This window comes from Rhizobium sp. GCM10022189 (genome assembly GCF_042656325.1).
In the GTDB taxonomy this organism is placed as follows: domain Bacteria; phylum Pseudomonadota; class Alphaproteobacteria; order Rhizobiales; family Rhizobiaceae; genus Rhizobium.
Map to the genome: position 1 here is coordinate 462,077 of NZ_JBHSOR010000002.1, position 56,186 is coordinate 518,262.

The 56,186-nt window shown below is 60.6% G+C and carries 54 protein-coding genes, 1 tRNA gene and 2 pseudogenes (2 of these 57 running past the window's edge); 43 read left to right on the top strand and 14 right to left on the bottom strand.

Translation table 11 applies throughout. The features are described 5' to 3' along the window. From ACFPWW_RS02495 to ACFPWW_RS02505, 3 genes are all read left to right on the top strand, one after another. Window positions 1-583, top strand: the final stretch of a protein-coding gene (locus ACFPWW_RS02495) for an NAD(P)/FAD-dependent oxidoreductase (RefSeq protein ID WP_377310177.1). 749 nt of this gene lie to the left of the window's left edge; the window shows 583 of its 1,332 coding nt (coding positions 750-1,332); its start codon lies beyond the left edge, outside the window; it ends in the stop codon at window positions 581-583. Then, window positions 580-1,428 (top strand): DUF1365 domain-containing protein, encoded by an 849-nt coding sequence (locus ACFPWW_RS02500; protein WP_377310179.1) that lies wholly within the window; start codon window positions 580-582, stop codon window positions 1,426-1,428. The genes ACFPWW_RS02495 and ACFPWW_RS02500 overlap by 4 nt, the downstream gene beginning before the upstream one ends. Before the next feature lie 78 nt (window positions 1,429-1,506). Continuing rightward, window positions 1,507-2,766, top strand: a complete 1,260-nt coding sequence (locus ACFPWW_RS02505) for a class I SAM-dependent methyltransferase (protein ID WP_112758669.1) — start codon at window positions 1,507-1,509, stop codon at window positions 2,764-2,766. Here ACFPWW_RS02505 and ACFPWW_RS02510 read toward each other — a convergent pair whose 3' ends face one another. Next, complete coding sequence (locus ACFPWW_RS02510) at window positions 2,767-3,600, bottom strand: SDR family NAD(P)-dependent oxidoreductase (protein ID WP_377310181.1); 834 nt, start codon at window positions 3,598-3,600, stop codon at window positions 2,767-2,769. Window positions 3,601-3,698: 98 nt separating this feature from the next. Continuing rightward, a complete protein-coding gene (locus tag ACFPWW_RS02515; protein ID WP_377310183.1) occupies window positions 3,699-4,358 on the bottom strand; it encodes a ChrR family anti-sigma-E factor in 660 nt (219 codons plus the stop codon). 210 nt (window positions 4,359-4,568) lie between these two features. Here ACFPWW_RS02515 and ACFPWW_RS02520 point away from each other — a divergent pair, with 210 nt between their 5' ends. The 5 genes from ACFPWW_RS02520 (at window position 4,569) to ACFPWW_RS02540 (ending at window position 8,442) form a co-directional block, all read left to right on the top strand. Next, window positions 4,569-5,609, top strand: coding sequence for a cysteine synthase A (locus ACFPWW_RS02520; protein ID WP_112572191.1), 1,041 nt, complete (start codon window positions 4,569-4,571; stop codon window positions 5,607-5,609). Window positions 5,610-5,615: 6 nt separating this feature from the next. Further along, on the top strand, window positions 5,616-6,353 hold the full coding sequence (locus ACFPWW_RS02525; RefSeq protein WP_112704925.1) for an alanyl-tRNA editing protein: 738 nt from the start codon (window positions 5,616-5,618) through the stop codon (window positions 6,351-6,353). A gap of 43 nt (window positions 6,354-6,396) precedes the next feature. Continuing rightward, window positions 6,397-7,266 (top strand): 3-mercaptopyruvate sulfurtransferase, encoded by an 870-nt coding sequence (sseA, locus tag ACFPWW_RS02530; RefSeq protein ID WP_112758665.1) that lies wholly within the window; start codon window positions 6,397-6,399, stop codon window positions 7,264-7,266. A gap of 2 nt (window positions 7,267-7,268) precedes the next feature. Next, window positions 7,269-7,829: a GNAT family N-acetyltransferase gene (locus ACFPWW_RS02535; protein WP_112572197.1), complete on the top strand. Its 561-nt coding sequence runs from the start codon at window positions 7,269-7,271 to the stop codon at window positions 7,827-7,829. Between the two features lie 97 nt (window positions 7,830-7,926). After that, window positions 7,927-8,442 carry a DUF1203 domain-containing protein gene (locus ACFPWW_RS02540; RefSeq protein ID WP_377310186.1) on the top strand — a complete coding sequence of 172 codons (516 nt, stop codon included), beginning with the start codon at window positions 7,927-7,929 and terminating at the stop codon, window positions 8,440-8,442. A 10-nt stretch (window positions 8,443-8,452) separates the two neighbouring features. Here the strand turns inward: ACFPWW_RS02540 and ald are convergent, their stop codons facing one another. Beyond that, window positions 8,453-9,571: an alanine dehydrogenase gene (gene ald / locus ACFPWW_RS02545; RefSeq protein WP_112572201.1), complete on the bottom strand. Its 1,119-nt coding sequence runs from the start codon at window positions 9,569-9,571 to the stop codon at window positions 8,453-8,455. 158 nt (window positions 9,572-9,729) lie between these two features. On the opposite strand from ald, the gene ACFPWW_RS02550 reads away from it, so the two are divergent. The 4 genes and pseudogenes from ACFPWW_RS02550 (at window position 9,730) to ACFPWW_RS02565 (ending at window position 13,680) form a co-directional block, all read left to right on the top strand. Further along, window positions 9,730-10,191 (top strand): Lrp/AsnC family transcriptional regulator, encoded by a 462-nt coding sequence (locus ACFPWW_RS02550; RefSeq protein WP_018115458.1) that lies wholly within the window; start codon window positions 9,730-9,732, stop codon window positions 10,189-10,191. 69 nt (window positions 10,192-10,260) lie between these two features. Continuing rightward, entirely contained in the window at window positions 10,261-11,142 is an 882-nt protein-coding gene (locus ACFPWW_RS02555) for a DMT family transporter (RefSeq protein ID WP_112572203.1), read from the top strand. Window positions 11,143-11,229: 87 nt separating this feature from the next. Further along, window positions 11,230-11,544: pseudogene (locus ACFPWW_RS02560) on the top strand (PilZ domain-containing protein); the annotation flags it as partial. Window positions 11,545-11,691: 147 nt separating this feature from the next. Beyond that, window positions 11,692-13,680 carry a bifunctional 2',3'-cyclic-nucleotide 2'-phosphodiesterase/3'-nucleotidase gene (locus tag ACFPWW_RS02565; protein WP_112572207.1) on the top strand — a complete coding sequence of 663 codons (1,989 nt, stop codon included), beginning with the start codon at window positions 11,692-11,694 and terminating at the stop codon, window positions 13,678-13,680. A gap of 39 nt (window positions 13,681-13,719) precedes the next feature. Here ACFPWW_RS02565 and ACFPWW_RS02570 read toward each other — a convergent pair whose 3' ends face one another. Both ACFPWW_RS02570 and ACFPWW_RS02575 read right to left on the bottom strand, forming a co-directional pair. After that, window positions 13,720-14,277: a DUF2087 domain-containing protein gene (locus ACFPWW_RS02570; protein WP_377310189.1), complete on the bottom strand. Its 558-nt coding sequence runs from the start codon at window positions 14,275-14,277 to the stop codon at window positions 13,720-13,722. 186 nt (window positions 14,278-14,463) lie between these two features. After that, a complete protein-coding gene (locus ACFPWW_RS02575; protein WP_377310190.1) occupies window positions 14,464-15,432 on the bottom strand; it encodes a LysR family transcriptional regulator in 969 nt (322 codons plus the stop codon). Between the two features lie 140 nt (window positions 15,433-15,572). Here ACFPWW_RS02575 and ACFPWW_RS02580 point away from each other — a divergent pair, with 140 nt between their 5' ends. After that, entirely contained in the window at window positions 15,573-16,187 is a 615-nt protein-coding gene (locus tag ACFPWW_RS02580) for an FMN-dependent NADH-azoreductase (protein WP_112572213.1), read from the top strand. 49 nt (window positions 16,188-16,236) lie between these two features. Here ACFPWW_RS02580 and ACFPWW_RS02585 read toward each other — a convergent pair whose 3' ends face one another. After that, window positions 16,237-16,815 (bottom strand): TetR/AcrR family transcriptional regulator, encoded by a 579-nt coding sequence (locus ACFPWW_RS02585; RefSeq protein WP_113413436.1) that lies wholly within the window; start codon window positions 16,813-16,815, stop codon window positions 16,237-16,239. A 107-nt stretch (window positions 16,816-16,922) separates the two neighbouring features. Here ACFPWW_RS02585 and ACFPWW_RS02590 point away from each other — a divergent pair, with 107 nt between their 5' ends. Continuing rightward, window positions 16,923-17,699, top strand: a complete 777-nt coding sequence (locus ACFPWW_RS02590) for an SDR family oxidoreductase (protein WP_112572217.1) — start codon at window positions 16,923-16,925, stop codon at window positions 17,697-17,699. Between the two features lie 57 nt (window positions 17,700-17,756). On the opposite strand, the gene ACFPWW_RS02595 is transcribed toward ACFPWW_RS02590, so the two are convergent. The 3 genes from ACFPWW_RS02595 to ilvA form a co-directional block, all read right to left on the bottom strand. Beyond that, window positions 17,757-19,028 (bottom strand): sensor domain-containing diguanylate cyclase, encoded by a 1,272-nt coding sequence (locus tag ACFPWW_RS02595; RefSeq protein ID WP_112572219.1) that lies wholly within the window; start codon window positions 19,026-19,028, stop codon window positions 17,757-17,759. Window positions 19,029-19,270: 242 nt separating this feature from the next. Beyond that, on the bottom strand, window positions 19,271-19,597 hold the full coding sequence (locus tag ACFPWW_RS02600) for an HlyU family transcriptional regulator (protein WP_112704933.1): 327 nt from the start codon (window positions 19,595-19,597) through the stop codon (window positions 19,271-19,273). A gap of 36 nt (window positions 19,598-19,633) precedes the next feature. Further along, on the bottom strand, window positions 19,634-20,884 hold the full coding sequence (gene ilvA, locus ACFPWW_RS02605) for a threonine ammonia-lyase (protein WP_112754257.1): 1,251 nt from the start codon (window positions 20,882-20,884) through the stop codon (window positions 19,634-19,636). A 184-nt stretch (window positions 20,885-21,068) separates the two neighbouring features. Here ilvA and ACFPWW_RS02610 point away from each other — a divergent pair, with 184 nt between their 5' ends. Then, a complete protein-coding gene (locus ACFPWW_RS02610) occupies window positions 21,069-21,431 on the top strand; it encodes a VanZ family protein (protein WP_112572225.1) in 363 nt (120 codons plus the stop codon). A 27-nt stretch (window positions 21,432-21,458) separates the two neighbouring features. Here the strand turns inward: ACFPWW_RS02610 and ACFPWW_RS02615 are convergent, their stop codons facing one another. The 3 genes from ACFPWW_RS02615 to wrbA all read right to left on the bottom strand — a co-directional run bounded on the left by ACFPWW_RS02615 (window position 21,459) and on the right by wrbA (window position 22,555). Then, window positions 21,459-21,590: a hypothetical protein gene (locus tag ACFPWW_RS02615; protein WP_377310193.1), complete on the bottom strand. Its 132-nt coding sequence runs from the start codon at window positions 21,588-21,590 to the stop codon at window positions 21,459-21,461. Window positions 21,591-21,723: 133 nt separating this feature from the next. Continuing rightward, a tRNA-Leu gene (locus ACFPWW_RS02620) sits at window positions 21,724-21,809 on the bottom strand. 149 nt (window positions 21,810-21,958) lie between these two features. Then, complete coding sequence (gene wrbA / locus ACFPWW_RS02625; protein WP_112572227.1) at window positions 21,959-22,555, bottom strand: NAD(P)H:quinone oxidoreductase type IV; 597 nt, start codon at window positions 22,553-22,555, stop codon at window positions 21,959-21,961. Window positions 22,556-22,776: 221 nt separating this feature from the next. On the opposite strand from wrbA, the gene ACFPWW_RS02630 reads away from it, so the two are divergent. From ACFPWW_RS02630 to ACFPWW_RS02705, 16 genes are all read left to right on the top strand, one after another. After that, the gene (locus ACFPWW_RS02630) at window positions 22,777-23,544 is read left to right on the top strand and encodes a competence/damage-inducible protein A (RefSeq protein ID WP_377310195.1); all 768 of its coding nucleotides are present in this window, start codon (window positions 22,777-22,779) and stop codon (window positions 23,542-23,544) included. Window positions 23,545-23,647: 103 nt separating this feature from the next. Beyond that, on the top strand, window positions 23,648-24,490 hold the full coding sequence (locus tag ACFPWW_RS02635; RefSeq protein WP_112758650.1) for a universal stress protein: 843 nt from the start codon (window positions 23,648-23,650) through the stop codon (window positions 24,488-24,490). 167 nt (window positions 24,491-24,657) lie between these two features. Further along, complete coding sequence (gene gpt / locus ACFPWW_RS02640) at window positions 24,658-25,155, top strand: xanthine phosphoribosyltransferase (RefSeq protein ID WP_377310196.1); 498 nt, start codon at window positions 24,658-24,660, stop codon at window positions 25,153-25,155. Window positions 25,156-25,349: 194 nt separating this feature from the next. Then, a complete protein-coding gene (locus tag ACFPWW_RS02645; protein ID WP_377310198.1) occupies window positions 25,350-25,940 on the top strand; it encodes a hypothetical protein in 591 nt (196 codons plus the stop codon). 583 nt (window positions 25,941-26,523) lie between these two features. Next, window positions 26,524-30,339, top strand: coding sequence for a vitamin B12-dependent ribonucleotide reductase (locus ACFPWW_RS02650; RefSeq protein ID WP_377310200.1), 3,816 nt, complete (start codon window positions 26,524-26,526; stop codon window positions 30,337-30,339). Window positions 30,340-30,605: 266 nt separating this feature from the next. Continuing rightward, entirely contained in the window at window positions 30,606-31,622 is a 1,017-nt protein-coding gene (locus ACFPWW_RS02655; protein ID WP_377310201.1) for a hypothetical protein, read from the top strand. Between the two features lie 446 nt (window positions 31,623-32,068). After that, window positions 32,069-32,227 (top strand): hypothetical protein, encoded by a 159-nt coding sequence (locus ACFPWW_RS02660; RefSeq protein WP_377310203.1) that lies wholly within the window; start codon window positions 32,069-32,071, stop codon window positions 32,225-32,227. 69 nt (window positions 32,228-32,296) lie between these two features. Continuing rightward, on the top strand, window positions 32,297-32,656 hold the full coding sequence (locus ACFPWW_RS02665; protein WP_377310205.1) for a helix-turn-helix domain-containing protein: 360 nt from the start codon (window positions 32,297-32,299) through the stop codon (window positions 32,654-32,656). Further along, window positions 32,623-33,255: an ImmA/IrrE family metallo-endopeptidase gene (locus ACFPWW_RS02670; protein ID WP_377310207.1), complete on the top strand. Its 633-nt coding sequence runs from the start codon at window positions 32,623-32,625 to the stop codon at window positions 33,253-33,255. The genes ACFPWW_RS02665 and ACFPWW_RS02670 overlap by 34 nt, the downstream gene beginning before the upstream one ends. Continuing rightward, window positions 33,252-33,914, top strand: coding sequence for a hypothetical protein (locus ACFPWW_RS02675; RefSeq protein ID WP_377310208.1), 663 nt, complete (start codon window positions 33,252-33,254; stop codon window positions 33,912-33,914). Before ACFPWW_RS02670 ends, ACFPWW_RS02675 begins: the two co-directional genes overlap by 4 nt. A gap of 70 nt (window positions 33,915-33,984) precedes the next feature. Then, window positions 33,985-35,208, top strand: a complete 1,224-nt coding sequence (locus ACFPWW_RS02680) for a nucleotidyltransferase (protein WP_377310210.1) — start codon at window positions 33,985-33,987, stop codon at window positions 35,206-35,208. Beyond that, on the top strand, window positions 35,205-36,920 hold the full coding sequence (locus tag ACFPWW_RS02685; RefSeq protein WP_377310212.1) for a ThiF family adenylyltransferase: 1,716 nt from the start codon (window positions 35,205-35,207) through the stop codon (window positions 36,918-36,920). Before ACFPWW_RS02680 ends, ACFPWW_RS02685 begins: the two co-directional genes overlap by 4 nt. Before the next feature lie 2 nt (window positions 36,921-36,922). Further along, on the top strand, window positions 36,923-37,384 hold the full coding sequence (locus ACFPWW_RS02690) for a Mov34/MPN/PAD-1 family protein (protein ID WP_377310419.1): 462 nt from the start codon (window positions 36,923-36,925) through the stop codon (window positions 37,382-37,384). 6 nt (window positions 37,385-37,390) lie between these two features. Further along, a complete protein-coding gene (locus tag ACFPWW_RS02695) occupies window positions 37,391-38,470 on the top strand; it encodes an SAVED domain-containing protein (protein ID WP_377310213.1) in 1,080 nt (359 codons plus the stop codon). A 165-nt stretch (window positions 38,471-38,635) separates the two neighbouring features. Next, complete coding sequence (locus ACFPWW_RS02700; RefSeq protein WP_377310214.1) at window positions 38,636-40,354, top strand: ATP-dependent nuclease; 1,719 nt, start codon at window positions 38,636-38,638, stop codon at window positions 40,352-40,354. Next, window positions 40,347-41,780, top strand: a complete 1,434-nt coding sequence (locus ACFPWW_RS02705; RefSeq protein ID WP_377310216.1) for a UvrD-helicase domain-containing protein — start codon at window positions 40,347-40,349, stop codon at window positions 41,778-41,780. Before ACFPWW_RS02700 ends, ACFPWW_RS02705 begins: the two co-directional genes overlap by 8 nt. Before the next feature lie 370 nt (window positions 41,781-42,150). Here the strand turns inward: ACFPWW_RS02705 and ACFPWW_RS02710 are convergent, their stop codons facing one another. Then, complete coding sequence (locus tag ACFPWW_RS02710) at window positions 42,151-42,741, bottom strand: type II toxin-antitoxin system PemK/MazF family toxin (RefSeq protein ID WP_377310218.1); 591 nt, start codon at window positions 42,739-42,741, stop codon at window positions 42,151-42,153. A gap of 514 nt (window positions 42,742-43,255) precedes the next feature. Here ACFPWW_RS02710 and ACFPWW_RS02715 point away from each other — a divergent pair. The 3 genes from ACFPWW_RS02715 to ACFPWW_RS02725 all read left to right on the top strand — a co-directional run bounded on the left by ACFPWW_RS02715 (window position 43,256) and on the right by ACFPWW_RS02725 (window position 45,738). Beyond that, window positions 43,256-44,164 carry a Ku protein gene (locus ACFPWW_RS02715; RefSeq protein WP_377310220.1) on the top strand — a complete coding sequence of 303 codons (909 nt, stop codon included), beginning with the start codon at window positions 43,256-43,258 and terminating at the stop codon, window positions 44,162-44,164. Between the two features lie 11 nt (window positions 44,165-44,175). Continuing rightward, window positions 44,176-44,991: a Ku protein gene (locus ACFPWW_RS02720; protein WP_377310222.1), complete on the top strand. Its 816-nt coding sequence runs from the start codon at window positions 44,176-44,178 to the stop codon at window positions 44,989-44,991. A 189-nt stretch (window positions 44,992-45,180) separates the two neighbouring features. Further along, a complete protein-coding gene (locus tag ACFPWW_RS02725) occupies window positions 45,181-45,738 on the top strand; it encodes a hypothetical protein (protein WP_377310224.1) in 558 nt (185 codons plus the stop codon). A 44-nt stretch (window positions 45,739-45,782) separates the two neighbouring features. Here ACFPWW_RS02725 and ACFPWW_RS02730 read toward each other — a convergent pair. After that, window positions 45,783-46,024: pseudogene (locus ACFPWW_RS02730) on the bottom strand (IS481 family transposase); the annotation flags it as partial. 294 nt (window positions 46,025-46,318) lie between these two features. Between ACFPWW_RS02730 and ACFPWW_RS02735 the strand changes: the two are divergent. From ACFPWW_RS02735 to ACFPWW_RS02775, 9 genes are all read left to right on the top strand, one after another. Continuing rightward, window positions 46,319-47,956, top strand: a complete 1,638-nt coding sequence (locus ACFPWW_RS02735; RefSeq protein WP_377310421.1) for an arylsulfatase — start codon at window positions 46,319-46,321, stop codon at window positions 47,954-47,956. 67 nt (window positions 47,957-48,023) lie between these two features. After that, window positions 48,024-49,001, top strand: a complete 978-nt coding sequence (locus tag ACFPWW_RS02740) for an AAA family ATPase (RefSeq protein ID WP_377310226.1) — start codon at window positions 48,024-48,026, stop codon at window positions 48,999-49,001. Continuing rightward, window positions 48,998-49,942: a DUF58 domain-containing protein gene (locus tag ACFPWW_RS02745; protein WP_377310228.1), complete on the top strand. Its 945-nt coding sequence runs from the start codon at window positions 48,998-49,000 to the stop codon at window positions 49,940-49,942. Before ACFPWW_RS02740 ends, ACFPWW_RS02745 begins: the two co-directional genes overlap by 4 nt. Further along, window positions 49,942-50,451, top strand: a complete 510-nt coding sequence (locus ACFPWW_RS02750; protein WP_377310230.1) for a DUF4381 domain-containing protein — start codon at window positions 49,942-49,944, stop codon at window positions 50,449-50,451. The genes ACFPWW_RS02745 and ACFPWW_RS02750 overlap by 1 nt, the downstream gene beginning before the upstream one ends. Further along, window positions 50,438-51,430, top strand: a complete 993-nt coding sequence (locus tag ACFPWW_RS02755) for a vWA domain-containing protein (protein WP_377310232.1) — start codon at window positions 50,438-50,440, stop codon at window positions 51,428-51,430. The genes ACFPWW_RS02750 and ACFPWW_RS02755 overlap by 14 nt, the downstream gene beginning before the upstream one ends. After that, complete coding sequence (locus ACFPWW_RS02760) at window positions 51,427-52,938, top strand: VWA domain-containing protein (RefSeq protein WP_377310234.1); 1,512 nt, start codon at window positions 51,427-51,429, stop codon at window positions 52,936-52,938. Before ACFPWW_RS02755 ends, ACFPWW_RS02760 begins: the two co-directional genes overlap by 4 nt. Then, entirely contained in the window at window positions 52,935-54,206 is a 1,272-nt protein-coding gene (locus ACFPWW_RS02765) for a BatD family protein (protein ID WP_377310236.1), read from the top strand. Before ACFPWW_RS02760 ends, ACFPWW_RS02765 begins: the two co-directional genes overlap by 4 nt. 108 nt (window positions 54,207-54,314) lie before the next feature. Next, window positions 54,315-55,286, top strand: a complete 972-nt coding sequence (locus ACFPWW_RS02770; RefSeq protein WP_377310237.1) for a formylglycine-generating enzyme family protein — start codon at window positions 54,315-54,317, stop codon at window positions 55,284-55,286. 2 nt (window positions 55,287-55,288) lie between these two features. Beyond that, window positions 55,289-56,186 carry the 5' portion of an HAD family hydrolase gene (locus ACFPWW_RS02775; protein WP_377310423.1) on the top strand. 119 nt of this gene lie beyond the right edge of the window, so the window shows 898 of its 1,017 coding nt (coding positions 1-898); it begins with the start codon at window positions 55,289-55,291; the stop codon falls past the right edge of the window.

Genomic DNA, 56,186 nt, shown 5'->3' on the forward strand with positions numbered 1-56,186 from the left:
CGTCACGCTGATCGACCAGACCGGCGACGAAGCCTTTTTCGACAAGGTGGTCCTTGCCTGCCACAGCGATCAGACGGCACGGCTGCTGATCGACGCGACGGATCAGGAAAAGCGCCTGCTCGCCGCCGTCCCCTATCAGCCCAACCGCGTCATCCTGCACCGTGACGCCAGTCTGATGCCCACACGGCGAAAGATATGGGCCTCGTGGAACTACCTGCGTTCGAGCCATGCCGACGGCAGGGCCGGCGTGGCCGTGACCTACTGGATGAACAGGCTGCAGGGCATAGAGCAGGGCTTTCCGCTCTTCGTCACGCTCAATCCGGATCGTGAGCCGGAGGGCCACAAGGTCTTTGCCGAATTCACCTATGAGCACCCGCAGTTTTCCGCGGAGGCGATGGCAGCACAAGACGCGATCGCAGCCATTCAGGGAAGGAACAACTGTTATTTCGCGGGCGCCTGGACGGGATACGGTTTCCACGAGGACGGGCTCGTTTCCGGCCTTGCGGCGGCCGAAGCGCTGGGCGGGATCGCCCCCTGGCGGAACGCCCGCCCCCGCGAAAACATGCTGGAGACGCTGGCATGACGACATCCCGCGCATCGAAGCCTGGCGTCAGCATGACGCGCAACGGCCCTCCGCCGGAGGCAGCGGCGGTGCTCTATGCGGGCGAGGTCATGCACCAGCGCATGAGGCCGTTCGGCCATCGCTTCCAATATCGCGTCTTTTCGCTCTCCATCGATCTCGACCGGCTCAAGGAGGCCGACAGGCAATCGGCGCTGTTTTCGGTCAACCGCGGCAATCTCGTCTCGTTCCATGAAGAGGACCATGCGGCAGGCGGAAGCCTGCGCTCTTATGCCGACCGCCTGCTTGCGGAGGCCTGCGTCGAGCGACCGGCCAAAATCCTGCTCGTCTGCTATCCGCGCATCCTCGGCTACGTCTTCAACCCGCTTTCTGTCTATTATGCCTTCGACGGGAACGATGCGCCGGTCGCGCTGATCTATGAAGTGCGCAACACGTTCGGCGAACGGCACAGCTATGTCTGCCCTGTCGAGCGGGAGGAAATCTGCAAAAGCGGCATCCGCCAAAGCTGCGACAAGCTGCTTTACGTTTCCCCGTTCATAGCCACGAACATGCGCTATCACTTCCGAATGCTGCCGCCCGGCCGGGAGATCCGCTGGCGTATTCTGGAAACCGATGCGGAAGGACCGCTTCTTGCCGCAACGTTCTGCGGCCGGGAAAGGCCGCTGACCAGCCGCGCGCTCGGCCATCTCCTCGCAGCCATTCCCTTCCTGACGGTCAAGATCACGGCCGGCATTCACTGGCAGGCTCTGAAACTCTGGCTGAAAGGCGCCGTTTACATCCGCAGGCCACCGCCTCCGCCGCCTGTCAGCGTGAAGCCCGCGAGCCGGCTTGCAGAAGCTGCGGAATGAATCTAGCGTTTGCCGCAATCGCCGGAGGAGAGGCGTAAGCATTGACCTGACCGGCCCAATAATGCGGGAGGATGGACGGTGAGCAATGTTCAGGACTTTAACCAATCTGCCCGGGACGCGGTGACGCTGACGGCGGAAAATATCTCGCGCATCGTCAAAGGCCTGCCCTTCAAAGCCCAGCTTGCGCTGCGCGGCCTGATGCGCATGCAGCAAGGTTCGCTTGCCGTAACCTTGCCCGATGGGCGCAAGGTCATCGCCAAGGGCAGGATTGCCGGTCCGAATGCCGCACTCACCCTGAAGAACTGGAACCTTGCCGGCCGGGCGTTGAGCAGCGGCACGATCGGTGTCGCCGAAACCTATATGGACGGCGACTGGGACAGCCCCGACATTACCGCCTTCCTCGAGCTTTTCCTTGTCAACGGGGAGGCCGCACACAGCTATTCCCACGGCAGGGGCGGTGTCGGCCGCTTCGTCGAGCGCGTCCGCCACTGGATGAACGCCAATACCAGGACGGGCTCCAGGCGCAATATCTCCGCCCATTACGACCTCGGCAACGATTTCTACAGGCAATGGCTCGATCCGAGCATGACCTATTCCTCGGCGCTCTATTCGACCGGCGCCAACGACCTGCAATCGGCGCAGAACGCCAAATATCGGGCGCTGGCGGAGGCGACCGGCATCAGGCCCGGCGACCACGTGCTGGAAATCGGCTGCGGCTGGGGTGGCTTTGCGGAGTTTGCGGCAAGCGAGCTGAACTGCCGGGTAACGGGGCTGACCATCAGCCGCGAGCAGCTGGCCTTCGCGCAGGAGCGCATAAGCAAGGCAGGCCTTGGCGACAAGGTCGATTTCCGTTTCCAGGACTATCGCGACGAAACCGGGGTCTATGACCGCATCGTTTCCATCGAAATGTTCGAAGCTGTCGGCGAGAAATACTGGCCGGCCTATTTTTCCAAACTGAAACAGTGCCTGAAACCGGGCGGCAAGGCCGGCCTGCAGATCATCACCATCCGTCCCGAGGCTTTCCAGCAATATCGCAGCAATCCGGACTTCATCCAGAAATACGTCTTTCCCGGCGGCATGCTGCCGACGCGCCATCACCTTGCCGAACTCGGCAGGAAGATGGACCTGTCACTGGTCAGGGACTTCGGCTTCGGCCTCGACTACGCCCGCACGCTCGCGGAATGGCGCGAACGCTTCTGGTCCGTCTGGCACAAGCTCAGGCCGATGGGTTTCGACGAGCGGTTCAAGCGGCTCTGGGAATTCTACCTGTTCTATTGCGAGGCGGGTTTCCGCGCCCGCAACATCGATGTGCGGCAGGTGGTCTTTTCACGTCGCTGATCACTCCGCCGGGTGCGGCGTCACCGGCCGGTGATTTGTCTTGACGGGCCGCTCGCGCCAACCGGTGAAGCGGTTCACCAGCGCGAAATAGAGACCGTAGGGCAGGATCCGCAGGAGCTTCAGCACATAGGTGAAGCGCTTCGGGAACGTGATCTCGAAGGCCTGCGACTTGAGGCCCGCCGCAATGTGCTCCGCCGCCGTCTCGGGCGAGACCAGCGCCGGCATGGGAAAGGCATTCTTGCGCGTTGCCGGTGTGTCGACAAAGCCCGGATTGATGAGCTGGATGCGGATGCCGATCTTGTCGAGATCGAATTTCAGGCTTTCGGCCATGTTGATGAGGGCAGCCTTGGTCGCGCCGTAAGCGGCGCTGGTCGGCAATCCCGTATAGCCCGTTACCGAGGAAACGATGGCTATCTGCCCCTGCCCTTTCGCCTTCATGTGGCGGATCGCCGGCAGCAGGCAATTGACGACGCCGGACAGGTTGACGGCGAAGGTCTTCTCGAAATCGGCCCGGTTGAGATCCTCGCCACGGACGGGCTGATAGACGCCCGCGCACAGGACCGCCATGGCAAGCGCCCCATGTTCGTATTCGATCGAGGCCATGACATGCTCCATGTCCTCGGCATCGGTCACGTCGCCGTCGAGAACGATGATGCTGCCGGGCAGTCCGGCTGCCTCGAGCTGCAACTCGACCAGTTTTTCGTGATTGCGGGCAGTGACGGCGACGCTGTATCCCTCGCCGGCAAGCTTCAGCGCCAGCGCTCGCCCGATTCCGGAACTTGCACCGGAAATCCAGACGATTCCATGTTCCGGGCGGGCGATGAAACTACGCATGACACTTCCTCCGGTCTGCCGATCTGAAGACGAACACAGGCCCGGAAGCTCTTCATCTCTCCCGGGACCATGGCTCTATCACAGCATTGTGGCTGCTTTCAGCCGATGAGGTCGCCGATGATCTGGCGGAAGGAGCCGGTGAGCTTGACCGGCCCGTCCGAAACGGCAAAGGCAATGCAGGGCCGGTCCTTTTCGGCGACGGGGCGATGGTCGACGGTGGCATCGGCAACCGAGATGTCCCCCGGCCCGAACCGGCCGCGCTCGTCGCGGAAAGCGCCGTCGAGAATGAGGATCAGTTCCATGCCCGCATGCGTGTGGGCAGACAGGGCGCGACCCGGCCGTATCCACATGAGGCTGACCTCGCAGCCGTCCATATCCCTTGCATATTCCTTGAAGCCCGGAAGGCGCCTGCGCCACGGCACGTCATCGGCTTCGAAACCCATGAGATTGCGCAGCGCGCGCGGGAAAAGGGCGCCCTGCGGGCGTGGCGGGAGCGTCGCGGAGGCGGCGGGGGCCTTCGAGCCGAAGATTGCCGCAAGCCTGGCATCGCGGTCGCTGATGGGGCTTGCCGGCGTCTTTTCCAGGGCCTCTCCGGCCAGCCGCTCAAGATCGGCTACAAGGCCACGATTGTCCGGCTTCATTTCGAGATGGGATTCCACGAGCACGCGCGCCGGCTCCGGAAGGGAGCCAGCAACATAATGCGCCATCAATGCATCGATCGTGTCGATATGCTCGTGAACCATGTCGGATTCGGTCACGCCTTGTTCCTGCGCCCGTGCTTGCTTTGTCGTCATCCATACGCCGAAAGTCAATCTTCGGATCACTGCTTGCCCGGGCACGGCGAAGGGCAGGAAACGGAAGACTAATTTTATCGTGGGCTCGAAAGCCATGGAATAGGATTTCTTGCCAATGCCGCCTTGTGAAGGGAAAAGACCGTTCCTAAACTAAGCGTAAACGAGGCAGATTCCATGACCTTCCACCCCTCCGTAATCGAGGCTATCGGCAATACGCCCCTCATCAAGCTCAAGGGTGTGTCCGAAGCGACCGGCTGCACCATTCTCGGCAAGGCCGAGTTTCTCAATCCCGGCCAGTCGGTAAAGGACCGGGCGGCGCTCTACATCATCCGCGATGCCGAGAAGAAGGGGCTGCTCAAGCCCGGCGGCGTCATCGTCGAGGGCACGGCCGGCAATACCGGCATCGGCCTGACGGTCGTCGCAAAGGCGCTTGGCTATCGCACCGTGATCGTCATTCCGGAAACCCAGAGCCAGGAGAAGAAAGACGCGCTTCGCCTGCTCGGCGCCGAACTCGTCGAAGTCCCGGCCGTTCCCTACAAGAACCCGAACAACTATGTGAAGGTTTCCGGCCGCCTTGCCGAGCAGCTTGCCAAGAGCGAGCCGAACGGCGCGATCTGGGCCAACCAGTTCGATAATGTCGCCAATCGCCAGGCGCATATCGAAACCACGGCACCGGAAATCTGGAAGGATACCGACGGCAAGATCGACGGCTTTGTCTGCTCGGTCGGCTCGGGCGGCACGCTTGCCGGTGTTGCGGCGGGCCTCAAGAGCTTCAACAAGGATATCAAGATCGGCATTGCCGACCCCGAAGGTGCCGCACTCTACGAGTTCTACCAGAACGGAGCGCTGAAGTCGGAGGGATCGTCGATCACCGAAGGCATCGGCCAGGGACGCATTACCGCCAACCTCGAAGGTTTTACGCCCGATTTTTCCTATCACGTCACCGACGCCGAAGCGCTTCCCTATCTCTTCGATCTGGTCGAACACGAGGGGCTTTGCCTTGGCGGCTCCACCGCGATCAATATTGCCGGTGCGGTTCGCCTCGCCAGGGATCTCGGCCCCGGCCACACGGTGGTGACAATCCTCTGCGACTATGGCAACCGCTATCAGTCCAAGCTTTTCAACCCGGACTTCCTTTCGTCCAAGGGCCTTCCCATCCCCGCATGGATGGTCGGCTCGACGGATATCAAGATACCCTACGAACCCGCAGCGTGAGCCTCCATGCCAGTCAATGCCCTCTACCGTGACGACTTCTATCTTTCCACATGCGAAGCGGTCGTCACGGCCGTTCACGAGGATGGGGGCATCGAGCTGGACCAGACGTGCTTTTACGCCACATCGGGCGGACAGCCGGGCGATACCGGCTTCTTCGAACGCACCGACGGCTCCAGGATAGAGCTCGGCCAGGCCAGGCACGGTGCCACGAAGGACATCATCATCCACGTGCCGCTGGCGGACCAGTCGCGGCCGGAGGTCGGCGAGAAGCTGGTGCTGCACATCGACTGGCCGCGCCGCTACAGGCTGATGCGCATGCACACCGCCTGCCACCTCCTGTCGGTCGTCTGCTCCTATCCCATTACGGGGGCTGCCGTCGGCGAAGAGGAAAGCCGTGTCGATTTCGACATGAGCGATACGATCGACAAGGACGAGGTGACGGCCCGGCTCATGGACCTCGTCAACCAGAACCATCCGGTCTATCTTCAGTGGATTACGGACGAGGAACTCGCCGCCAATCCCGGCATCGTCAAATCGAAGAATGTGCGCCCGCCCGTTGGTCTCGGCCGCGTCAGCCTGGTCTGCATCGGCGAGAACTCCGCCATTGACAGCCAGCCCTGCGGCGGCACGCATGTTTCGGAAACGCAGGAAGTCGGCCAAATTCATATTGCCAAGATCGAGAAGAAGGGCAAAGAAAACCGGCGCTTCCGCATTCGCTTCGGCACGCCCGGCGACGAAGCCTGATGAACGACGCCTGATACTGGGCCTGATAATTGGGGAGATCACCATGAGCGACACCAAGAGCCGTTTCGTCGTTTCGGCCGACTGGCTACAGGCTGAACTCGGCAAGCCCGATCTGCGCGTGCTCGACGCATCCTTCTATCTTCCGGCGCAGAAACGCGATGCCGATGCGGAATATGCCGCCGGCCATATTCCGGGCGCCATCCGTTTCGACCAGGACAAGATCGCCGACCATTCGACGAACCTGCCGCATACGATCCCCTCGCCCGATTATTTCGCCGCCGAAGTCGGCAGGCTCGGCATCAGCGAGAACGACCGGATCGTCGTCTATGACGGTATCGGCATGTTCGCCTCGCCGCGCGTCTGGTGGCTGTTCCGGGTGATGGGCGCGAAAAACGTCTTCGTGCTCGATGGCGGGCTGGACGGCTGGAAGGCCGAAGCAAGACCGCTTGAAACCGAAGTGCCGCACTATGCCGCAGCCACCTTCAAGACGAATTACGATGCCAGCCGCGTCGTCCATCTCGAGCAGATGCGCGAGATCGTTTCGAGCGGCGCCCTGCAGATTGCCGACGCCCGCAGCGCCGGCCGCTTCGCGGCCAGCGAGCCGGAGCCGCGCGCCGGCATGCGCTCCGGCCACATGCCCGGCGCACGCAGCCTGCCGTCAGGCGTTTTCGCCAATCAGGGCCGCTTCAAGTCACTGCCGGAACTCAAGCAGACGATCGAGGATGCCGGCATCGACCTTTCCAAACCGGTCGTCACCTCCTGCGGATCGGGCATTACCGCTGCCATCATCACGCTGGCGCTGGAATCGCTGGGGCATAGCGACAACAAGCTTTACGACGGCTCCTGGAGCGAATGGGGCAGCCGCGAGGATACGCCGGTCGTCACCGGCCCGCCGGAACCGGTCAAAGCCTGACCATGGGAAAGACGCCCGCCTCGCTCAAGGCCCATATCACGCGGCTTGAAATGGTCGCGCCGCCAAAGGCAAGCCTGCCCGTGCCCGTCAATATCCAGACGGCGATCATGCGCGCGCCGGACATCCCGCTTGCCTTCTATCGGTATCTCTACCGGCAGGTGGGCGCGCGCTGGCAATGGGTCGACCGTCTAAGGATGAGCGACGAAGAGCTCGCCGCCACCCTGCACGACAAGCGCAACAATATCAGCGTGCTCTATGTCAACGGTGCGCCTGCCGGCTTCTACGAATATCTCTGCGAGGACGAGGACACGATCGAACTCTCCCATTTCGGACTCTTCGAACATGCGCTCGGCCTCGGCATCGGCAAATGGTTCCTGCTCCAGGCGCTCTATGCGATCTGGACGCTGAACCCGAAGAAGGTCACGACGACGACCAACAATCTGGATCACCCGCGCGCCCTGCAGCTTTACCAGATGTTCGGTTTTTCGCCGGTTTCCACCGGCACGGGGATCGTCCGGCCGCTGAGCGACAAGGAATTGCTGGAAATCGCCAGGAAAGGCTGATTGCCCCTGCCCGCCAGCTGCCCTCCGAGGCAAGAATCGGGTGGCCCGGATGAGCGCCAGGGCGGAAACTGCGGCAAAGATCACAAGGAGATTTGCCATGACCAGCATTCAGTTTTCCGCCATGCCGACATCAGATGCGGAGGCGCTCTGGAACGGGGGCCGCGACGCTTACGGCCGCCTGCCGGAAACGCTGGTTTCCGATGGCGACGGTTATCCCTGCCGCCATTGCCTGGCAAATATCGGCGCCGGCGAAGAGCTTCTCGTCCTTGCCTATCGGCCCTTTCCGGACCTGCAGCCCTATGCCGAGACCGGCCCGATCTTCCTGCACAAGCAGCCCTGCCGGCGCTACGCCGCCAGGGAGGTTCTGCCGCCCGTGCTGACGACAAGCCCGAATTTCATCGTGCGCGGCTATAGCGACAATGACAGGATCGTCTATGGCACCGGCGCGGTCACGCCGATCGAAAAGATCCCGGCCTATGCGGCCGAGCTGCTTGCACGGCCCGGCATTGCCTATGTGCATGTGCGCTCGGCGCGCAACAATTGCTATCAGTGCCGGATCGACAAGGCAGAGGCGCCGGCCCTTGCGGAAGCCGGCGCCTTTGTCTCACCATGAGTAAGCTGGGTTACGCTACGTTCAGCGCACTTTCCGGGGCGACAGCCTCGTAACCCAGCGCGTCGGCGACCGGCTTGTTGGTGATGCGTCCCCGGTGGACGTTCAGGCCGTTGCGCAGATGCTTGTCCTCGGCGATGGCGCGCAGGCCGCGGTCGGCGAGCGCCAGGCCGTGAACGAGCGTCGCATTGTTGAGCGCATGGGCCGACGTGACCGGGACGGCGCCCGGCATGTTGGCGACGCAATAGTGCACGACGCCTTCGACGATATAGGTCGGCTCGGAATGGGTCGTCGCATGCGAGGTTTCGAAGCAGCCGCCCTGGTCGATCGCGACATCGACGATGACCGAACCCTTCTTCATGCCCGAGAGCATTTCGCGGGTAACGAGCTTCGGCGCGGCGGCGCCGGGGATCAGCACGGCTCCGATGACGAGATCGGCCGAAAAGACTTCCTCTTCCAGCGCCTGGATGCTGGAATAGCGCGTGTGGATGCGACCGTTGAAAATATCGTCCAGCTGGCGCAGGCGCGGCAGCGACTTGTCGAGAATGCTGACATCGGCGCCGAGGCCGGCAGCCATCTTGGCGGCGTGCAGACCGACGACGCCGCCGCCGATGATCGCAACCTTTGCCGGGAGGACACCGGGCACGCCGCCAAGCAGGATGCCGAGGCCGCCATTGGCTTTCTGCAGCGCGGTGGCGCCAGCCTGGATCGACAGACGGCCGGCGACTTCGGACATGGGTGCCAAGAGCGGCAGGCCGCCGCGATCGTCGGTGACGGTCTCATAGGCGATTGCCGTGACGCCGGAGGCGAGCAGACCCTTGGTCTGTTCCGGATCGGGCGCAAGATGCAGGTAGGTATAGAGCAGCTGACCGTCGCGGAGCTGCACCCATTCGGAAGGCTGGGGCTCCTTGACCTTGACGATCATGTCGCACTTTTCAAAGATATCCCTGGCCGAGGCGGCGATCTTCGCGCCAGCGGCCACATAGGCGGCGTCATCGGCGCCGATGCCAGCACCCGCCTTCGTTTCCACCCAGACCTCGTGGCCGTGGGCGACATATTCTCTCACCGAAGCCGGCGTCAGGCCGACGCGATATTCATGGTTCTTGATTTCCTTCGGGCAACCGACACGCATTCGCGTTCCTCTCATTTTATGCCCGCTTTGCGCGGAGCGTTTGTTGATTGCGGAATCCAATCACCGCAGGCGCGAAATGTCCTTGCAAAGAGGATTTGCATGGAGGCGAAGTTTCGAAGATTATTGCGCCAGAAATCCATTCTTCGAAGGTTCTTCGAATGTCCGACCTCGATAATATCGATCTTGCGATTCTGAAGGCGCTGCAGATCAATGCGCGGATCACCAATGCGGAACTTGCCGACAAGGTGGGGCTGTCGCCTTCGGCCTGCTCGCGGCGGCTCGACATTCTTGAAAAGAGCGGCGTCATCGGCGGCTATCATGCGCGGCTTTCGCATAAGGCGCTCGATTACAAGATGATCGCCATCGTGCACATCTCGCTCTCCGGCCAGTTCGCCAAGACACTGTCGGAATTCGAAGCGGCGGTGAAACGCTGCCCCAACGTGCTTGTCTGCTACCTGATGTCGGGCGAATACGATTACATCCTGCGGGTGGCAGCCCGCGACCTGGAAGATTACGAGCGCATTCATCGGGACTGGCTTTCGGCGCTGCCGCATGTCGTGAAAATCAACTCGAGCTTTGCGCTGCGCGAAATCATCGACAGGCCGAATGTCGGCCTTTGAGCCCTTGCAAAGCCCCCGGAATCCTGCCCTAGCTTGATGTTGCGGGCGTCTCCGCTTCAACGGCAAGACATGAAATCCAAGACACACGGCTATATCTTCCTGCTGCTGGCACTGACGATCTTTTCAGCGCAGGACGCCATCTCGAAGCATCTCGGCTCCGCCTATTCGCCCATCTTCGTGACGATGGTCCGCTACTGGGCCTTCGGCCTGTTCACCGTGGTTCTGGCGGCAAGGATGCGCGGCGGCATCGCCGCGACCGCCCGCACCAAACACCCGTTTCTTCAGTTTTCCCGCGGCGTTCTGCTTGCCACGCAGGTGGTGCTGGCAATTACCTGCTTTGCGCTGATCGGCCTTGCCCATTCGCAGGCGATCTTTGCCGCCACGCCGATCATCGTCGCGCTGCTTGCCATTCCGCTTCTCGGCGAAAGGGTCGGCTGGCGCCGTTGGACCGCGATCGGCCTCGGGCTTCTCGGCGTGTTGCTGATCCTCAAGCCGGAAGGCGGGTTTTTCGACGTGAACCTGCTTCTTGCCGTCGTCTCCTGCTTCAATTTCGCCCTTTACGTGATCGCCACGCGTTACGTGAGCCGGCAGGATTCGGCGATGACAAGCTTCTTCTATACGGGCGTCGTCGGGGCCGCCGTCATGACCTTCGCGGGGCCGTTTTACTGGACGCCGATCCAGGGATGGGACTGGATGTGGATGCTTGCCGTCTGCCTGACCGGGACATCGAGCCATTATTTCCTGATCCGCGCCTATGACAGCCTCGATGCGGCCGCCGTGCAGCCGCTGACCTATATCCAGCTCGTCTACGCCTCGATCCTCGGGGTGCTCATCTACGGTGAAACGCTGACGCTGAACATGATTGTCGGCTCTCTCATCGTGGTTGCGGCGGGCATCTTCACGGTCTGGCGCGAACATGTGGTGGCGCGGCGCGCGGCCGTGCCGAATTGATGCTTTCGGCACAATTTTAGATAAGGCTCTAAAGGCATCTCAATCTTCCGCGCCTATGCTTTTCCCGAATTCTTCATGGGGACAAGCATGACACGTAACCTCAAGATCACCGCCCGCAAGGCCGACCGCAGGAGTTGCCGCGTCTTCGGCAAAATCAGCTATATGAACAGCCAGGTGGACGCCCGCATTCTCGACCTCTCCGTCACGGGCGCCGCACTTGAAGTCAAGGCCCCGCTTTATGCCGCCGCCGGCAGCAAGGTGCGCATCGAAGCGGAAGATCTCGGCCTGCTCGACGGCGTCGTTCGCTGGAAACACAATGGCCGCGTCGGCATCCAGTTCGACGTCAATTCCAATGCCCGCGCGCTCATTGCCTCCTATTTCCGCTTCTTCCATCGCGACGTGCCGCGCGTGCGCTAGATGTGAGCGTTCAGGCGGTGCCGCTTTTGCGGCACTGTCTTTGCCGTTCTGTCATTTTCGGGATGTACTCCTTTGCCAATCATCCTAAGTTCGTCGAACCGGATGATGCATGATGTCAAAAGGAGTGTTTCCATGTCTTCCATTTTCGATGCGCCTGCGATGAGCCGCCGTTCCCTGCTCGGCGGCCTTGCCGCCACTTCCGCTCTCATATTGCTGCATCCGTTCAGCGCCCGCGCTGCGGCAAACCAGGCGCATCTGAGGCTCATGGAAACGACCGACATTCACGTCAACGTCTTCCCTTACGATTATTATGCCGACAAGCCGAACGACACGATGGGCCTGTCGCGGACGGCAACGATCATCGATACGATCCGCGCAGAAGCCGTCAACTCGCTGCTGATCGACAATGGCGACGTGCTGCAGGGCAATCCGATGGGCGACTACATGGCCTATCAGCACGGCATGAAGGATGGCGACGTGCATCCGGTCATCAAGGCGATGAACACGCTCGGCTATACGGTCGGCACGCTCGGGAACCATGAGTTCAACTATGGCCTGGACTTCATGTTCAAGGTGCTGAACGGCGCGAACTTCCCCTTCGTCTGCGCCAATCTGACCAAGGGCCAGCTCGCCTCCGATCCGAAGCAGGACGAGCTGTTCTTCAAGCCCTACATCATCGTCGAAAAGCAGATCAAGGATGGCGCCGGCAACGAAAGCCCGGTCAAGATCGGCTTCATCGGCTTCGTGCCGCCGCAGATCATGCTGTGGGACATCAAGAATCTCGAAGGCAAGGCGCAGACCCGCGATATCGTCGAGGCCGCCAAGGCCTGGGTGCCGGCGATGAAGGAAGCCGGCGCCGATATCGTCATCGCGCTCTCCCACTCCGGCATCGACGGCGCAGCACCGTCCGAGAAGATGGAGAACGCTTCGCTGCATCTGGCCGCCGTCGAGGGCATCGACGCCATCTTTACCGGCCACCAGCATCTCGTCTTCCCCGGTCCCAAGACCTGGGACGGCATCGCCAATGCCGATCCGGTCAAGGGCACGCTGCATGGCAAGCCCGCCGTCATGGCCGGCTTCTGGGGCTCGCATCTCGGGCTGATCGACCTGCTCCTGGAAAAGGACGGCAACAGCTGGAAAATCGTCGATTTCACGTCCGAAGCGCGGCCGATCTACCATCGCGACGACAAGAAGAAGGTCGTTGCCGACGTTGCCGACAAGAAGGAAGTGGTGGAAGCCGCCAAGGCAGAGCATGAGGCAACGCTTGCCTATGTACGCACGCCTGTCGGCAAGACTTCGGCGCCGCTCTATTCCTACTTCGCGCTGGTGGCCGACGATCCCTCCGTGCAGATCGTCTCGCAGGCGCAGACCTGGTACATCAAGCAGATGCTGGCCGATACCCAGTTCAAGGACCTGCCGGTTCTTTCCGCCGCCGCTCCCTTCAAGGCGGGCGGGCGTGGCGGCGCGGACTACTATACCGACGTCCCGGCCGGCGATATCGCCATCAAGAACGTCGCCGACCTCTACCTTTATCCGAACACGGTTCAGGCCGTCGCCATCACCGGCGCGCAGGTCAAGAACTGGCTGGAAATGTCGGCCGGCATGTTCAACCACATCGAGCCCGGCGCCAAGGACGCGCCCCTCCTCAACACCGATTTCCCCTCCTACAATTTCGACGTGATCGATGGCGTGACCTATCAGATCGACCTGTCGCAGCCGGCGAAATACGATTCGTCGGGCAAGGCGGTCAATCCGGACTCCAACCGGATCCAGAACCTTGCCTTCGAGGGCAAGCCGATCGATCCGGCGCAGAAATTCGTCGTGGTTTCCAACAATTACCGCGCCGGCGGCGGCGGCAGCTTCCCGGATATCGCCTCCGACAAGGTGATCTTCCAGGCGCCCGACACCAACCGGGACGTCATCGTCCGCTACGTCCACGATCAGGGCACGATCAATCCGTCCGCCGATGGCAACTGGACCTTCAAGCCCCTGCCCGGCACGACCGTCGTTTTCGAAAGCGGCCCGAAAGCCAAGCAATATCTGGCCGACGTCAAGAGCGTGAAAATCGAAGATGCCGGCGAAGGCACCGAGGGCTTTACGAAGTTCAGGCTGGTTCTCTAACGGCCAGGGGCGCGGTCTCTTCGACCGCGCCCCTTCTGCTCAGGCCGTTTCCGCCTCGGCTTCGATGCGACGAAGAAGCGGGCCAAGTTCAGCAGGCGGTTTCCTTTCGATCCGGCGATATTGCCGGCCGTCCCTCGTGCGGTGGACAAGCCCGAAATCGAAAAGCTCGCGGCGCAGCAGCGCCGCATCGCCGAAGAGATGCAGGCGGCTCAGCAAGTCGCTGATTTCGCGCTCGGTCAGTTCCGCATTCGCCGCTATTTTCGACCACAGAAACCATAGGCAAAGCTCCTGCAGCCCCCTCCTGCCCGGCCAGCGGACCAGCCGACCGCGGCCGTCGAAATGGCGCGACGCCTTCAGTACGCGCTCTTCATCCGGCAAAGGCTCAGGATCCAGTTTCAGGTTCCAGTCCTGCAGGACCCTGGCGGACTGCGCCAGGCTGCGGAAATGCTGGTAGTTGCGATAACCCGCCGCGCGGGCAAGCAGATTGAGCATCTCGACATGGCTCGGCTTGTCGGCGAGCGCTTCGATCTGCTTGCGCAGCGATTTGGCAAAGGCCGAGAGATCGGCGATTTCCATTGGAAAGATAGATCTGGTCACGTCTCATCCTCAACGCGCCGTTCCCAAGAAGGTGTCGATGGTCGCCGGCTTTCGACTTCGGCACAGGATACGTGCTGATGATCTCTTTAAAGCAGGTTTAGCTTCCCTTGCGGGACGGCGACGCCTCGGTGAACTGCTGACCGTGACGCCGTTATAACAAAGGCCGGAAAAGCGTCAACTGCGCAGCTATTCGGCAGCCTCGGCAACGGAGTGCAGCCCGTCTATGCCGAGCATGTTGATCATTTCGCCATGGCTCGGGCACATGGACAGCCGCCGGCGAAACGCCTCGATCAGCCACTGGCCGGCAGGGCCTGGCGGATTGGCCGCCTTGCGCATGGCGTAGATCGGGTATTCGCCCTGCTCGTAAGCCTCAAGTTTGATGGCAACCAGATTGCCCTTCATGATGTCGTCGCCGACGACCGAAACCGGCAGGCCGCCCCAGCCGAGACCGCCCTTGATGAGCTGGTGCTTGGTCGCCATGTCGCTGACGCGCCATGTCCTGTAGGACAGGACGTTGAAATCGCGCCCCTTGCTCAGCCCGGAGGCATCCGAGACCACGAGCTGGATCTCTTCGCGCACATCGGCCAGCGTCAGCGGGCGGCCGATGGCTGCCAGCGGATGGTCGCGCGCTACCACGGGCACCATGAACGAATAGCCGATCTTTTCGGCCACCAGAGAATCCTCCTGCCGCAGAAGCGCGCCGCCGATGCCGATATCGGCCTTGCCGTTCAAGACCATATCCATGACCATGCCGAGTTCGCCGACATTGAGGTTCAGCGCAACGCCGGGGAATTTTTCGCGGAACTCACGCAATTCCATCATCACGGCATTGGCCGGCACCATGACGCTGATTGCCAGAGAAAGCTCGGCTTCGAGCCCCTGTTTCATGCTTTTGACGCGGGCACGCATGACTTCGAGATCGGCCACCAGCCGGCGGGCATCTTCCAGCATCGCCTTGCCGGCATCGGTCAGCTTCGGCTGGCGGGCGCCGGAGCGCTCGAACAGCGGTACTTCCAGCTGCGCTTCCAGGTTGGCGATCGTATAGCTGATGACCGATTGCGCGCGGTTCAGCACGCGCGACGCCGCCGAAAAGCTGCCGGTTTCGGCAACCGTCAGAAAAACCTGCAATTGATCCAGTGTCGGGTTGGGAAGCATCTTCCATCCAATCCATCGATAATTTTGATCGACATTATCCCAGTTTTTTGGATATCAGGCCAGCCTTATTTCTTCTTTCGAACACAGCGGCCTGCCGCTCCCAACGGCCGCTGAAACCCAATTCGAGAGGAAATCCAACCATGTCTTCCATTCTTCTGCTGACGTCCAGCCCGCGTTCGGAATCCCTTTCCACGTCGATCGCCGTGGAACTCGCCGACAAGCTCAAGGCCCAGAACCCGGGCAGCACGATCGTTCGCCGCGACCTTGCCGTCAATCCGCTGCCGCATATCGACGACCTGTTCACCGCCGCCATCCGCAAGCCGCCGGAAGCCCGCACGGCCGAGGAAGCTGCCGCCGTCAAGACTTCCGACGAACTGGTCAATGAACTGCTCGCAGCCGACAGCATCGTGATCGGCACCGGGCTCATCAACTTCAACATCTATTCTTCGCTGAAGACCTGGATCGACAATGTGGCCCGCGCCGGCCTGACCTTCAAGTATACCGAAAGCGGCCCGGTCGGCCTTGCCACCGGCAAGAAGGTCTATGTCGTTCTCGCCTCGGGCGGCGTCTATTCGCAGGGCCCGGCTGCCGGCATGAACCATGCCGTTCCCTACCTGAAGTCCGTTCTCGGCTTCCTCGGCATCACCGACATCGAAACCATCTATGTCGAAGGCCTGGCCTTCGGCCCGGAAGCAGCAGAAAAGGCCATCGGCGCTGCCAAGTCGCGCGTCGAGGAACTTGCTCTGGCTGCCTGATCGACAAATTCAGAAGTTCCACTCGAGGGGCCGGCGCAATGCCGGCCTTTCATTTTGCCGCGAGGTCAACGACGAAGGACCGGACCGTTTCCAGGATTTCTTCGGAAAGCTTTTCGTCGTCGGCAATGCGTGCAAGGCCGACTGCGCCCGTCATCAGGCACGAGGCGATGATGGCCTTGCGGCGCGCTTCAGCCTCATCGGCCGCCGCCATGCGGCCCGTCATGTTCCCGAGATTGGTTTTCAGCTGCTGCGTCGCAAGCGAGCGGCACTTCTCGCCGCTGCGGGCAAGATCGGCGGTCAGCGCGGCAAAGGGGCAGCCGCCGCTCACGTCGTTGCGATGATCCTCGCTCAGATAATTGGCCGAATATTCCGCCATCGGAATGTCGGCCGGTGCGCGGCCCTGCGAACGCACCGTCGCCTCCCATGACCCGAAGGCGAGCTTCATGGCTTCGGCCACCATGTCGTCGCGCGAAGCGAAATGCTTGTAGAAGCCGCCAACCGTCAGGCCCGCCTCCTTCATCAGGTCGGCGACACCGATACCCTCAAGCCCCTTCTCCCGCAGACGCCTGGAAGCGATCTCAACGATCCTGTCGTGCGTCCTCTGCTTTTCCAGTTGCGAATGGCCCATCGAAAATCTCCCGGCAATACGACTTGACTTATGTGGATTACAATCATAATCCTTCTAGATATCGATCATAATCCAGATCGAGAGATTTTCCAATAGGAGCCATTCCCATGCGTCTCAAGAACAAGGTCGCGCTCATCACCGGCGGCAACAGCGGTATCGGGCTTGCCACCGCCAAGGTTTTCGTTGCCGAAGGCGCGAAGGTAATCATCACCGGCCGTAACCCGGAAACGCTCGCAGCAGCCGAAAAGGCGCTCGGCGGCAATGTGCTGGCGCTGAAGATCGACCTCACCGACGTTGCGGCGGCCGAGAAGGCCTTCGCCGAGGCCGCGTCGAAGACGGGCAAGTTCGACATCGTCTTTGCCAATGCCGGCATCGGTGGCGCCACACCTCTCGGCCAGACCTCGCTGGAACAGTTCGAGAAGATCATCAGCACCAACCTGACCTCGGTCTTCTTCACGGTCCAGTCGGCGCTGCCGCATCTGAACGACGGCGCTTCGGTCATTCTCAACGGTTCCGTGCATGCCGTCCTCGGTGCGCCGGGCTGGTCGGCCTATGCCGCCACGAAGGGCGCCGTGCGCTCGATGACCCGCAACCTCGCCTCCGAGCTTGCCCCGCGCGGCATCCGGGTCAACCAGGTGACGCCTGGCGGTACGCGCACGCCGATCTGGTCTCCTTATGCGCAGACGCAGGATGCGATGACGGCGCTCGAAGAAAAGCTCGGCAACATGAGCGCGCTCGGCCGCATGAGCGAAGCGGACGAGATCGCGAAGGCTGCGCTTTATCTCGCCTCTGACGATTCCAGCAATGTCACGGGAATCGAGATCACCGTCGACGGCGGCATGACGAGCGCTCCCTCCGGCGCCAAGATCTTCCGAGCCGCCTGAGCGCGCCGGACAGGCGGCATTTCGCTCAGACAATTTCGGGCTATTGCCGGAATTGCCTTAGCTGACCTTTACCAAGCCGGAGCGGCCGACGACACAGTTGCGGCCGCTCTTTTTTGCGTCGTAGAGCCGGCTGTCGGCGGCAGACAGGACGGTGGTGAAGCTGGCGCCGTCTTCATCGGCAGTCGCAACGCCTATGCTCACGGATACCGATGCCTCATCGGGCGTCTTCACGCTGGTCACGATCGTCCAGCGCAGGCGCTCCGCCAGCAGCAGGCCTTCCTCATGGCCCGTACCGGGACAGACGGCGACGAACTCTTCGCCGCCGAAGCGGAAGATACGATCGCTGGAGCGCAGCGTCGTTCCGAGCCTGCTGGCGATGGCCTTCAGAACTTCGTCGCCCTGCAGGTGGCCGAAGCCGTCATTGACGTCCTTGAAATGGTCGGCATCGATGATGAGGACGGTCACATACTGCCCCTGCCGCAGCGCCTCGCGCACCATCAGCGGCGCTTCCAGCTCCATGCGGCTGCGGTCGTAGACGCCGGTCAGCATATCGCGCCCCGTGCGCTCCAGCAGATCGTTATAACGCTCGCGGAATGTCAGATCGCCGAAGAGATCGCCGATCGAGCGGGCCGAAGCGGCAGCGCCGGCCCGGCGGACTTGGTATTCATAGACGGCAAACATCAGGGAATAGAGGCAGACGGCCAGCATTTTGGCTTTCCACCCCGCCCAGAAGGCGGCCATCGGAACGCCCATGAAATAGTGCAGGCCGCTGAAGAAGCAGATCTGATCGAAGGTCAGAAGCACAAGGCCGGAGATCATGAAGCGCAGCACGACGCGCCGGCGCATGAAGTCGCCCAGTTTCTCGTAAAGCAGGATGATGCCGAGCGAATCGAGATAGAGGATTGCCGTGCCCCAGACCATCAGCCAGCCCATATCCTTGAGGAAATTGACGTCTGCAGGATGGCCGGGCGTCAATTCCAGCGGCTGGTGCAATTGCAGCACCCAGGCAATGGAGACGGTCAGGAGATTGCCGAGAAACAGGCCGTAGATCGGCTGGCGGACGGTCGCCGCATCCTCCTGCAGATACAGCATGAGGATCATCATCAGCTTGCCGGAAAAGAAGATCGAAGACCCTGGCGAGACATCCCCGAAGGGCAGCGAGACATAGAAGACCGCAGCAAGGTAGGTCTCCATGAAATGCATGACGCCGAGCGCGGTCAGGAAGACGCCCAATCCGAGGCGCTGGCGAAAATGCAGGAGACTGACCATCAGCACGAAATAACCGACAGCCTCGATGATGAAGAGCGCGGTGTTGAAGAGTTCCATCACCACTCTCCGCCGCCGACAGAACCGCACGAGAAAGCCGTGGCCGCAGCGGCGGATCTTCTGGTCAATCGTCCGGAAAGCTCAAACACAAGCGGCGCCCTGCAAAACCTGCAGGCGCCACCTTCACCACAATCCTTTAAGATTAGGTGAGCAAAGCAGCGGTTTCCACTAGGAAAATACTGTCATAGTTTTGAAAAACAACGGGAAATGCCAGTCCGAACGAGGCTTTCCCGGCTAACGGGCGCTCAGACCTGCCGTAGCTTCTCGCCATCGCTGAAAAGAGAGGGGCCGTGCTGATCGATGATCTGCTGCGCCTTGCGCACCGTGCATTCGATCGCGTCATCGGAGGAGGAGAAGAGATCGGCGCGAATGAACTTGCGCACCAGAACGTCCTCGCCAACCTTCTTTTCGATGCGGCCGGCCAGGCGGTACTGGCTGCCTTCCTTCTGCGGCTCGGCATAGATGGTGCAATCGCCATAGAGCTGCGGCTCGCCGGAAGGCCCGGCAGCCGCCTCACCGGAGGATTTACCGCCAGAGAAAACCGAGAGAATATTTGACAAAAACGAAGCCATGATCCGCCTTTAGCACGCAGTACCGTTGACGCAAAGTCAAATGATCAGATTTGCGAGGATCTCGTTTTCGGTAATGTCCTCGAAGCCCATGCCCGCCTTTTCGAAATTGGCGACCAGCGTCGCGAAGTTCTCCGGCGCCGTCGTTTCTATGCCGATCAGGATCGAACCGAAATTGCGCGCCGATTTCTTCAGGTACTCGAAGCGGGCGATATCGTCATGCGGCCCGAGAAGATTGAGGAAATCGCGCAGCGCCCCGGGGCGCTGGGCAAGGCGCAGGATGAAATATTTCTTCAGGCCGGCATGACGCATGGCCCTTTCCTTGACATCAGGCAACCGCTCGAAATCGAAATTGCCGCCCGAGACGACGGCGACGATCGTCTTGCCTTTGATGGCCTCGCGATCCATGGCGGCGATCGCCGTCAGCGACAGGGCGCCGGCCGGCTCCAGCACCACGCCTTCGACGTTCAGCATTTCCTGGATAGTGACGCAGATGGCGTTTTCCGGCATCAGCCTGACCTGATCGGGCGAAAACGCCTTCAGCGCCGCGAAATTGAGGTCGCCGATGCGGGCGACCGCCGCGCCATCGACGAAGTTGTCGACCTTGGCAAGCGTGACCACCTGCCCTGCCTCGATGCTGCGGCGCAGGCTCGGCGCGCCGGCAGGCTCGGCGAAGACGAAATCGGATTTTGCGACGACGCCGTCGAGATAGCCGGTGATGCCGGCGGCAAGGCCGCCGCCGCCGACCGGCAGGACGACCATGTCAGGCACCGTGCCCTCGGGAAGCTGCTGCATGATTTCGGCGGCAACCGTCGCCTGGCCCTCGATAATATCGGCATGATCGAAGGGCGGCACCATGACGCCGCCGATCGCGTCCACATGATCGCGGGCGGCCTGGTAGCACTGGTCGAAGAAATCGCCGACAAGTTCGATCGTGATGAAACCGGCCCCGAACATGCGGGTCTTGTCGATCTTCTGCTGCGGTGTCGTGACCGGCATGAAGACGACGCCCGGAACGCCGAAATGGCGGCAGACAAAGGCAAAACCCTGTGCATGGTTGCCGGCGGAAGCGCAGACGAAGGTCTTGCCGCCGGCTCCCTCGGCGATCGCCTTGCGGAAGAAATTGAAGGCGCCGCGGATCTTGTAGGAACGCACCGGCGAAAGATCCTCGCGCTTCAGCCAGATATCGGCGCCGTAGCGGGCGGAAAGGTGGTCGTTGAGCTGCAGCGGCGTGGCGGGGAAAAGGCTGCGCATGGCCTCTTCGGCGCCTTCGACATCGTGTCTTGTCACGGGCGTTCGTCCATTCTTCAAAAATCCAGACGCCGCTATGACACAGGCAGCCAGCGGAAAGAAGCCCGATTACACCCTTTGCGGTTCGCTCTGTGAAAGGCTTCCTTAAGCGCGTCCCCGAATTGCGGTCACGTGGACGGCTTTTAACTTGATGGCGCACAGCAATTGCTAATATGACGGGAAGATGACATCCAAGATCGCAAAGCCGCTGGCGTGGCTTCTTCTCGCCTTCATCCTGTTCGTGACGGTTTCGCCGATCGAAATGCGGCCGCATACGATCGAGACACCCGATATCGACCGTGCCGCGGCCTATCTGGCGGCCGGTCTGGCTTTTGCCCTTGCCTATCCGAAACATTGGAAGACGGTTGCCCTGCTGCTGGTCTTCGGCGCGGTCGCGATCGAATATCTGCAGTACCTTTCGCCGACGCGGCATGCGCGACTTCACGATGCAGGCGTCAAGGCGGCGGGCGCGGCACTCGGACTGGTCGCCGGCTGGGCCTTCAACAAGTGGCGCGAGGCGAAAACCGGGGCGGATGCCGCCGCCTAGCGCGCACCTTGCCTACGGGCGGGGACGTCACAACCCGCGTATCTGCAAGGCCCAGAAGAAGAGCGGCACCGCTGCGGCAGCGGTTGCCAAGAGCAGGAAGGCGCTCATCTTGAAGAGCCTGATGCGTCGCGTTCTTGCTCCATCCCAGTCGTAAACCATCGTCTTACTCCCACTAAGACAACACTTACTCAACCGCGCAGTGCCTACATTTTTTGCAGCACCGGCGCCATAGACAAGCGCTGCCTATGGTTTATCCACATTATACAAGCACATTCGAACACGTTTATGAAGATGGTGCGAGCGACGGGGATCGAACCCGTATAGCCTAAGGCCGAGGGATTTTAAGTCCCTTGCGTCTACCAGTTTCGCCACGCTCGCGCGCCGTCCAGATCAACGACTTAGGTGGATTCGTCAAGAAAATGTTTGCGCGGCTCTGCGGGTGCTCGACAAACGGGCCGGCGCCCAACCGCAAAAACAAAACGGCGGCCTCGAAGACCGCCGTTTCACGAAATGGATTTTGGCCAGGCTCAGCCGAGCTTTGCGGCAATCTTGGCGACGTGGGCGCCCTGATACTTCGCAGCTTCGAGTTCGATTGCCGACGGCTGGCGCGAGCCGTCGCCGTTGGTGATGGTGGATGCGCCGTAGGGCGAGCCGCCCTTGACTTCTTCCGTACCCATCTGGCCCTGGAAAGCATAGGGAAGGCCGACATAGGCCATGCCATGATGCAGGAAGGTGGGCACGAAGCCGAGGATCGTCGATTCCTGGCCGCCGTGCTGCGTGGCCGACGAGGTGAACATCGAGCCGACCTTGCCGACGAGCTTGCCGGTAAACCACAGGCCGCCGGTCTGGTCCCAGAAATTGCGCATCTGGGAAGCGACCGTGCCGAAGCGCGTGCCGGCACCGACGATGATCGCATCGTAGTCGGGCAGTTCGTCGACGGTTGCGATCGGGGCTGCCTGATCGAGCTTGTAGTAGGAAGCCTTGGCGACTTCTTCCGAAACCAGTTCCGGAACGCGCTTGACGGTGACGTCTGCGCCGGCGGACTTCGCGCCTTCGGCTACGGCATAAGCCATGGTTTCGATGTGGCCATAAGCCGAATAGTAGAGGACGAGAACCTTCGCCATAGTGATCTCCATCAAGGATTGATTGAATTCGCGGGTCCGACCCTTCTAGCAGGGCATCCGGCCCAACATAGTCCCGCCGCCAAGAACTCACTGTTCACCGCCTGTAGACGAAATTTCACTTGCCGTTTCGTTTTCGTTTGAACGGGCTCTCCGCTTTGCCGTTTGCAAAGCGGCCAAACGGCGCTACCTATTTCCAAGCTTCACACCACGGAAATATCCCCATGAGCAATGAGACTGTCGTTACCGCCGCCATGCTTGCCATCGGCGACGAGCTTCTTTCCGGCCGCACCAAGGACAGGAATATCGGCCATCTCGCCGATATGCTGACGATCTCGGGCATCGACCTGAAGGAGGTTCGCATCGTCGCCGACGAGGAGGATGCGATCGTGGAGGCGCTGAACGCGCTTCGCGGCAAATACGACTATGTCTTCACGTCCGGCGGCATCGGGCCGACGCATGACGACATTACCGCCGACGCGGTCTCGAAGGCCTTCGGCGTTCCCTGCGAGCACGATGCCGCGGCGATGGCGCTGCTTGCCGACATGTACAGGCGGCGCGAAATGGAATTCACCGAGGCCCGCCAGCGCATGGCCCGCATGCCGCGCGGCGCTGCCCATATCGCCAACCCCGTGTCCACCGCGCCCGGCTTCATCATCGGCAATGTCCATGTGATGGCCGGCGTTCCGCAGGTCTTCCAGGCCATGGTCGACAATGTGCTGCCGACGCTCAAGACCGGCACGCCCGTCCTTTCGCTCGCCATTGCCTGCCCCTATGGCGAGGGCGAGATCGGCACGCCGCTGACGGCGATCCAGAAGGCGCATCCGCAAACCAGCATCGGCTCCTATCCGCGCTATGTCGGGCAGAGATTTTCGACCGAAATCGTCGTGCGCGGCCGCTCTGAGGAGGTGATCGAGGCGGCCGGCGCGGATGTGCGGGCCATGATCGACGATATCAGGCGCAGGAAGGAAAACGAGCAGGCGGAAGCGTGAGGGCAAGCGCTGCGGTCTTGATCCCGGTCAAGGAACCGCAGCGCGGTCCGGCGCATTCCTTTCCTCGCGGAAGACGATTTTCAAGCGGCAAAGGAGAATTGATGTGTCTTACAAAACCATTCTCGCCATCCTGGATACGGTAGACAATAGCGGCGCTGTTGCCGATTTCGCCTTTGCCATTGCAGCCGAAAGCGGCGCCCATGTGATCGGCCTGCATGCCGAAACGATCGCCGCCGTGCCGCTGGTGGCGCCGATGGAAATTCCCGACCCGGTCGCCGTCCAGGCCCTTCAGGACATGGCCCATTCCGAAACCGTCGAGGTGGAGCGAATTTTCCGCGCCCGTGCCGAGGCCGCGGGGGCTTCCTTCGAATGGCGCGCCTTTGCCACCTCGACGGGTTACGGCTCCGTGCCGCTGATCGAAACGGCACGCAGCGCCGACCTCCTGATCGCCTCCCAGGCCGATCCGGCAAGGCCCTCCGACAGCCATGTGGATGTCGACGAATTCCTTTTCGAAAGCGGCCGACCGGTGCTGATGATCCCTTACATCATCCGCCAGCCGAAGCCGATCAGGCGCGTGCTGATTGCCTGGAACGGATCGAAGGAGGCAACACGCGCGACGTTCGATGCCCTGCCGATCCTGCAGGCGGCCGAAGCCGTCGAGATCTTCTCGGTCGATCCGGCCGAAATGGCGACACAATCGGCCACGACGGCGGGCGCCGACATTGCAGCCACGCTCAGCCGCCATGGCATCAAGGTGACGCTTGCGACCGCCGCAAGCGGCGACAGGAGCGCCTCGCATGTCATCGAAAACCGGCTTTCGGACGACAGCATCGACCTTCTGGTCATGGGCGCCTACACACATTCCTGGCTCTGGCAGGCGATCTTCGGGGGGACGACGAAAACCCTGCTGCAATCCATGACGGCGCTCACATTGCTTTCACGCTGAAGGCTGCTCTTGCCTTTTGCCCCGAAATTCCGCTAATTGCGGCGACCGATGACATTGGCTTCGGCATCCCTCGCGCAGTTCCGGCTGCGCGATTTGCGTTTTGCCCGCCGATGTCCGCTCGGTCGCCGGCAAACGGCGTGTCTTTTTTCATGCCGCGGAGTAGCCCGATGTCCCTTCCCGATAAAGCCTTCCCCGTTTCGTGGGATCAGTTCCACCGCGATGCCCGCGCACTCGCCTGGCGACTCGCCGGCCTCAACCAGGAATTCAAGGCGATCGTCTGCATCACTCGCGGCGGCCTCGTTCCGGCGGCGATCATCTCGCGCGAGCTGAACATCCGCCTGATCGAAACCGTCTGCATTGCCTCCTATCACGACTACGTCAATCAGGGCGACATGGTGCTCCTGAAGGGCATTGCACCGGAACTTGCGGCAAACGGTGGCGAAGGCGTGCTGGTCGTGGACGATCTGACCGATACCGGTAAGACCGCCGCCCAGGTGCGCGGCATGCTGCCGAAGGCACATTTCGCCTGCGTCTATGCCAAGCCGAAGGGCGTACCGGCGGTTGATACGTTCATCACCGAAGTCAGCCAGGATACCTGGATCTACTTCCCCTGGGACATGGGCTTTACCTACCAGGAACCGATCGCCAAAGGCACGCGCGGCTAAACCATTCTTCAGACACGCATTTCGGTGACAATTTCCAATTATGCAATTGGAAATTGTTCCAAATTTTGTCACCTCCACAGCGCTTTCCCATGCCCGACGGTAACATCCGTTTTATTTTATTAGCATAATGTCAGGCAACTACCGGTCGCAAAGGCCGGACGCAAAGTATGGCTGAATGCGGTTGGGGAAGCGCAATGGCATGCTGGGGCAAATTTCGAATGGCGATGGCCATCGGGCTCATCGGCTGCGCGGTCTGGCATGCGCCCGCCGGCGCTGAGCCGGCCTATATCGGCGTCGTGCGCCAATATGTCGAAAAGCTCGTCCGGCCCTTGGCCGAAAACGCCATCGTGGTCAAAGCGATCGAAGAGCAGAACGAGAAGTTCGGCGATGTCAGCGAAATGGACCTGCGGGTGCTGGACGAGACCTACCGGGCGGAGGTCGCCCAGGGCGACTTCCAGATGGTCCAGGCGCTGATGGCGAAATCCGTGTCGCATTACCTGAAGGAGAAGCAGGACGATTCGCAGGGGACGATCCTGGAATTCTTCGTGACCGACTGTAACGGCCTGAATGTCGGCCAGAGCGTCGTCACCCACGATTACTGGCAGGGCGACGAGGACAAGTTTCTGAAAACCTTCGCCCTCGATACGCGAGACATTTATATCGGCCGGGCGGAGCGCGACGAGTCGACCCAGCTTCTGGAGACTCAGGCAAGCTTCGTCGTCACCAACGAGAAGGGAAAGCCGATCGGCACCGCGACGGTCACGATCGCCATCGACGCGCTCTAGAAGGTGCTGATTTCCCTGAACGAATCGGCATGCGCAATTCCGTCGCAAAAGCCATCCTAACTTTTGCCGCAGCCGATTTTTTTGGCATTCGGCGCTCCAGTGCGGCAAATCGCCGGCGCAAGCCCTTGTATTTTCAGGCTTACCCGGACTTTCCCCAGTCTCCACAAGCGCATCCACAAGATGTTGTGGTTAGCATTCGGTTACATTCCACCCCTTGACGGAATCAGTCGATTCAAACTTAATGTTCCAGATGTTGCGGCGGCGACTGAACCGGAGGTAACGAGCCCGGTTCTCCCAAGGAAAATCGAACGCATATTCAGGGTGTTGCACCGTCAGGGGGCGGTAACGCCCGATGGGATTTTGCGCCTTTTTCCAGCCTCAAAAAACAACATCGGGGACTGGTAAAAATAAGCTGTTAACACTATATTTAGCGTTTGCAGCCAGCCTCACCACAAGATACAGGAAATCATCTGCGGATGACATCCTGTCACAAGACGGAACGAGCACCGGCTGCACGAAGGGACAACGTGTAGCCGGAAGGGAATTTTGCGCCCTTTCGGGTGCCAACACGAGGTTAGAGAAAATGCGCATCGAACGTCGGTTTACGAAGGCTGGTCAGGGCGCCTATGCGGATATCGAATTCCGCAAGGCGACGAGCGAGATCAAGAACCCGGACGGGTCGATCGTCTTCCGCCTCGAAAACATCGACGTTCCCGCGCAGTTCTCGCAGGTCGCCACCGACGTCCTGGCGCAGAAATATTTCCGCAAGGCCGGCGTTCCCTCCCGCCTGAAGAAGGTCGAAGAGAACGATGTCCCCTCCTTCCTGTGGCGCTCCGTTGCCGACGACGCAGCACTGAAGGCGCTGCCGAAGGACGAACAGACCGGCTCGGAAACCGACGCGCGCCAGGTCTTCGATCGCCTTGCCGGCACCTGGACCTACTGGGGCTGGAAGGGCGGCTATTTCTCTTCGGAGGAAGATGCGGCAGCGTTCAAGGACGAGCTTGCCTACATGCTCGCCACGCAGCGCGTCGCCCCGAACTCGCCGCAATGGTTCAACACCGGCCTGCACTGGGCCTACGGCATCGACGGCCCCGGCCAGGGCCACTTCTATGTCGATCCCTTCACCGGCAAGATCACCAAGTCCAAGTCGGCCTACGAACATCCGCAGCCGCATGCCTGCTTCATCCAGTCGGTCGAGGACGACCTCGTCAACGAAGGCGGCATCATGGATCTGTGGGTTCGTGAAGCCCGCCTCTTCAAGTATGGCTCCGGCACCGGCTCCAACTTCTCGATGCTGCGCGGCGAAGGCGAAAAGCTTTCCGGCGGCGGCCGCTCCTCCGGCCTGATGAGCTTCCTGAAGATCGGCGACCGCGCTGCCGGCGCCATCAAGTCGGGCGGCACGACGCGCCGCGCTGCCAAGATGGTCGTGGTCGATATCGACCATCCCGATATCGAGGAATATATCAACTGGAAGGTCAAGGAAGAGCAGAAGGTTGCCGCTCTCGTGACCGGCTCGAAGGTCGTCGCCAAGCATCTGAAGGCGATCATGAAGGCCTGCGTCAATTGCGAAGCCGACAATGGCGATTGCTTCGACCCGGCCAAGAACCCGGCGCTCAAGCGCGAAATCCGCGCCGCCAAGAAGGATCAGGTTCCGGAAAACTACGTCCAGCGCGTCATCCAGTTCGCCCGCCAGGGCTACAAGGACATGGAGTTCAAGACCTACGACACGGACTGGGATTCGGAAGCCTATCTCACCGTTTCCGGCCAGAACTCCAACAATTCCGTTTCGATCAAGGACGACTTCCTGCGCGCCGTCGAGGAAGATGGCGACTGGAACCTGACCGCCCGCAAGGACGGCCGGGTGATGAAGACACTGAAGGCCCGCGACCTCTGGGAAACGATTTCCTATGCCGCCTGGGCATCTGCCGATCCCGGCATCCACTTCAACACGACGATGAACGACTGGCACACGTCGCCGGCCGGCGGTCCGATCCGCGGCTCGAACCCGTGCTCGGAATATATGTTCCTCGACGACACGGCCTGCAACCTCGCTTCGCTGAACCTGCTGCAGTTCAAGGACAAGGCCACCAAGCGCATCAATATCGGCGATTACGAACATGCTGTCCGCCTGTGGACCATCGTGCTCGAAATCTCGGTCATGATGGCGCAGTTCCCGTCCAAGCGCATTGCAGAGCTTTCCTACGAATACCGCACGCTCGGCCTCGGCTACGCCAATATCGGCGGCCTGCTGATGTCGACCGGCATCCCCTATGACAGCGCCGAAGGCCGCGCCATTGCCGGCTCGCTGACGGCGATCATGACCGGTATCTGCTACGCGACTTCGGCCGAAATGGCCGCCGAACTCGGCCCGTTCCCGAATTACGAGCCGAACCGCGAGCACATGCTGCGCGTCATCCGCAACCATCGCCGCGCCGCCCATGGCGAGAACGCCGGCTACGAGGCGCTCTCGGTCAACCCCGTCGCGCTGATCCACTCGGAAAACCCGGACCAGGATCTTGCAGCCCATGCGATGTCGGCCTGGGACAAGGCACTCGAACTCGGCGAAAAACACGGCTACCGCAACGCGCAGGTCTCGGTCATCGCACCGACCGGCACGATCGGCCTCGTCATGGACTGCGACACGACCGGCATCGAACCTGACTTCGCGCTGGTGAAGTTCAAGAAGCTCGCCGGCGGCGGCTACTTCAAGATCATCAACCGCGCCGTTCCGGATGCGCTGCGCACGCTCGGCTATTCCGAAAGCCAGATTGCCGAGATCGAAGCCTATGCTGTCGGCCACGGCAACCTGAACCAGGCACCGGCGATCAACCCCTCGACGCTGAAGGCCAAGGGCTTCACCGACGAGAAGGTGGAAGCGGTCAATGCGGCGCTGAAGAGCGCCTTCGACATCAAGTTCGTCTTCAACCAGTGGACGCTCGGCGCCGACTTCCTGAAGACGACGCTGAAAGTCTCCGACGAACAGCTTACCGACATGAGCTTCAGCCTGCTCGAGCATATCGGCTTCTCGAAGAAGGATATCGAGGCTGCCAATATCCACGTTTGCGGCGCGATGACGCTGGAAGGCGCACCCTTCCTGAAGAAGGAGCATCTGCCGGTCTTCGATTGCGCCAATCCGTGCGGCAAGATCGGCAAGCGCTACCTCTCGGTCGAAAGCCATATCCGCATGATGGCGGCTGCCCAGCCCTTCATCTCCGGCGCAATCTCCAAGACGATCAACATGCCGAACGAGGCAACCGTCGAGGATTGCAAGAACGCCTACATGCTCTCCTGGAAGCTCGGCCTGAAGGCAAACGCGCTTTACCGCGACGGCTCCAAGCTCTCGCAGCCGCTCAACGCCTCGCTGATCGAGGACGACAACGACGAGGATGCGCTCGAGGATCTGATCCAGCAGCCGCTCGCGGCCCAGGCCGTGACCGTCACCGAAAAGATCATCGAGAAGGTGATCGAGCGCGTGTCGCGCGAACGCGAAAAGCTGCCGAACCGCCGCCAGGGCTACACCCAGAAGGCTGCCGTCGGCGGTCACAAGGTCTATCTGCGCACCGGCGAATTCGGTGACGGCCGCCTCGGCGAGATCTTCATCGACATGCACAAGGAAGGTGCCGCCTTCCGTGCGATGATGAACAACTTCGCCATCGCCATCTCGCTCGGCCTGCAATATGGCGTGCCGCTGGAAGAATATGTGGAGGCCTTCACCTTCACCAAGTTCGAGCCGGCCGGCATCGTCATCGGCAATGACGCGATCAAGAACGCCACGTCGATCCTCGACTACGTGTTCCGCGAACTCGCCGTCTCCTATCTCGGCCGCCACGATCTCGCCCATGTCGATACGTCCGATTTCTCCAACACGGCGCTCGGCAAGGGCATCCAGGAAGGCAAGACGAACCTCGTCTCGACCGGCTGGACCCGCGGCTACAAGCCGACGCTGGTCTCCAACACCGGCAGCGACCGTCTGCTCGGCGAACCGAAGGGTGCGGCAACGGCAGCCCCTGCCCGCGCCTCCTCGACCGGCGGCTCGGTAACGTCCTTTGCAGGTGCGGCGGCCCGCAAGCTGGAGCCGACTGTCGCCATCTCCACCTCCGAAATCGTCGCCTTCAAGCGCGATTATGAGGAACGCGCCAAGGAACTGGCCGAGGAAATCGCCGAAGAAGTGCTCGAAGAAACCGGCAGCGACGCAACCGCCCTCTTCTCCGACAAGGCTGCAGCCGATGCTGCCTCCGCCAAGACGGAAGCCAAGAAGATGGAAGCCGAACGCCGCGCCCGCTCGATCATGCAGGGCTATACGGGCAATATGTGCAGCGAGTGCCAGAACTTCACGATGGTGCGCAACGGCACCTGCGAGAAGTGCGACACGTGCGGCGCGACGAGCGGCTGCAGCTGATTTCTTCGGGAAAGTCAGGTGAATGGGTTCGTAACAAATGTCACTGGACCCAGGGTTAGGATCCATGTTGGTCGCTAAGAAATGTCACGGTAGCTTGAAACGCCGTGAAAATAGCCAAAACAACACCTCCTGTGGCGCGCCCTTGGATTCGACATCGCGCCACATCAGGACACGCTAAAATCATGAATTTCCAGGCGCTTCGGCGCCTGGAAATGGCAAACAGAACAAAACAGGATCAACCGAGTCACCTTCTAAAAGGCTCATGAATGGAAGCGGATACTGCATCTCCACAAGAAGAGAGTTCCTCCGACTGGCGGTCCAACCCATCGACCTGCCCAGACTTCGTCGTCAGCTTCATGGGCTATGAGCAGGACGCCGCCGAGAGATTGGGTGCCGAGATCGGGGGCGCTCTGCGATCTCTTGGCCGCATTATCGATATCGCGAATCTCGATGGGGTGACCGTCGCCTATGATTATGACGATGCTCTGGCTCAACTCGACCGTGGCTACGAAACGAGTTTCGCGCTCGAAAGAACGAATGACGTCGCAACCGGCATAGCTATGACACCCTCGGTCCTGCGCAATGATGTCCTTAAAAGCCACATCGTGATTTCCGGCGACATCGCAGACGGGCTCCTGGATGATGACGAAGGCCGCCAACGTGGAATTGTTCACACTCTCGCGCACGAGTCCGCTCATGTAGAAACGACGGCTGCGTGGGATCGATGCTTTCCGGGCGAATTGTTGAGGACTTCCTATCGAAGCAATCTGGATGCCTGGCGATCGCAGGTTATGTCTGCTTGTTGGGATGAATATTCCGCCTGCAGAATCTGCGGCGATATCGGCTACGATCCCGTGCCCGGCTATGCCCAGACATTCCTCAAAGTTCTGTCAGAGATCGACGGCAAGGTCGACAACCTTGTGGCCGGGTTCGAAGGCGGCAACGCTGACACGCTCGTCGGTCCGATCTTCGGAGCCTTTGGCAACCTGATGAAATTCGCCTGCTATCTCCAAGGCGCACTTGCGGATGCGGGGAGAAGTCGCGACGACGTTCCGGAGGTGACAATTGCCTTGAGCAATTCCTGGTTCGACCGATACTTTGATCGCCTCGCAATTGCCTGCGCTGAAATTTTCGACGAATTCGGCCGATGGACGGACAAGAGCAAGTTCGAAGTCATCAGCGATATGGTCGAGGAAATCGTCGAGGAAAGAGTGGCCCGGATTTGGAACCACGAGGACGGAACCTACTCAATCTTCATCCATCGCGGCCTCGCACGGGCATGAAGATTTCAGATAAGTGAGGCGAACATCATCCTTATGAACGCGGCAAACCTTGCACACAGACAATCCGTCACCCCTAAAAATTACTGGGTCCAGACGTTTGGTTAGGTTCTCTCGTAACCGCTGTCAAGGAAACGTCATAGAGGACTGAATTTTAACGAAATTTTAGAAGATACCGCTTCCAAAAAATCGCAAAATATCGTAGGTTAACTATGCCGAATCACTCAGCAAATTGCGGATTTTTCGGAAGCATAAGGGGAACGTTTCCCCGCAATACCGCAGCCAAGCTTCCACACCCGGCTGCGGTATATTTGCGAATAACGAATGTGGCATTCGCAAGGCAGAAAGATCGAAATCCCCTGCTGTTAGCAAGAGCACTATAGGGGGATTCGCATCTCAATGTCGAGGCACCGCATTCATTAATCCACGGTCCAGGAAAGGACACGGAAATGGCTGCAAGGAAGACATTCGACGTTGGACGAGATTCCGGTTCGGGTCGGTTCATCACAGTGAAGCAGGCGGAGGCTCGTCCGAACACGACGACCGTCGAGCGCATCCCGAAATCAGGTCTCGGCGACACCAAGGGTGAGCCGAGCCGCCGCAAGTAGGTGATCCGGAGACGCTTCTCCGGAAGCGTCTCCGTCATCGATCTTTCGTGACCCTATAGTGAGGTTATCATGACCGACGATGTCAATGACGTCGGCCGCAAGGCCGCGCTGTCTATTTTTGGCGATATCATCAGGCGAAAACGGCATTCCTGCCGGTGGACCTTCCACGCACTGTCCGAGAAAACCGGGATCGACGCGGCTTCCTTGAGCGCTCTCGAGGACGGTTCGGACGCGGTTTCCGACATCGAACGCGAAACGCTCTGCGAGTTTCTGGGGGTCGATCTCGACGCATTTGCGAAGATTGTCCGGCAGGAAAACGCAAAGGCGAACTCTCCTCCGCAGACTGCAGAACAGCTTCGGGGCTCCGCTGTAATCGATCTGGCGAGGTATCGGGAATGGCAAAGGACTACTTCACATCCAGTGGATTGACGACCTCTCAGATGATGTCGGAAGCCCTGAAATACCGAAACGAGTTTGACATGAAATTCGTCGAACTTGTTGACATAGTTGATATTATTGAATTCAGGCTCGTCGCGCGGTTTCCGCGATTTCGGCTGCTGATCAAGCATGATTCCGAAATGGCGGAGGAGGCTCTTGCCGAACCAATGAAGGACAGGATCACGGTTCGAAGTTCTGTTTATCAAGCTGCATGTGAAGGCAATCCGGAGGCACGGCTAGTGCTTGCACATGAGCTGGGGCACTTCCTTCTTCACCGCGAGAAGGATGTCCTCATGCACAAGGACCTTCGTGGCGCGGTGCAGAGCATTCGGGACATGAAGGCTACGGAATCCATGGAGGATCAGGCGGACATGTTTGCGAGACACTTCCTCGCGCCACCTCACCTCGCCTATCGACATCGCCACGAACCGGAGCATTTGGCGACGCTGGCCGGGATACCGCTTCGAATAGCGCGCGGGAACGCCACCATGTCGAAGTGGCCCGAGGTCCATGCAATCCGGACGATGGAAGAACGGGAACCTGTGAGCCGAACAAGCACTGACAGTATTCATGAAGGGACACAAGTATGACGAACATTCCGAAATTTGGCTTCTCGGCTTACCTGAAGCTGATCAACTCCAATCCACGTCCTCAGCGGACGATCATCCGGAAGCGCTACGCTCCGAGCGACGGTGGGTTCGACTTTCACAAGAGCTTTCGAAGCCGCGTACAGCAGGCGTCGTTCCAGGGGCTTTCGGTCGAAACCGTTCTCGCGTCGACGCAGCAAATATCAAGACTCTCCGAGCGTAACGCGGCACGCCGTGCGCTGGAGCAATTCTTTGAATGGAAGGCACAACATCCCGGCATGATGGAGGCCGCCTCGAGTGTGACGTTCTTGAGTCCCGGCGGGCTGTTCAAGATCGAGTACACGCCGGACTTTCTATTGCGGATCGGCGAGCGTCGAACGGCCGTCCATCTATGGAATACAAGACATCCGCTCAGCGGGAACCTTGTTCGAGCGGCGCTGAGCGCCGTTGCGGCCCGCTATCCACTGGAAAACAGACCAGAGGATTTCGCAGTGCTTTCGTTGCAAAATCGCACGCTTTACCGTTGGTCCGAATCAGACCGCGAGATCACCTCTCTTGGGGAGCGGCTGATGGAGTTACTGGACATGCAGTTCGCGTCAGCCAGGGCCGAACTGGGCCTGCCCGCATCGCCGGGCCGCGATGTGCCGGTCGCAAGTGTTTAAGCGTCAATCCCAGTCGGCCGCAGTGCCAGGCGCTGTGGCAGCGTACAATTAAACCGTGAGGTCAAGTGTCATGAACGTGCATGTCAATACGATCGAAGCGTATCTCGAAGCGCTAGTCGCAGGCCTTGAAATCCCCGAACACCGCTACGACCAGGCGGATCGTAGCTTCAAGTCCTTCGGCGAATGGATTCACCGCGAGGAGAGTACAGTCCGTCGCTTCGATCCTCAGGTTTACTGCCAGGGTTCGTTCAGGCTCGGGACCGCGATTCGGCCGCTGACCGAAGACGAGGAATATGACGTCGACTCGGTCTGCGAATTCCGTCTTCTGACCAAGCAAGACCTGTCGCAATTCGACTTGAAGCGACTGCTAGAAGTTGAGGTGAATTCCTATCACGACGCCCAGAACATGACGAAGCCAGTCCGCGAAGGGAACCGCTGCTGGATCCTGGACTATGCCGACGGCGCCCAATTCCACATGGATATCGTGGCCGCTCTTCCGAATGCCGCCGAGCAGAAGCGTCTCCTTGAGGCGGTCATGCACGACGCCCGCTGGTCCGAGACGGCCATCTCGATTACCGACCGACGCCTCCCGAATTACAAAGCTAGGACGGAGTACTGGCCTCGGTCGAATCCGAAGGGGTATTCGAACTGGTTCGCTTCCCGTCAGGCCGAAGTCCTTCTCCGCCGCAAGCGGGCGAAGGTCGAAGCCCTCAATCGGCAAGGATTCCGTGCGAGCGTCGAGGACATGCCGGATTTCAAGGTGAAGACGCCGTTGCAGTCGGCGATCATGATCTTGAAGCGACACAGGGACAACATGTTCGCTCGCGAGCCCGACGTCCGTCCTATCTCGGTGATCATCACGACATTGGCGGCGCACGCATACGAAGGTCAAGAGACGATCTCCGGCGCGCTTTTTGCCATCCTGCAGAGGATGGATCAGTTCATCAAGCACGACGGCCAGAAGTACGTCATCGCCAATCCCACCGACCCGTACGAGAACTTTGCGGACAAGTGGCAGGAGAAGCCGGAGAAGGCCGATGCTTTCTTCAGGTGGCTCCACACCGCCCGTGCCGATTTCGCGGCAGCCGCGCAGGCAGCCTCCGCCCAGGAGATGGCGGATGCCCTTACTCCTCGGATGGGTTATCGATTGTCGACCAACGCGGCAGATCGCCTGACTGGTGGCAATCGTCTTCTGCGCGCCGCCACCGGGGCATCGGCCAGTGGCGCCGCGGCGGCGGCGCCTAGCTTCGCGAACGCCGCCCGCCAGCCGACGAAGCCGCAGGGCTACGCATGATCTGGTGGCTTTCGGACGAGCAGCGCGCACGCGCAGAGAAATTGGCACTGGTCGCGCTTCAGGAGGAGCACGACTGGTTGACGAGCGTACGTTCCCGTTTTCTCGATAACCTTCAGCTCTGCGTGGACGTGGAGATCGTGCATGGCGGCGAGAAGTTCACTTTGGCCGTCGTCTATCCGACCACCTTCCCTGACACTCCCCCGATCGTGATGCCTCACGGCGAACTTCGACTTTCCAATCATCAGTACGGCGTTGGTGGCGAGCTTTGTCTCCAGTGGCGACCTGACAACTGGGATCCATCGGTTACAGGCGCGATGATGATCGAGAGCGCCTACGGGCTCATCGCGGGCGAGCGCGCATCGGATGGAAGGACGGACGTGGTTCCTTCGGATCACAAGACTTCGCTCGCTTCGGAGCTTCGGTTCGAGACATGGCGCCTCATGGTGCCGGACGGCGCATGGGGTTCGCTCGAGGGCCACCTGCCCGAATTGATGGTAGCAATCTCTTTGACGATGACGGCCCGCCAGCTTAACCGCGTGGCGCATCTGACGGCGATCGGTGCGCGCGGAAGCGAACTCTGGACGTCGTCGCAGCCGACGCCAACAAATGCCCCGGCGCGAAGCGGGTTCCTGTTGAGGACCCAGCAGGACATGAGCGTACTGGCACTTCACGGTGGAGGCGAGTTCGAAGATTTGGCAAAGCGGGTTCCGGAACTTGCGCCGTTTCTGCACAACCAGGAGCTTCCTTTCCTTATCGTGCTGGAGAAGAGCGGACGCCGCACAGCCTACGACATGCAATGGAGCAAGAACGGGCTGCCGCTGCTGATCCCCTACCGGATTATCGAGGAGGGAGAACTCGCAAACCGGTCGGCCTCTAACCGCGATGCCATTTCGCAGAACCGCGTCGCCGTCGTCGGCTGCGGCTCGATTGGGTCGAAAATCGCGACCTCCCTTGCCCGAGCCGGCGTACGAAAGTTCCTGCTCGTAGACGAAGACGTTTTCTTGACTGGCAATCTTGTCCGAAATGAACTCGACGCGCGCGCGATCGGGTGGCACAAGGTCGATGCGCTCGCCGACAAGATCGAGCAGATCGCCGTGGACGCCGATGTCATCACGCGCCGGATTGCCCTCGGTAGCCAGATCTCTTCCATCACCATGGATTCGACGCTCGAGTTGCTCGGCGACTGCGATATGATCATCGACGCTACAGCCAATCCGACATCGTTCAACCTCTGCGCCGGCGCGTCGAGCCGAAACCGCAAGCCCATGGTCTGGGCCGAGGTCTTTGGCGGCGGCATCGGCGGGATTGTCGCAAGAGCGCGTCCCGATAGGGAGCCGCCGCCGCTTTACGCTCGAAACCAGATCACGAAATGGTGCGAGGACCATGGCATATCTTGGGAGGCTACCCCACAAGGTCGCTACGAGGTCAATCCGGACAACGGTCCGCCGTTCATCGCCGACGATGCCGACGTCTCCGTCGTCGCGGCTCACGCGACGCGACTTGGGATCGACATCCTTCAAGGTGGGGAGACCGCCTTCCCCTATTCCGCGTACGCTATCGGCTTGAAGAAAGGCTGGATCTTCGAAGCGCCGTTCGACACCTGGCCCATCGATCTACGTTCCTCCGGCGCATGGGAAAGCAACACGAGTGCGGCATCTAGCGAGATCATAAGAGGGCTGATGTCAGAGCTCGCCAGCGAGACGAACTCGTGACCGTGCAGTTGGAGCTGTCCCGATCGCTCCGAGACAGGATGAAGAGCGCCCTCGCCCGAGCTGCGGATAGGGAGATCGGCGGGATCCTCATGGCTCGCCAGATCAGACCCGGCGCTTTCGAGGTTGTCGATTTTTCGGTCGACGAGACTTCAGGCGAAAGGGCCCACTTCGTTCGCGACCACGCCTACCACAACGAATTCCTCGATGCGTTCTTCGAGAAGACCGGTCGCGACTACGAGACGTACAACTACATCGGGGAATGGCATTCGCATCCGCGCCTGCCAATTATGCCGAGCATCACGGACCTTGAATCGATGGAGGATCTGGTAAACGGCGAACGAGAGATTCCGTTCGCGGTACTCCTCGTCGTGCGCTCCGACTTTCCTTCAGAATTCACCGCGATGTCGACTTTCCACCAACGCGGGGCCGCTCCAGAGCCCGTACAGATCATAGCAGAGAGCTGACGCACCATGTATCGTGAAACCGCAGACTGGGTCCTCCGCGAATTCGTAAAGTATCTGTTCAGGCCCAAAGGATTCGAGGTCAAAGTTGCGGGCCTATGTGTGCCGGTCCTTGTCGCGTTGCTCGGCGGAAACTGGCTCGTAAAAGCCACCGCTCGAGGCGAATACTCTTTCGAGATCGGCTCGACCAACATCATCCCCGAGTGGGCACAGTGGTCGCTGGTCGCGATCTTCGGAGCGATTTTCGTCCTGTGCTTCGTTGTCGGCTGGAGGAGGTTCACTCGCGAGAACGAGCTGCGGAACAGGAAGAAGGTCATCGTTGTCGAAGGACGAGGACTTCGTGAGGACGACGGTTCCCCGCTCACTGCTGCGGTGCCGTCCGAGATTGTGGGGCACAGGATCGGCGTCGCGCTGGATCTCCGCCAGAAGAGAGACGGCGTCATCGTCGACCCGGATGCGTTGTTGCCCGAGGTTGATACCGCGCGCCGTATCGTACTGCAGTATGCCGGACAGAACGATCGACAGGATGTCACGGTCGTCTACGGAGGGCTGACCCCGGTGCCGATGACCTTTCTGACCGGCGTCGTGTTCGATGACGAAGGCAGCATCGTCGTGATGGACTGGGACAGGACACGGGAGTCCTGGAGAAGCCTTGACAGTCACGACGATGGTCAGCGCTTCGGCATCGACGGCCTCGACGCCGTGAAGAATTCGGCGGACGTCGTCCTCGCCATTTCGGTCTCCTATCAGGTCAGAGACGAGAACATTGCGACCACGTTCGGTTTCCCGGTCGTTCGGATGTCGCTTCCGGATCTGAACTCCTCGCACTGGTCGCAGGCGAAGCAGAGCGCACTCGCGCAGCAACTTCTCGACACGGCGAAGCTTCTCGAGGCGAAGGGGGTCACCACCATCCATCTCCTTCTGGCCTGCCAGAACAGCGTCGCATTCAACCTCGGTCGGCGATACGACAAGCGCAATCTGCCCGGCGTCGTCGTCTATCAGTACGAGGCGAACGGCGCGAAGAAGTTTCCATGGGGCGTCCGCATGCCCGTTGCCAGCGTTGCGGCACCTTCGATCGTCAGGACGTGAGAGGACGGAATGAAAGGAGCCCGGTGCACGTGCGGATATTTCCTCAGAGAAGCCACTCTGCGTTGTGGGCGGAGACATACCCTTGCTTGCCGACCCTCGGGCAGCCGTGAATTACTCTCTTCGGGTGCATGTGATTCCCGAGGCATATGAATGGCAACTATACGATTGGTCGAGATTGAGAACTTCCGCTGCATTAGGCACCTCCAATGGTATCCGACATCCGGTATCAACTGCCTGATCGGACCGGGAGACAGCGGCAAGTCCACGATCCTTGATGCAATCGATCTGGCGCTGGGTGCGCGAAGGACTGCTCAGTTCACGGATGCCGACTTCCACAACCTCGACATCAAAGATCCGATCCAGATCACTCTCACCCTTGGAAACCTCGGGCCAGAATTGAAATCCATCGAGACCTACGGCCTGTATCTCCGTGGATATGACGCAGCGGCGAAGAAGATCGAAGACGAACCCGGCAGCGGCCTGGAGACCGTGCTCTGTCTCAACCTCGCCGTGGAGAGTGATCTGGAGCCGACTTGGTCGCTCATCTCCGATCGCGCGCGCGCCGCAGGTCAGACGCGCAACCTGTCATGGTCGGATCGCGAGAGGCTGGCTCCCGTGCGGATCGGCGCTCTTTCGGACCATAATCTGTCCTGGAAGCGAGGCTCTGTCCTCAACCGCCTTTCGGACGAGACCGCCGACGCTTCGACCGCGCTCCTGGCGGCGGCACGGGAGGCGAGGAAGTCCTTCGGCAAGGATGCAGACGCAATGCTGGGCGACGCACTCCAGATCGTGACCGAAGTCGCGGGCAGCCTCGGCATAGATGTCGGGGCAAAAGCAAAAGCCGAGCTCGAGGCCCACTCCGTCTCAGTGACTGCTGGTACAATCTCTCTACACGACGGGAATGGCATCCCTCTCCGTCGGCTCGGGATCGGCTCGACACGCCTCATGATATCGGGGCTCCAGCAGAAGAACGCAGCGGAGACCGCAATCCTGCTGGTCGACGAACTCGAGCATGGGCTTGAGCCTCATCGCATTGTACGTTTCCTCGACAACCTAGGCGCCAAGCAGAAGGAACCGTCCCTGCAGGTGTTCGTGACCAGCCATTCTCCAGTGGCCGTCCGAGAGCTTGCAGTGGAGCAGATCTCGATTGTGCGACGGGTCGGAGATCGGCACGAAGTGAGATGGGTTGGCGATCACCCTGACCTTCAGGGAACAATCCGCCTCTACCCGGAAGCTTTTCTCGCCCATTCCATCCTTGTCTGTGAAGGAGCAAGTGAGGTCGGCTTCGTTCGCGGCATGGACCAGTTCCTCTCGGACAAGGGAGATGGCAAGTCGCTCTTCGCGGCCGGAACCGCGCTTGTCAGTGCCAACGGGTACACGAACATCATGTCGCGAGCAGAGGCGTTCCGAACGATGGGCTACCGAACGGCCACATTTCGCGACGACGACTATCAACCGCCAATAGCGGAGGAGACCAGCTTCGAGCTCGCCGGCGGATCCATCTTCAAATGGCGCAAGGGCCATAAGCTTGAAGTCGAGCTGTTCGTGACGCTGCCGGCCGACACGATCGGCGCGCTCCTTGACCGTGCCCTTGAGGACCGTTCGGACGGCGAAGTGGATTCTAAGCTCAAGAGCCATTCGACGAACGCTGTGACGCTTGCGCGGGTGCGAGACGAATTGGCCAGGGGAGTTCTGTCGACGGAGGCGCGGCTGGCGTTGGGAAATGCCGCCGGTGGTAATAAGGACAACAAGAAGGCTTGGTTCAAATCCGTTGGAGAAATGGAGGAAGTCGCCCGCGATTTCGTGATGCCCTCGGTCAAAGAAACGGACAAGGAGTTCAAATTGGTCCTCGTCTCTCTCAGAAAATGGTGCCTGAATGGCTGAGGGAGACATCGATCTTCTGTCTATCCGGCGAGGATCGGTAACGGCTCCGGCCGGGTGCGGAAAGACCCAGCTCATTGCGGATTCCCTCATCAGGCACACGGACAGGAAGCCGATCCTGATACTCACTCACACCAACGCGGGCGTGTCGGTTCTGCGGTCGCGGCTGGAGCGTGCGGGAGTTCCGAGCCGTTCGTATCGATTGGCGACGCTCGACGGGTGGGCGCTTCGAATTCTCAACACTTTTCCAGTCCGCTCGGGCATTGATATTAGCCATCTCGCTCTGAATGACCCACGCAGCGACTATCCCGCAATCAAGCGGGCCGCCGCGGCGCTTTTCGAGGGAAAACATCTCGATGACATCATAGATGCGAGTTACGTCCGCGTGATCGTCGACGAGTACCAGGACTGCGGCCATGAACAGCATCGCGTGGTCAGCCATCTCTCGACCGTAATTCCAACCGTCGTCCTCGGCGACCCGATGCAGGAGATCTTCAGTTGGCAGGGCCCGCACCCGCATTGGGACCATGATGTCTGCTCGACATTCTCTTCGGCGGGAGAACTGACGAAGCCATGGCGCTGGATCCGAGCGGGCGCGCCGGCTTTCGGCGAGTGGCTTCTGGAAGCCCGCGCGATCCTTGTCGCGGGTGGCCGGATCGATCTCCGAACAGCGCCGCCCGAGGTCGAATGGGTCGAACTGGACGGCAGCGACGATGAAACCCGCCAGCGCAAGGCCTGCAACGTCCGCCCTCCTAACCCCGACGGCAAGGTTCTCATAATGGCGGCGGGCATGAACAGGGCACTCCAGCGCAGGGTAGCAAAGCAAACCCCGGGAGCAGTCACGGTCGAGGCCGTGGATCTCACCGACGTCATCACGTTCGCAGGAAGCGTCGATCTCGACCAGCCGGGCGATCTGGACACCGTCCTGGAGTTTGCGTCCGAAGTGACGACGAACGTGGACAAGGGCGGCCTGCGTTCGCGGATCGCGATCATCGAGCGAGGATCCTCACGGAAGGAAGCCACTGCCGTCGAACTGGCGGCCCTCGACTACAAGGCGGACGGATCTGCCGAAAACCTTGTCAGGCTGCTCCTCGCCCTCGAGAACAATCAAGGTGCAAGAACCTTCCGCCCCGAAATACTCGGCGCATGCGTGCAGGCGCTTCGATCCTGTACTCCTGGCATCCCTGACGCGTTCCTCAATGCGGCGGTCCGAATCCGCGAGCAAGGCAGGATGATCGGAAGGCGCGTCCCGAGAAGAGCCGTCGGCAGCCCCCTCCTCCTGAAGGGGCTTGAGGCAGATGTTGCCGTCATTCTGGATGCTGAGCAGTTCGACAGCAACCGTGCCCGGAACACGAAGAATCTCTATGTCGCACTTACGCGAGGATCGCGGAAGCTCGTAGTCTGCTCTTCCAGTCCGTTGGTCGGGTAGCGGTGTGGTCCGAAGGCCCTTGATAGCGCTGGCTTCCGATATTTGGCCTATCAAGCGCGCGAGTGAAGCTGGCGATAATGGCATGATTATGCGGGAGCTCGCGGCAGGCCTCGTACCTGTTAGCGTTTCCGTTCGGTAGGTCGGAGGGAAAGGAATAGATCTGCGAGGCCGGCACGCCCTTCCCCATCACCGCCCATGCAAAAACAGGGTGCGCCGAAGTCGCAAGAAGGGACTCCCAAAAAGAAAAGGCGGGGATAAACCCCGCCGTGACCATCCGCAGATGGGTATTCGAAAGCTCGGCTTGTTCACCGAGGCGAGTGGTCGCAACCACGATGCAAACATACGTACTCACCCCAACTCTGTCAAGAGGCTAGACCTTTTCTGGATCCGTCATCTCGTCCAGGAGCGAATACGCTCGCTCAAGAATGGAGCGATCGAATTCGCTCTTAAGCGCACATATGGTGTCTTCATGGGTGGCGATCAAGCGGTCCCGCTCGGCGCGCATTCCTGCCTCGATGTGGTTTCTCAAAGCCACGTGTCCAGAGACTATCGATGAGAGAATATTGCTAAAATCCTGCTTCGAAACCTTCGGAACCACCTTGCGGTGATACTCTTTATAGCGCTCCAGTCGACTCAACCGGACCGTCAGGATGTGATCGCAGACGGCCCAGACAGTTCGACCGTCCGTTGGATGAGGGTTCTTCATCAATTGGTATTTGGAAACCGGAATCTTCCCGGAGGTGCCAACTTTGGGCGGCTCGGATGTCAACGGGACGAACGTCACCGTGCCGGTCTTTTCATCAAAGTTGCCCGACGTTCCGATGATCACTCCTGGATGATATCCAGTGAACTCCGGCTCCACCGCATCGTCAAAGACCCCGATCCAGTAGGCCTCGCGAGGTGCCGGCATTTGATTGATTGTTAGTTTGGTAGGATCCCAGTCAGAGTATTCGCCCGTCATGTCAGTCTTCTTGGTTTCAATCACCGACTCTTTGCTACCAAGGCTAGTCTTAATACAGAGTTGATCGCAACCGATCCAATGCAGCTCTCCATCGGAGTCGCTGCGGGCGAAACGTTCCTACGATGCCGCCCGCAATGGGAATTCCGACGACGATCTGCTCCTGCTCGAAACCCTGCACAATTACTCCGCCACGGCAAGGACAGGCAATTGACGCAGGACCCTTCCGATCCCACCTGCTCCGGTATGCCCAAGACGAAAACCAAGAGCGATGATCCCGAGCTGATCAGGGAGTGGTCACTCCCCGTGGAGGTAACGCTCGGATCGGCTGTCAGGGTGAAGGGAATCCTGCAGGAAATTCGGTCTCGCCTGCCTCCCCCGCTGCGCAACGCTGTTACGAACCAGAATCGATTTGCGAAGAAAAATTCCTAAATCATTGAAAAATGATTCGTTTCGAGTCGGAACGAATCACTCTCGCACGTCTTTGAGTCGCACCCAGTGATTCGGAGTAGGCGTCATGGCAGCGGGACATCGTGCTCAGTGGAAAGGCTTCCTGAAATTCGGTGAAGTGTCATGCGGTGTCGCCCTCTACACAGCCGCCAGCACCTCCGAGCGCATCACGTTCAACACAATCAACAAGGCAACAGGAAATCGTGTAAACCGCATCTTCATCGACAGCGAGACCGGGGATCCTGTTCCGAAAGAGTTGCAGACCAAGGGTTTTGAGATCGACAACGGCCAGTACATCATCATCGACCCCGAGGAAGTAACGGCGACGATCCCGGAGAACAACAAGACGCTTGAGATCGACGCCTTCATCCCCTGCGCCGACGTAGACGACGTTTATTTCGACAAGCCCTATTATTTAACCCCGGACAAGATGGGCGGCGATGCTTTCGTTGCCCTTCGCGATGGAATGAAGAAATCCAATGTCGCGGCCGTTGCGCGGGCGGTTCTCTTCCGCCGTGTTCGAACGGTCCTGATACGTCCCCATGGCAGGGGCCTGATCGCGACCACGATGAACTACGATTACGAAGTTCGCTCATCGAAGAAGGCGTTCGAGGGGATGCCGAAGATCAAGATCCAGGGCGAGATGATGGATCTCGCCAAGCACATCATCAGCACGAAGAAGGGCGAGTTCGATCCGGCCACATTCGAAGACCGCTACGAAGCTGCGCTTGCCGATCTCGTGAAGGCGAAGATTGAAGGCCGCTCACTGCCGAAGCCGAAGAAGGTCGAGGTCTCCAAGCCTAACGATCTGCTGGCCGCTCTTCGCCAAAGTGCCGGGATGATTAAGGCTGCGGCGGAAAAACCGAAACGCACAGCCGCCAATGCCAATGCTGGCACCGGGCGAAAGCCTGCCGCGCGTGCGAAAGCTTCGAAGACGGCTTCTTCGAGATCCGCCGCGCAGCGCAAGGCTGGCTGAGGAGATAGATCATGGCCCCGAAATACTATTGGAAAGGCTACCTGAAGCTCTCGCTGGTCACCTGCCCCGTGGCCATGACCCCGGCGACGAGCGAAAGCGAGAAGGTTCGCTTCCACACGCTGAACAAGGACACGGGCAACCGCGTCGTGTCCCAGTACATCGACTCCGTGACCGGGAAGCCGGTCAAGGAGAATAACGAAGCGAAAGGGTACGCCCGAGGCGAGAACGACTACGTCATCCTGACTGACGACGATCTCGACGAGGTAGCACTCGAGACGGTGAAGACAATCGACATCGACAAGTTTGTTCCCGCCGAAAATATCGAATGGATCTATCTGGAGAAGCCGCACTACCTCATGCCGGATGACCCCGTCGGGAACGAGGCCTTTGCGGTGATCCGAGATGCGATGAAGGCCGAAAAGGTCGTGGGTGTCTCGAAACTCGTCGTGGGTCGTCGGGAACGAGCCGTGATCCTCGAGCCTCGCGACGAAGGCATCGTTCTGTGGAGCCTGCGCTTCGGGGACGAGGTTCGTCCCGAAGAAAATTACTTCGAAGACATCGACGAGAAGGCCGATCCGGATCTCATTCCGTTGATCCAACAATTCATCAAGCGGAAGTCCGCGCGGTGGTCTCCGGACATGGTCAGCGACCCGATACAGGAAAGCCTGCTGAAACTCATTGAAGAGAAGAAGAAACTCCTCAAGCCGAGGAAGACTGCCAAGGGCAAGAAGCCGGAGGCCGGGGCTCCCGCCTCGAACGTCATCAACATCATGGATGCCCTGCGGAAGTCGATCGAAGGAGATCTGAAGACCAGCAAGGCTCGCTGAGGAGGCACCGTGATGGATTACAGCGCAACGATGCCGATCAGAGAGATCGCCGTTCTTTTGCCGGGGTCGGATCGTACCGGGATGGCGACTCACACAACGTCTGCCGCATGATGACTTGCTGAGGATCTTGGGTTTCCGCCAACGTAGCCCTAAGATCTTTTGGACTGCATTTCAAAGTGGGCCTTGGCAATGATCGGCGCCATCACTGAATCTTGGAATTTTGCGGATCTCATCGAGCTTTCCGGTTACCGAAATGTGGTCTCAACGAACAATCCCCCTACGGCTCTGGTTCATGACGGAGCGTCCGACGAGAAGGTGGTCACAAGCGGTGTGGCCGCATACTACATCTCTGAAAACGGTCTTGCCTCTGAGGAAGCCGAGCGTGCGCGTCAGCTTCTTGAACGACTCTATCGCCTGGGCGACTGGGCTGCGGGAGAAATCGTCGAGCGACATCGTCGTGACGAGGAAAGGCTTGCCAGCGGCTACTATGAGCTAAAGCCGAGATTGAGCGTACCTCAGATGTTTGTGCGACGGTTCGTGAAAAGACACCCCGGCTCATCGATTGAGGAGATCTCGGCGGGTACAAGCCTTTCAGTGTCCGCAGTCCAAGCGCTGACGGATGAACTCTGCAACCGCGGGATTCTGGCCCTCAGCGATCAGAGCAAGACGAAGTACGACTTGAGCGCCACCGAGCAAGCCCGTTATCGAGAGCTGTTGGAACAAGAAGCCACAGGGGTGAAGCCATAGCGCCGAGCGACTAATGGAAGTTCCTCGACTTCACCTTGAGGGTGCAATAGCGTCTTCTGCCGGAAAGCCACGACGATGGCTTCCTGAGTCGGTGTCAGCACCGTACTCTTGGGAGACTTAGGCCCCATCGGCGCATCGGCCGTCGTGGTCCGCTCGCGCCATTTGGCCACCGTCTTTGGGTTCAGGCCGTAGCGGGCGGCAAGGGACCGGGTGTCTCTTGCGACGCTTGGAGCTCGGCTCGAAGACGCGGCGTCGTGCGGGCGCTGCCGTGAGGAATACTTCCCATAATGCATCCTCTTCCTGACGACTCAGGATCAATGATGAACCATCACACCCTGGGACTATACAGCTAGCATGACGGTCTGCACGTGAGGGGTATTCATCATACCCACGGCTCTCGGATTTACGCGTCCTGTTACGTCGGCAAGCCGCGCATTTACCGTAACGTACTTCCGCGGGAACTTGATCAAGAGAAGTGTGGCGTGGTCGATCGCGACATCCAATTCCGGCAGCGCTGGACGCTGCCCGATCAAAAGGAGACCGGAATGTTGAACAGCCACGACACGGAGGGAGAAATGCCATGAGCCGCGCCCCCTCCCGACACCTCCTCGGCGCCACCGCAGCCTTCGCAATGACACTAGGCTCCGTTTCGCTCGCCGCCTCCTCGGCATACGCGCAACAGGCGACACAATCCGCCACTGTGCCAGCGCAGCCATCGAACGATGCGGGCGCCAAGCCGAACATTCTTGTCATCTTCGGCGACGACATCGGCCAGACGAACATCAGCGCGTATTCCATGGGCATGATGGGTTACAAGACGCCCAACATCGACCGCATCGCAAAGGAAGGCATGATCTTCACCGACTACTATGCCGAGAATAGTTGCACGGCGGGCCGATCGACCTTCATCACCGGGCAGGTCTGCCTGCGCACTGGTCTTTGCAAAGTCGGCATTCCCGGCGCGACCGTCGGTCTGCAGCCGCGCGACATCACCATCGCGCAGGCACTCAAACCCCTTGGCTATGCAACCGGCCAATTCGGCAAGAACCATCTCGGCGATCGCGACGAATTCCTGCCGACCAAGCACGGCTTCGACGAGTTCTTCGGGAATCTCTATCATCTGAATGCCGAAGAGGAGCCGGAGCGGCCCTATTACCCAAAGGACGACCAGGAATTTGTCAGGACGAATTCGCCGCGTGGCGTCATCCACTCCTATGCCGACGGCAGGATCGAAGACACTGGAGCCCTGAATAAGAAACGGATGGAAACGATCGATGATGAGACGACGGCGGCCGCGATCGATTTCATGGACAGGCAGGTAAAGCAGGGCAAGCCGTTCTTCACCTGGATGAACACAACCCGCATGCACGTCTTCACGCATGTGCGCGACTCCATGAAGGGGCAAAGCGGCATGCCAGGCAATGAATATGCCGACGGCATGATCGAGCATGACGGCGACGTCGGAAAGCTTCTGAAGGCGATCGACGATCTGAACATCGCCGACAACACCATCGTGGTCTACACGACAGACAATGGTCCGAACCAGTTCTCGTGGCCGGACGCAGCGACGACGTCCTTCAGAAGCGAGAAGGACACGAACTGGGAGGGCGCATTCCGCGTGCCGGCGATGATCCGTTGGCCGGGCCACATCAAGGCAGGCGAGGTGTCCAATGAGATGATATCGGGCCTGGATTGGTTTCCCACGCTGCTTGCCGCCGCCGGCGATCCTGATATCAAGGACCGCTTGCAGAAAGGAACGGCGATCGGAGGCAACCAGTTCAAGGTCCATCTCGACGGCTACAATCAGCTTGCCTACCTGACCGGGCAGGAGCCGAAGTCCGCACGAAACGACTTTTTCTACTTCAACGACGACGGCAACCTCGTCGCTTACCGATACGACAACTGGAAACTCGTGTTCTGCGAACAGCGCAAGCCCGGAGGCTTCGAAGTCTGGGCGAACCCCTTCACATGCCTGCGCGCGCCGAAGGTCTTCAACCTCAGAATGGATCCTTACGAACGGGCCGATGTTGTATCCGATCAGTATTATGATTGGATGACCAAGAACGCCTATCTCATTCAATATGGCGTGTGGCACGTTGCACCCTTCTTGCAAACCTTCCGTGATTACCCGCCGAGCCAGCGCCCGGCGAGCTTCAGCGTCGACCAAATGATTGAGGCGCTAATGTCCTCCCTCGACAAGGCTCCGAACGCGCAATAAGCCGAATAGACAGAGTGGCGCGGCCCAGGCCGCGCCATCCTCATAGGAAGCAACGCCTGGATTCGCCATGACTGCACGCGACGACATCCTCGAATTAGGCAAACACATCGGACAATCAATCATCGGCCAGGAAGCGATGGTCGAACGACTGCTGCTCGGCCTGCTGGCGAACGGCCATCTGCTCGTCGAGGGTCTGCCGGGGCTTGCCAAGACAAGGGCGATTAAGAGCCTGGCGAGAAATCTGAATTCGGAACTGTCCCGCGTCCAATTCACTCCCGACCTGCTGCCTGCCGATATCACCGGATCTGAGATCTACTTCTCCGAAGGGGGCAAGGGCGAGTTCAAGTTCCAGCAGGGACCGATCTTCGCCAACCTGATCCTTGCCGACGAGATCAACCGCGCCCCCGCCAAGGTGCAGTCCGCATTGCTGGAGGCAATGGAGGAGCGTCAGGTGACCGTCGGCGGCAAGAGCTACCCGCTGCCCCAACTCTTCATGGTCATGGCGACGCAGAACCCCATCGAACAGGAAGGCACCTATCCTCTTCCGGAAGCGCAGCTAGACCGCTTCCTAATGCACGTCGAGGTCGGTTACCCGGACGAAAAGTCCGAGGCGGCCATCATGCGGCTCAACCGCGACGAGGAGAACGCCGCCCATGGCAGTGCGCAGCATGCGGCTGCCCAACGGCTTGACCCGCACGCCGTCTTCGAGGCCCGCAAACAGATCGGTGCCATAGCCGTTTCCGATCCTGTCGAGAAGTACATCGTCGCCCTCGTCTTCGCGACGCGCTATCCGGATCGCTACGACAAGGATCTGGCGAAGCTGCTGCAGGTGGGTGTCAGTCCGCGCGGCGTGATCGGCCTCGACAAGGTCTCCCGCGCCCATGCATGGCTCAAGGGCCGGGACTACGTCACGCCCGACGACGTGAAGGCCGTCGTCCACGACGTGTTCCGCCACCGTCTCATACTATCCTACGACGCCCACGCCTCGAACACGGGCGCCGATCAGGTGATCGACAGGATCGTCGAACAGGTGGCTGTGTCATGACAACGGCTGGCGACCGGGTTCATGTAACCACCGCCGAGCTCGTCGCGCTGGAAGGCCGCGCCCGCGATCTTTCCTTCGTCCAGAAGGCACGAAGCCATCAGCAACTTGCCGGGCGCACGCAGTCCTCCCTGCGCGGTCGCGGGCTTATCTTCGAGGAGTTGAGGGAATATCTGCCCGGCGACGACATCCGCTCGATCGACTGGCGCGTCACCGCAAGGACATCAAAGCCCGTCGTGCGGGTCTACGGAGAAGAGAAGGAAAGGCCCGCGCTCCTGCTCGTAGACCAACGCGTCAACATGTTCTTCGGCAGCCGCCGCTCGATGAAATCAGTGACCGCCGCCGAAGCCGCAATGCTGTGCGCGTGGCGCGTTCTCGGCTCGGGGGACCGGGTCGGAGGCTTCGTGTTCTCAGACGCGGGAATTGACGAAGTCAGGCCTCACCGCAGCCGTAACGCGGTGATCGCGCTCGCCGACCGGGTCGCGAAGGCGAACAGTGTGCTTCGAGCTAATTCGCCTCTCCAGTCTTCCGAAGCCATCCTCAACGAAGTCCTGCACAGGACGGCTGCAATCGCGCATCACGATCATCTGGTCATCCTCGTCAGCGATCTTAACGGCCACGATGACCAGACACGGGAGCTTTTGCTCCGCCTTTCTGCGACGAACGACGTGATCTGCCTACTGGTCTACGATCCCTTTCTTCTGGAACTGCCGACATCAGGCGACCTTGTCGTCAGCGGAGGCAATCTTCAGGCGGAGCTTGCCTTCGGTCAGCGGTCGATGCGGCAGGCCGTCGATCGCTTTGCTCGCGACCGCGGACGCGAGCTTCGCGCGTGGCAGCGAGAACTTGGTCTTCCCATGCTTCCTGTCTCGGCGGCGGAGGAGACCGCGCCTCAGCTCCGCCGGCTGCTCGAACAGTCCGCCTGGCGACAGCGGAGGCGCTGATGGATCCAGCGCCGAAACTCGATCCGGCGACCGAAACCGCCCTTAGGACGATGCACGACATCGTTCAGCCCGCTCCGGTCTTGTGGCTTCCGCAGACCTGGGGGTGGGCCGCACTCGCGGCATTGTTGGTGACAGCACTCGTCGCATCGGTGGTCGTGAAGATCAGGCGATATCGGCACGATGCCTATCGTCGGGAAGCGATCCGACAGCTTGATCGGGCAACCCTTCAACTTGCGCACGCTGCAACGCGCGACGAGGCGCTTCGAAGTGTGCCGGAAATTCTCAAGCGAACCATGATAGCAGCGTGGCCACGGGAGCAGGTTGCGTCGCTGTCCGCCGCGGACTTTCTTGCCTTTCTCGGCAGGACGGGCGCCCACGACAACGGTGCACTCCGGGGCCTCCTCGACGATGCCGAATACCGAAGGGTGTCGTCGCTGTCGGATGACGAGGCGACAGCGACAGTCTCGTCCGCCCGGCAATGGATCGAGAGGCACCATGTATCAGCTTGATCTTCCGTGGCTGCTTGTCCTGTTGCCGCTACCGCTTCTCGTCTTTTGGCTCCTTCCGGCACGGCGCGAAACTTCGGCCTCCATCCGGTTGCCGTTCTTCACCGAGGTTGCGCGCGCGGCCGGGGTGCAGCCGTCCGAGGGCTCCATCGTAGCGCGCCGCTCCTGGCCGCAGACTGTGGCGGAAGGCGCAGCCTGGTGTCTGATCGTGCTCGCGCTGGCACGGCCGCAATTCGTGGAGCCGCCCATCGACAAGCGGGAACCTCAGCGCGACATTCTCCTGGCACTCGATCTCTCCCAGTCGATGGAGACGAAGGACTTTCGCGCGCCCGATGGCACCCTTCAAGCCCGCGTCGACGCCGTTCGAAACGTGGTGTCTGACTTCGTGGCAAGACGCTCGGGGGACCGCATCGGCCTGATAGCCTTCGGAGACGCGCCCTACCCGCTCGCCCCCTTCACCACGGACCATACTCTCGTCGAGACGATGATCAGCGGCCTTATTCCAGGCATGGCCGGGCCACGCACGTCGGTGGGAGACTCCCTCGGACTCGCAATCCGGATGTTCGACAAGACGACGGTGCCGGAGAAAGTGATGATCGTCCTGACCGACGGCAACGACACCGCGAGCCGTATGCCTCCGCTCAAGGCGGCGGAGGTCGCCAAGGACAAGAAGATCGCCATCCACACAGTCGGCATCGGCAATCCGTCCGCGACCGGGGAGGAGAAGCTCGACACGGCCACTTTGCAGAAGATCGCGGAGGAAACCGGCGGCCGCTACTTCTTCGGAAGCGATCAAGCGGAACTCGCGAAGATCTACGGCGTGCTGGACCAGATCACGCCCGAAGATCAGAAGGAGCTGTCCTGGCGGCCGCACATCGAACTCTTTCACTGGCCGCTGGCCGCCGCCGTCGTTATTCTGGGCGGATGGTACGGGCTCGAAGGATTGATCGGCCTGATCCGTCGCCGGAGGCTTGCGGCATGATTGCGGAGTTTCACTTTCTCCGGCCATGGTGGCTGGCGGCACTCCTGCTGCCCCCTGTTCTCGTCTGGATGGCGTCGCGTGCCGGCGATATCCGCGACCGCTGGAAAGGGATGATCGCCCCGCACCTACTCGACAGCCTGGTCATCGAACCGGACCGGGGAACCCGACTCGCGCCCGCATGGCTGGTGGCTGCGGTTTTGGCTCTTGCAATCGTCGGGGTGGCGGGCCCGACCTGGCAACGCGAGCCGCCACCATTCGTCTCCGACACGGCCTCGCTGGTCATCGCTGTCGATCTATCGCCAGCGATGGACGCAAAGGACATCAGTCCGAGCCGTATCGAACGCGTGAAACTCAAGATTCACGACATCCTGGCCGCCCGCAGCGGCGCCCGGACTGCCGTGGTCGCCTATGCAGGCACGGCTCATCTGGTCGTTCCGTTCACCGACGATGCGGACCTTATCGAATCCTACACCGACGCTCTGGCGACGCGCCTGATGCCAAAGCCCGGAAAGGACACCACTGCTGCGCTGCGCCTGTCGGAACGCCTTCTGCAGGGGGGCGACGGATCGGGGACGGTGCTGCTTTTGACCGACGGCGTAGAGAAGGAGGCCTTCGACGGAGCCAAGGCGATCAAGAGTGGCCTCATCGTGCTCGGCGTGGGCACCCCCGAGGGCGCGGCAATCGAGGGTGGTGGCGTTTCCAAGCTCGATCTGGAGGCCCTCAAGGCGTTCGGACGCGATACAGGGGCTTCGGTCGCGACGCTCACCGACGACGACGCCGACGTTCGCTGGATCGTGCAGAAGGTTGCGACGAATTTCACACGCCAGACGGCATCTGCGGGTGATCGATGGCACGATGTCGGCTGGTGGATGCTGATACCGGCCGCGCTCTTCTTCGGACTTTCCTTCCGCCGGGGCTGGGTCGCCCGTGTTGCGGTCGTAATGCTCGCGCTCAGATTGCTCAACCCTGAAGCAGCCCGGGCCGGAACATTCGCGGACATGTGGCTGACGCTCGACCAGCAGGGAAGACTCGCATTCGAACGGGGCGATTTCGATGCGGCCGCAGGGCACTTCAAGGATCCGATGTGGAGAGGAACTTCGCTTTACAGGGCAGGCAAGTTCCAGGAAGCCGCCGATGCTTTCGGACTCTCGGACAGTGCGGAAGCATGGTTCGACAGGGGAAATGCGCTGCTTCATCTGGGCGATTTCGAAGAAGGCGCCGCAGCCTACCAGAAGGCGCTCGAGAAGCGGCCCGGCTGGACTGAGGCCGCGGCCAACCTTGTGCTCGCCAAGCGGCTTCTAAAGGAGCAGCAGGACCACGAGGAGCCGGATCAACCCAACGAGAAACCGGACAGCGTCCAGTTCGACGACAAGGGAAAGAAGGGAAAGGCCGGGACCGTCGACACGGCCGAGGAGACGTCGGAGATGTGGATCAAGAACATCCAGGCAAGTCCGGCCGATCTGATGGCACGCAAATTCGCCATCGAGGCGGAGGAGAAGAAACCTTGAGAATTCTGCTCGTCCTCCTTTCGACGATGATCGGGTTTCCTGCTCTTGCGGCCGACCCCTTCGTGCGGAGCGAGATCGAGACGTCCGACACGATCGTGCCCGGCCAGCAGTTGCGCCTGACCGTGGACATCTTTGCCCCCGGCTTCTTCACCTCGCCGCCGGATCTCCCGCTCTTCGACATCCCGGATGCGCTGGTCACGCTTCCGGAGGAACGGGCGCAGAACCTCGTGCAGACGGTCGACGGCGTCGAGTACTCTGGCATCCGCCGCCAGTATGCAATCGTTCCGCAGAAGGCCGGAACCTTCACCGTTCCGTCGATCGCGGTCGAGTTCACCTACTCCTCCGGCGCATCTCCAATCAAAGCGTCCGTTTCGACCGCGACCACCAGCTTCGTCGTCAGCGCGGTTCAGGATTCGCATGCTGTCTTCTCTGCCCACGACCTTGAGATCACGCAGTCCTTCGATCCGGATCCGAAGGCGTTAAAGGCCGGCGATGCGGTCACACGCACGATCGTCGTCACGGCGAAGGAGACGCAGGCGATGCTCATGCCGCCTGTGGACGTGGGCCTGGCTCGGGGAGTTCGGCAGTACGCTAAGCCGCCGCAGCTCGAGGACGGCGTCGCCGCAGGCCGGGGCGACATCATGAGCAGGCGGACCGAGACCTTGGTCTATACGGCGGAGGCGGCTGGCAGCTTCAGTCTTCCTCCAGTGCGCTATCCGTGGTTCGATCTCGACACGTCGTCCGAAGCCGTTGCCGAACTGCCCGCGACGGAGATCGCGGTGGTGCCCGCTCCGGCGCGGAACGGCATCGCTCCAGAGCTCGAGACGCCTCAGAAGAACCCGTTCGAAGAGCGTCGGAAGACCGCGCTTGATATCCTGGTGGCGCTCGCCGCCATCTGGCTGGCCTGGATGATGCGACGGATCCCGGCGGCCTCAGCGAGAAAGCTCCAAGACCTGCGCGCCGAGATGAAGAAATCGCGTCGATATCGCCTGCGTCGGCTTCGTCGCACGATCCAGTCGGCCGAACTCCCCCAGGTCTACGCGGCTCTGCAGTGTTGGAGCGCTTCCGAGGGGTTCCGGACGCTGGGCGCGTGGACCGCGGGAAATCCCGAACTTGCCAGGGAGATTACGCATCTGGAAGCAGCACTGTTTGGAACTGGCAACGGCGACTTCGACCGGGGACGCACTGCCGAGCTCGTTGGACGCGGCGCGGAAGGTACTACAGCGGGACGCCGGAGTACACTGCCGGAACTCAATCCATCCGGCTGACACCGTTCGTCCAAGCGATCGTTTACGTAAATAATGCTTCCGTTTACCGTTGCGTACTTTCGTCACTCCACCGCCTGCGCGAAGGTGCAGCATCGATTGGAGGCAGAAATGGCACTGATATTCGAGGAAGGCGTCGACACCACTCCGGTTGGCATGCGCTGGATCCCCGGGGGAACCTTCGTGATGGGTTCCGACCACCACTATCCGGAAGAGGCTCCCGCCCATCCGGTGAAGGTCGATGGTTTCTGGATCGACGAGACGCCCGTGACCAACCGCAGGTTCATGGAATTCGTGGAGGCGACGGGGCACGTGACGACGGCGGAGAAGGCCCCGGACCCAAAGGACTATCCGGGCGCGCTTCCCGAGATGCTACGGGCGGGATCGCTGCTCTTCATCCAGCCGAAGGCGGTGAGCGGTTCCGACATATCGCAGTGGTGGACCTTCAAGTTCGGCGCGAACTGGCGCCGTCCTCTCGGCGGCATCAGTGATCTTCGCGGCAGGCTCGACCACCCTGTGGTACATGTCGCCTGGTCGGACGCGAAGGCCTATGCCGACTGGGCAGGGCTGGAGCTGCCAACGGAGGCCGAGTGGGAGTTCGCGGCGCGTGGCGGATCCGAGACCGAATACGCCTGGGGCGAAGAACTCAGGCCCGGCGGGAAGCCGATGGCGAACATCTGGCAGGGAACGTTTCCGACCCTGTCGACGAAACCGAAGGGACACGAGCGGACATCGGCCGTGCGGTCATTTCCGTCGAACGCCTACGGCCTCTACGACATGATTGGCAACGTCTGGGAGTGGACGGCGGACTACTGGACAACCCGGCACCCGGAGCCCGCCAAGCATTCCTGCTGCATCCCGAGCAACCCGCGCGGCGGCGACGCCGAGGCGAGCTACGATCCCCGCCAGCCGTCGATCAGGATTCCGCGGCGCGTCCTCAAGGGCGGCTCCCACCTCTGCGCACCTAACTACTGTCGCCGCTACAGGCCCGCCGCCCGCCATGCCGAGCCGGAGGACACCTCGACCAGCCATGTCGGGTTCCGCTGCATCAAAAGAGCAAATCCATCGGGAGATCGCACGTGAAGATGACCCTCCGAATGACGCGCAGAACATTTGTCAAGGGGCCCCCTCTCGTGGCGGCCAGCCTTGCAACCGGCGCAACCGATCTCCCCGCAGCAGCGCAGGACAGAGTCTTGCCGTCATGGAACGACACTGCGGCCCGTCAGCGCATCATCGACTTCATCAAGGCGACGACGACCGACGGCGGCGAAGGCTACGTGGCTCCTGCCGATCGGATCGCCATCTTCGACAATGACGGCACGCTCTGGAGCGAGCAGCCGTTCTACATCCAGTTGGGCTTCATGCTCGACCGGGTGAAGACGCTGGCGCCTGAGCATCCGGAATGGAAAACGAAGGAGCCCTTCGCAAGCATCCTCGCGGGCGATCTGAAGGGGCTGGCAAAGGGCGGCGAGAAAGGGATCGTCGAGGTGGGGATGGCCACGCATGCGGGCATGACCACAGACGAGTTCAACAAGATAGTGACTGATTGGTTCGCGACGGCCGGACACCCGAAGACGGGCAGGCTCTACACGGACATGGCATATCTCCCGATGCGCGAATTGCTCGACTACCTGCGCGCCAACGACTTCAAGACCTACATCGTCTCCGGCGGCGGTGTCGAGTTCATGCGGACGATCACGGAAAAGGTCTACGGCATTCCGCCAGAACAGGTGGTGGGAAGCATGATCGCTACCGAATACGCAATCATCGATGGTCTGCCCGTGCTCAGGCGGCTGCCGAAGATCGACTTCGTTGACGACGGTCCCGGGAAGCCTGCCGGCATAAACAAATTCATCGGGCGCAAGCCCATCTTCGTCGCAGGCAACTCCGACGGCGACTACGAGATGATGCGTTGGGTGACTGCGGCGAACGGGCCAAACTTTGCAATGCTGATCCACCATACGGATGGTGATCGCGAATATG

What these genes read in the sequence shown, in the direction of transcription:
- ACFPWW_RS02500 (WP_377310179.1), top strand. Translation starts at nt 580, where the DNA reads ATGACGACATCCCGCGCATCGAAGCCTGGCGTCAGCATGACGCGCAAC.
- ACFPWW_RS02510 (WP_377310181.1), bottom strand. Translation starts at nt 3,600, where the DNA reads ATGCGTAGTTTCATCGCCCGCCCGGAACATGGAATCGTCTGGATTTCC.
- ACFPWW_RS02520 (WP_112572191.1), top strand. Translation starts at nt 4,569, where the DNA reads ATGACCTTCCACCCCTCCGTAATCGAGGCTATCGGCAATACGCCCCTC.
- ACFPWW_RS02525 (WP_112704925.1), top strand. Translation starts at nt 5,616, where the DNA reads ATGCCAGTCAATGCCCTCTACCGTGACGACTTCTATCTTTCCACATGC.
- sseA (WP_112758665.1), top strand. Translation starts at nt 6,397, where the DNA reads ATGAGCGACACCAAGAGCCGTTTCGTCGTTTCGGCCGACTGGCTACAG.
- ACFPWW_RS02535 (WP_112572197.1), top strand. Translation starts at nt 7,269, where the DNA reads ATGGGAAAGACGCCCGCCTCGCTCAAGGCCCATATCACGCGGCTTGAA.
- ACFPWW_RS02540 (WP_377310186.1), top strand. Translation starts at nt 7,927, where the DNA reads ATGACCAGCATTCAGTTTTCCGCCATGCCGACATCAGATGCGGAGGCG.
- ald (WP_112572201.1), bottom strand. Translation starts at nt 9,571, where the DNA reads ATGCGTGTCGGTTGCCCGAAGGAAATCAAGAACCATGAATATCGCGTC.
- ACFPWW_RS02550 (WP_018115458.1), top strand. Translation starts at nt 9,730, where the DNA reads ATGTCCGACCTCGATAATATCGATCTTGCGATTCTGAAGGCGCTGCAG.
- ACFPWW_RS02555 (WP_112572203.1), top strand. Translation starts at nt 10,261, where the DNA reads ATGAAATCCAAGACACACGGCTATATCTTCCTGCTGCTGGCACTGACG.
- ACFPWW_RS02565 (WP_112572207.1), top strand. Translation starts at nt 11,692, where the DNA reads ATGTCTTCCATTTTCGATGCGCCTGCGATGAGCCGCCGTTCCCTGCTC.
- ACFPWW_RS02575 (WP_377310190.1), bottom strand. Translation starts at nt 15,432, where the DNA reads ATGCTTCCCAACCCGACACTGGATCAATTGCAGGTTTTTCTGACGGTT.
- ACFPWW_RS02580 (WP_112572213.1), top strand. Translation starts at nt 15,573, where the DNA reads ATGTCTTCCATTCTTCTGCTGACGTCCAGCCCGCGTTCGGAATCCCTT.
- ACFPWW_RS02585 (WP_113413436.1), bottom strand. Translation starts at nt 16,815, where the DNA reads ATGGGCCATTCGCAACTGGAAAAGCAGAGGACGCACGACAGGATCGTT.
- ACFPWW_RS02590 (WP_112572217.1), top strand. Translation starts at nt 16,923, where the DNA reads ATGCGTCTCAAGAACAAGGTCGCGCTCATCACCGGCGGCAACAGCGGT.
- ACFPWW_RS02600 (WP_112704933.1), bottom strand. Translation starts at nt 19,597, where the DNA reads ATGGCTTCGTTTTTGTCAAATATTCTCTCGGTTTTCTCTGGCGGTAAA.
- ACFPWW_RS02610 (WP_112572225.1), top strand. Translation starts at nt 21,069, where the DNA reads ATGACATCCAAGATCGCAAAGCCGCTGGCGTGGCTTCTTCTCGCCTTC.
- ACFPWW_RS02615 (WP_377310193.1), bottom strand. Translation starts at nt 21,590, where the DNA reads ATGGTTTACGACTGGGATGGAGCAAGAACGCGACGCATCAGGCTCTTC.
- wrbA (WP_112572227.1), bottom strand. Translation starts at nt 22,555, where the DNA reads ATGGCGAAGGTTCTCGTCCTCTACTATTCGGCTTATGGCCACATCGAA.
- ACFPWW_RS02630 (WP_377310195.1), top strand. Translation starts at nt 22,777, where the DNA reads ATGAGCAATGAGACTGTCGTTACCGCCGCCATGCTTGCCATCGGCGAC.
- gpt (WP_377310196.1), top strand. Translation starts at nt 24,658, where the DNA reads ATGTCCCTTCCCGATAAAGCCTTCCCCGTTTCGTGGGATCAGTTCCAC.
- ACFPWW_RS02645 (WP_377310198.1), top strand. Translation starts at nt 25,350, where the DNA reads ATGGCATGCTGGGGCAAATTTCGAATGGCGATGGCCATCGGGCTCATC.
- ACFPWW_RS02650 (WP_377310200.1), top strand. Translation starts at nt 26,524, where the DNA reads ATGCGCATCGAACGTCGGTTTACGAAGGCTGGTCAGGGCGCCTATGCG.
- ACFPWW_RS02655 (WP_377310201.1), top strand. Translation starts at nt 30,606, where the DNA reads ATGGAAGCGGATACTGCATCTCCACAAGAAGAGAGTTCCTCCGACTGG.
- ACFPWW_RS02660 (WP_377310203.1), top strand. Translation starts at nt 32,069, where the DNA reads ATGGCTGCAAGGAAGACATTCGACGTTGGACGAGATTCCGGTTCGGGT.
- ACFPWW_RS02665 (WP_377310205.1), top strand. Translation starts at nt 32,297, where the DNA reads ATGACCGACGATGTCAATGACGTCGGCCGCAAGGCCGCGCTGTCTATT.
- ACFPWW_RS02670 (WP_377310207.1), top strand. Translation starts at nt 32,623, where the DNA reads ATGGCAAAGGACTACTTCACATCCAGTGGATTGACGACCTCTCAGATG.
- ACFPWW_RS02675 (WP_377310208.1), top strand. Translation starts at nt 33,252, where the DNA reads ATGACGAACATTCCGAAATTTGGCTTCTCGGCTTACCTGAAGCTGATC.
- ACFPWW_RS02680 (WP_377310210.1), top strand. Translation starts at nt 33,985, where the DNA reads ATGAACGTGCATGTCAATACGATCGAAGCGTATCTCGAAGCGCTAGTC.
- ACFPWW_RS02685 (WP_377310212.1), top strand. Translation starts at nt 35,205, where the DNA reads ATGATCTGGTGGCTTTCGGACGAGCAGCGCGCACGCGCAGAGAAATTG.
- ACFPWW_RS02695 (WP_377310213.1), top strand. Translation starts at nt 37,391, where the DNA reads ATGTATCGTGAAACCGCAGACTGGGTCCTCCGCGAATTCGTAAAGTAT.
- ACFPWW_RS02705 (WP_377310216.1), top strand. Translation starts at nt 40,347, where the DNA reads ATGGCTGAGGGAGACATCGATCTTCTGTCTATCCGGCGAGGATCGGTA.
- ACFPWW_RS02710 (WP_377310218.1), bottom strand. Translation starts at nt 42,741, where the DNA reads ATGACGGGCGAATACTCTGACTGGGATCCTACCAAACTAACAATCAAT.
- ACFPWW_RS02715 (WP_377310220.1), top strand. Translation starts at nt 43,256, where the DNA reads ATGGCAGCGGGACATCGTGCTCAGTGGAAAGGCTTCCTGAAATTCGGT.
- ACFPWW_RS02720 (WP_377310222.1), top strand. Translation starts at nt 44,176, where the DNA reads ATGGCCCCGAAATACTATTGGAAAGGCTACCTGAAGCTCTCGCTGGTC.
- ACFPWW_RS02725 (WP_377310224.1), top strand. Translation starts at nt 45,181, where the DNA reads ATGATCGGCGCCATCACTGAATCTTGGAATTTTGCGGATCTCATCGAG.
- ACFPWW_RS02735 (WP_377310421.1), top strand. Translation starts at nt 46,319, where the DNA reads ATGAGCCGCGCCCCCTCCCGACACCTCCTCGGCGCCACCGCAGCCTTC.
- ACFPWW_RS02740 (WP_377310226.1), top strand. Translation starts at nt 48,024, where the DNA reads ATGACTGCACGCGACGACATCCTCGAATTAGGCAAACACATCGGACAA.
- ACFPWW_RS02745 (WP_377310228.1), top strand. Translation starts at nt 48,998, where the DNA reads ATGACAACGGCTGGCGACCGGGTTCATGTAACCACCGCCGAGCTCGTC.
- ACFPWW_RS02750 (WP_377310230.1), top strand. Translation starts at nt 49,942, where the DNA reads ATGGATCCAGCGCCGAAACTCGATCCGGCGACCGAAACCGCCCTTAGG.
- ACFPWW_RS02755 (WP_377310232.1), top strand. Translation starts at nt 50,438, where the DNA reads ATGTATCAGCTTGATCTTCCGTGGCTGCTTGTCCTGTTGCCGCTACCG.
- ACFPWW_RS02760 (WP_377310234.1), top strand. Translation starts at nt 51,427, where the DNA reads ATGATTGCGGAGTTTCACTTTCTCCGGCCATGGTGGCTGGCGGCACTC.
- ACFPWW_RS02770 (WP_377310237.1), top strand. Translation starts at nt 54,315, where the DNA reads ATGGCACTGATATTCGAGGAAGGCGTCGACACCACTCCGGTTGGCATG.